The following is a 56,972-nucleotide window of genomic DNA, read 5'->3' on the forward strand; positions in this document are numbered from 1 at the left end:
GGGGTTCCGCGGTGCACAAACTTCGGACCAAAGGGCGCGCCGCGCTGGTACGGGCTCTATAGTTCGGGCGCCGTGGGCGAGTAGCGTCACGCTTCGTGAGGGCCGCACCCCAGCGCGTCGCGTCGCAGGATGACATCACGGCGGAGATCGCCGACATCGCGGCCCGGCACGCCGGCAACGCGGACACCCAGCCGCGGCTGGACTATCCGCCATACCGCAGCAGCGCGCTGCGCCATCCGAAACAACCTCTGCTGCTGGTGGATCCCGACGAGCTCGAGCGCAGCGCGCCGTGCTTCGGCGAGCGTGACGTCCACCCGCGCGACGCCGACCTGACGGCCGGCCATCCGGGCGAGCCGATCGGCGAACGCATCATCGTGGCCGGGCGGTTGCTCGAAGAGTCGGGACGACCGCTGGCCGGACAGCTGATCGAGATCTGGCAGGCGAACGCCGCCGGCCGCTACCGTCACGAGCGCGATCAGCATCCGGCACCGCTGGACCCGAACTTTGTCGGGGCCGGGCGCTGCCTGACCGGGCCCGACGGGACCTACCGGTTCGTGACCGTCAAGCCCGGTCCTTACCCGTGGCGCAATCATCACAACGCCTGGCGCCCGGCGCACATCCATTTCTCGCTGTTCGGTACCGCGTTCACCCAGCGCCTGGTCACCCAGATGTACTTCCCTGCAGACCCGCTGTTCGATTTGGATCCGATCTTCCAATCGGTCGTGGATCCCGTTGCGCGCCAACGTCTGATCGCCGGCTACGACCATGGCCTCACCGAGGCGGAGTATGCGACCGGCTATCGATGGGACATCGTGCTGGCCGGCGATTCCTGGGCCGGGGCCCGACATGACTGAATCAGCCTGCACGCCAGGGCAAACCGTCGGTCCTTTCCTGCATCTCGGAATGCCTTGCGCCGCTGAGTTGGTGAGGGATTCGGATGCCGGAACCATCCGGCTGCACGGCACGGTGTACGACGGCGACGAGACACCGGTGCCCGATGCCCTGGTCGAACTCTGGCAGGCCGGCGACGGGTGCACCGGATGGGGCAGGGCCGCAACGGATTCCGACGGGCACTATGGTTTCACCACCGTGCTGCCGCAGCACCCGCCGTTTTTCGCACTCACCGTCTTCGCGCGCGGCCTGCTGGACCGGCTGTTCACTCGCGCTTATCTGCCCGGGGCCGACCCGGGCACCGATCCCGTGCTGGGCGCCGTCGACGCCGAACGGCGCGCAACGTTGTTGTGCGTCCCGGAAAGCCGAAAGGACTACCGGTTCGACATTCGGCTGCAGGGTCGGCGCGAGACGGTGTTTCTGGCCTACCGGGGTGCCGGGGGATGACCAATCTGCTGTGGCCCGGCGATCACCGGGCCGGCGAGCACCTGACCGATCAGACGGTGCTGCGCGCGATGGTGGCGGTGGAATCCGCCTGGCTGAGCGCGCTGGCCGCCGCGGGTCTGGCGCCGGCCGACGCAGCCGGCGCCGACCTGTCGAACCTGGTGGACCACCAGGACATCGAGACGCTCGCGGTCGCCGCCGAGGACAGCGGCAACCCGGTTGTCGCTTTGGTCGAGCTGCTGCGCCGGCGAGCCAAACCCAGTATCGGTCCGTGGATCCACCGCGGACTCACCAGCCAGGACGTGGTGGACACCGCGCTGATGATGGGCGTGCGCGACGTCGCCGATGAGCTGAGAATGCAGCTTCGTGACCAGGTTTCGGCATTGGCCGCGCTTGCGAACACACATCGGGCCACCCCGATGGTGGCCCGCACCTTGACCCAGCAGGCCGCGCCCACCACATTCGGCGCCAAGGTAGCCGGGTGGTGCACCGGTCTGGTCGACGCCTACGAACGGCTGGGTGGCCTGACCACCCCGATCCAGGTCGGCGGTGCCGTCGGAACATGGTCGGCCACGACCGAACTCGCGGCGCTGCTCACCGACGCGGCCGATCCGCCGGAGGTGGCGGAGCGGGTCGTGCACAGTGCTGCGGCCGCTTTGGGTCTCGCCGTGCGAACGCCGTGGCATACCGCCCGGACGCCCGTCACCGCGGCGACGGATGCCTTCCTCGCATGCACCGATAGCTGGGGCCGAATCGCCTCGGACGTCGTTGTTCTGGTTCGCCCGGAGATCGGCGAGCTGAGCGAGCCGGCCGCCGAGCAGCGGGGCGGCTCGTCGTCGATGCCACACAAGCGCAATCCGGTGTTGTCCATCTTGATTCGGCGCGCCGCGCTGTGCGCACCGCAGTTGGCCGCGACCCTGCACACCGCGGCGGCGCTGGCCAACGACGAGCGCCCCGACGGCGCCTGGCATGCCGAATGGGACACGCTGCGAACCCTGACCCGGCGGACCGTGGTCGCGGGCTCCCAGTGCGGCGAGTTGCTGGCCGGGTTGGCGGTACACGCCCCGCGGATGGCCGAGAACCTCAGTGCGGCAAATGTTCTCGGTGAGCAGCAGGTAATCGCCGAGCTGGCCGGGAAACCGCCGTCGCCAACCTATTTCGGTGCCGTCGACCGATTGATCGACGAGAGCCTAGGTCGCGCCGAGCGGGTAGTCGGCAAACGGAGTAGTGGCCCGTAGCGCCAGGGCGGCGTGCCCGGCAGCGGCGAGGCCGTCTTCGTAGATGCTGGCCAGCCAGATGTGGACCAGCGTGTCGATCACCCGGTCTTCTCGGATCGAGGGTTCCTCGGAGGTGAACGTCGCGGCCATCACCCGCTCGCTCAACATGTTGAGCGCGACGGACAGATCCTCTGCCGAGATGGTGTCCGGCGCCGCGCCGCGCTCACGTTCGGCCTTGATCGCGTTGGTGGTGAACGAGATCCACGTCTGCATCAGCGTCGACCACAACGCCCGGACTTCGGGGTTGGTGGACTTGGCCGAGGCGCCGGCCACCGCGACCGCCGGGTGTGATCCCGACACCGCGAAGAACGCCTCGATTCGGTCGCGCCACAGCGTGGCTGGATCGCCGGTCAGCTTGGCGCGCAGCGACTTGAGGGCGGCATGCGCCTTGGTGTTCATCTGGTCCAGCAACGACAACAGCACGGCATTTTTGGACTGGAAATAAAAGTAGAAGGTGGGCCGGGAGATGCCGGCGCCTTTCGCCAGATCGTCGACGGAGAAGTCGGCTAATGGCCGCTCTTCCAAGAGCCGCTCGGCGGTGGCAAGAATGGCCTTCTCGCGGTCGTCTCCCGAGTGATGCGACGCCCGACGGCCGCGCGAGGCATGCGCGTACCCGCTGTAGGCCGAGGGGTCGGACACGGCACATACCCTAGGGGTACACCGATATATGCCAGGGAAATTGTCGATTAAAACCAACAATAATGTCGATTAAGTTCAACATTTCTTATCTGTCGATTCATTCGTCGACCCGGGCGAAAGGCGCAGCAGCAAGGCCGGCGCAAGACTACAAACTACCTTGCGACTCGGGACTTCCGCCCCTACTTCGGGCCCGACCGGTGATGGTCATCTATACATCGATCAACGATGTGCCAGCTGGGCAGACAGGACGACTGCTGATGTCGAAAGACAGTGACGACACGAACAAGAGTTGCCGCGTCGACGTGCTGATCGAAGAACACGAAGAGCGGACCCGGGCGAAGGCGCGACTGTCTTTGGCGGGTAGGAAGTTCGTCGGCATTGGGCTGGCACGACTCGATCCGGCGGACGAGCCGGTGGCCCGGATCGGTGACGAGCTCGCGATCGCGCGCGCGTTGACCGACTTGGCGAATCAGCTGCTCGCCGTGACGTCAAGCGATATTCAAGCCAGCACCCATGAGCCGGTCACGGGCCTGCACCACTGAATCGGGCCTGTCACCGAATGCCGCGGCGGTCCCGGCCTCCTCCTACCCTAACCGGGACCGCCGCTTTCAAAAACTCTAGGAAGCCGCCGGATCGAGGTGACCGAGGAACCAATCGCGAGCCAGGATCGCGACCTGCTCGAGCGTGCCCGGCTCCTCGAAAAGGTGAGTGGCACCGGGAACCACGGCGACTTTGCACTCGGCGGGGATCGCCGCCTGCGCCTTCCGGTTCAGTTCAAGGACCATCTCGTCGTGCCCCCCGACGATCAACAGGGTCGGAGCCTCGACTTTGCGCAGCAACCCGTCCGCCAGATCGGGCCGCCCGCCCCGCGACACCACCGCGGCGACCTTGATACCTGGGTGCGCGGCCGCAGCCAGGGCGGCGCCCGCTCCGGTGCTGGCACCGAAGTACCCCACCGGCAATGATGCGGTATCGGGTTGAGCGGCCAGCCAGGTCGTGACGTGGATCAGCCGGTGCGCGAGCAACCCGATGTCGAAGACGTTGGACCGGTCGCGTTCTTCTTCGGGTGTCAGCAGGTCGAAAAGCACCGTGGCGAACCCGGCCGTGTTGAGTATTTCGGCGACATAGCGATTACGGGGGCTGTGCCTGCTACTACCGCTGCCATGCGCGAACACGATGACGCCCTTGGGGTGCGGGGGAATGGTGAGCTGGCCGGCCACGGATGCAGGCCCGACAGCCACCCGAATTTCCTTGTCTATCATGGTGATCGGCCCAATCCTAAGGTCGCCGGCCGGCAAGGCGGTCGGTCGCGGCATAGCGCAACAACGCGGCAATTCCGTCGTTCGGTGCGATCCGATCGTCGGCCCGGACCAATGAGGCGCCGACGGCGATTGCGCTGAACGGCAACGCCTCGTCGGCCCGTGCGATGCGCTCCACCGCTTCGCCCAGTTCGGACAACGCGTCGGCATCGGGCGCGATCGTGGTGAGCGCTCGGCCGGTGACCACGACGGCATCGGCCAGGTCGCCGATGATCAGTGTGTCGATGTCGCCGTCCCGCAGTGCCGCGCACACGTCGGCGAGTCCCTGCGCTGCCAAGCCGGATCCGCGCCCGATTTCGGCTTCGAATCGGCTTGCGATGTCCGTCATTTCGAGACCGTGACGCCGGGCGAACTCCGCCGAGGTCGCTTCGTGGACCTCTTCCTCGTCGGCGCGGCCTTTGTGGGCGCCGCCGTGCAACTGCGAGACCCGTTGGGCAACCCGTTCCGGCAATTCGGCAAACAGATCTGCGCGTGCCGGAACCGCGCCGCTGACGAACACCACCTCGGGATTGGCTTCGTCCACCAGCCGGGTCAAGTGTTCAGCGACCGCACGGCAGTTCATCCGAATAGCTTCATCGGTCGTGTGTTGTAAGTCGCCGTAGCCATTCCAGCCGGCAGTGGCGGGCTTGTGCACCGGGTATCCGGCACCTTCGACGCGAGTGGATGTGACGGTGGTGCCGTCGTAGAGGCTGATGTCGGCGCCGGTGTGGTCGACCGCGGCGAACACGTACACCGGTTGCCGCAACTCGCCTTCGATCAGCGGCAGGACATAGGGGTAATCCGAGAAGCGAACCACCGTGCTCGGGGGTGGGCAGCTGAGTTGTTCGTCGATCAGCACGTGGTCGCTGGTCGCGATCACCGCCCTGCCGCGCCGACCCACCGCGGGGCGGTGGTTGCACACCGCGTCCTCGAGCGTGCCGATGAGTTCCGGTCCCGCGCCCATGTTTTCAAGGTGCTTGCGTATTTCGTGCCACGTCGCTTCGAGTTGCTCGACCGCTCCTGCCGTGTCGTGCGAGTCGTCGAAATACACCGAGGCGAACGGGCCTTCCGCCTTTGTCAGCCCCCTGAGACGTTCGGATCGCATGTCGCACCTTTGCTGTTGTGTCTTCGTCTGCTGCTGGTCAACGTATGAAGGGCGACCGCGAACTCGCCAGAGTCATTAGCCCCCTGATAAGGGCCTTAAGTCCCGTGGTGTGTCGCACCATGTCGACAAGTGACCAACGCCCCGGGCCTTCGTGGCTTTCCGCCCTTACCGGCAGGCGGGCGGCGGCACAGCATGGAAGCGTCTGGGCAGTTCTGTGGAAGGGAGTCGGCCCATGAAGGCGCTGATCGTCTGCTCGTCGAAATCGCATGGCAATACCCGTCGCATCGCCGACCGGATGGCGCAGGTGCTCGACTGCGAGGTGATCGCCCCCGAGGTGGCCGACCCCGCGACACTGGGCGGCTATGACCTAGTGGGCTTCGGGTCCGGTATCTACTACATGGCGGTCGATGCCAGGCTGCGCAGCCTGATACGCCATGTGCCGGGCGTGCACCAGGTCCGGGCTTTCACCTTCTTCACCAGCGGCGCCCGCGAGATTCCACTCATGGGCTACCGCAAACCGGTGCGGAAAATGCTCGAAGCAAAGGGTTTTGACGTGATCGGTTCATTTTCCAGCCGCGGGTGGGACACGGTCGGCCCATTCGGATTCATCGGCGGGATCAACAGGGACCGGCCCAATGAGCACGACCTGGATCGTGCCGCGGCATTTGCGGCCCGCCTTCGCACGCAGGTGGAAAGTTCGCGCGCGGCCGGCTGAGGATACGGTTGGCCGGGCAGTTGGATCGCAACCGCCCGGCCAACGCCTTATCCGGCCGCTACTTACTCGTGGCCTCCGCGGCGCTGTGCACCACACTGCGGAAGAACTCGATCCGTGCGGTGGTCAATTCCTCCGCCAGGTCCAGTGCGGCGTCGACGACGGTTTTGCGTCGCGACTGCTCCGGAAGCACAGGGCTGATCTGATCGACGAACTTGCGTACCGCGTCGATCGCTTGCTTGCGGCCACTTTCGACCGACTCGAGCACGTCGTCAGAAAGTTCGGCCCAGCGCGGCTCGGGTTTTGCCGGTGCCTCTGTCATGATCCCCACTCCTACTCGAAACAAAGTCTTGCGGACGCCCACGACGGTACGACGTTTCGGGGGGTCAGCACGAGTGACTAAAGTCCTTTGTCCCAGCTGGACTTTCGAGATCCGCAACGGGCCCTAGGTCCCTAACGGACGGAACCGAGACGGTGTTAGCGTGCCGTCATGGCAACGCCGACCGGCGACGACCGACAGCAGCCGGCCGCTTCTCATCGAAGCGCGCCCGGCGGTGCGTTGGTGGAGGCGATCACCCCTTTCGTGCATACCGGCCAGTACGTCACCCGGTCGTGGCGCGACTACCTCGGTCGTGCGTCGGACGAGCTCCCGATCGCGCGGCCCACCATCGCGCTGACGGCCCAGGCCTTTCGCGACGAGGTCGTCTTGGTGGGCCTGAAGGCGCGCCGCCCGATCAGCCGGCCCGATGTGTTCGAGCGCATCACCCGCGAGGTGATCGACGGGGTCCAGTTCTACGGGGACAAGGGCTGGCTGGAAAAGCCCAGGGGGTTCTTCGGTGAGCCACCAGTGCTTTCCGACGTCGAGATCCGGAAGGTGAAAGGGCGCAGGCGCTCATTCCAGCGCATCTTCTTCGACAGTGGGTACGCACCGCGTAGCGGTGAACCGGGCGCCCAACGATGGATGAGCTACACCGCGAATAATCGCGAATACGCGCTGCTGCTGCGCCATCCGCAGCCTCGCCCTTGGTTGGTGTGTATTCACGGCACCGAAATGGGCCGTGCTGCAGTGGATCTCGCTCTTTTCCGGGCGTGGAAACTGCACGACGAACTCGGACTCAACGTGGTGATGCCGGTTCTCCCCATGCATGGGCCCCGAGCGCGCGGCTTGCCCAAGGGGGCGGTGTTCCCGGGCGAGGATGTGCTCGACGACGTGCACGCGACGGCTCAGGCGGTGTGGGACATCCGGCGGCTGTTGTCCTGGATTCGCTTACAGGAGCCCGAATCGCTGATCGGGTTCAACAGCCTTTCGCTCGGCGGCTACATCGCGTCGCTGGTGGCCAGCCTCGACAAGGGTCTTACCTGTGCGATTCTTGGTGTGCCCGTGGCAGACCTGGTCGAATTGCTGGGGCGCCATTCGGGTCTCGGTCACGACGACCCTCGCCGGCAGACGATGGAGTTGGCCGAACCCATCGGTCGCATGGTCTCGCCGTTGTCGCTCACTCCGCTGGTGCCCGCGCGGGGCCGCTTCATCTACGCCGGCATCGCCGACCGCGTGGTACATCCCCGCAAGCAGGTGACCCGCCTCTGGCAGCACTGGGGTAAACCGGAGATCGTCTGGTATCGCGGTGGTCACACCGGATTCTTCCGCTCACAGCCCGTGCAGCGGTTTGTGTGGGAGGCATTGCTGCAGTCCGGCCTGCTGGACGGGCCAGCCACGCAGCGCGACCGCCCTGCCTAGTTGCGGAGGTTGACATGCATCCGCTGGATCCGCTGGATGCGGCGATGATGGCCGCGGAGTTGGTGTCGAGCCCTATGCACGCCGGCGCCGTGCTGATCCTGTCGCCGCCGGCGGATGCCGTACCCGGCTACGTCGACGAACTGTATCGGGAAACACTCACCGCGAACGGATCGATAGACGCCCGGCTTCGCAGATACCCGCATCGTGGTATCGACACCGCCGGCGTCTGGGTGTGGCGGGACAGCGAGCGACTCGATGTGAGCCGACACTGCTTGCGCCGCACCGTCTCCGGAGGCTACGACGCGTTCTGGCGGCTGATCGGCGAGCTGGATGAAGAACGCCTCGACCGGTCCCGTCCGATGTGGATGTCCTATCTGATCGATGGTCTCCAGGATCGTCGATTCGCGTTCTACATCAAGGTGCATCACACCCTGATCGACGGTGTGGCCGGTCTTCGGATGATCGCCGACGCATTGAGCAGTGACCCGAAGCGGCGGTCGATGCCGCCCTTCTACGCCGAGCACCGCGACGGATCCTCGTCCCCACCCGTGTCACCGGGATTGGTGTCTCGTCTTACCGCGCCGCTACGGACGGTGATCGACACCACGGCGTCGAGCGTCGGTCTGATCGAACGAGTCGTCACAGGGGAGCTGTCGACGCTGATGGACGGCCTCGTCGGTTACACGACCGGGTGGCCCTTCGGAGCGCCCTACACCCGGTTCAACGGCCGGCTGGGGACCGAGCGGGCGGTCTGCGCGGGCAGCTGGGCCAAGGATCGTATCCAGGCTGTGCAAGAGGCGGCCGGTGTCACCGCCAACGACGTGGTCACCGCCATGGTGGCCGGAGTTGTACGGCTCTGGCTGGGCAACCGCGATGAAATACCCGACCATTCATTGGTTGGCGTCTGCCCGATCACGGTGCGCGATCGCATCGTTGACCCGTCAAATGACCAGCATGGCAACATGTTCGGTCTTTGGCTGTGCCCGTTGGGAACAAATCTGGATGACCCGATCGCACGACTACGACTGATTCACCGATCGATGTCGGAGGGTAAACGGTGGGTCGCGAAACGGGGATCGGCGGCATCACTACTGACGAATGCGGCGAGCATCGCCGCCACCGTCATTTCTCCGCTGCTGCCGTTCACGCCGAAGATACGGACGGGGTTCAACCTCCCGATATCGCACGTGCCGGGTCCTCAGGCTGAAATGTATTGGAACGGCGCTCATATCGAGGAGATCTATCCGGTGTCGACCGTTTACGACGGGATGGCGCTCAACGTCACGACCTGCTCGTACTCCGACCGCATCGGATTCGGCTACGCGGCTGGTCGCGACGTCGTGCCGGATATCGACACGCTGATTCCGCTGACGGAGCAATGCCTTGTCGAACTCGAATCCGCCCTGGGTGTGCGCTGATGCAGGGCAAAGGGGACTTCGGTCCCTACCGGCGCGCAATCCCACGTGGTCAGATCGACCAGTACGGCCAACCATTCGCGCAAGATTTGGTGGGGACGGCATGACGCATCTGATCGGACCGATCACCAGGACAGCGGCGCTGCTCGCGCTGTTGTACGGTGCCCGACGCTATTACCGCAACTGGGGCACAACCAAAGCGGAATGCCGGATGCTACTGCCCGGCGACAGATTGGTCGCCGATCCCGCCATCCAGTCAACCGAAGCGATCTACATCGACGCCCCCACGGCAGCGGTCTGGCCATGGCTGCTGCAGATGGGCCAGGACCGCGCCGGCTTCTACGGCTGCGAGGGCGCGATGAACGCGATCGGTCTCGGTTACCACCACACCGATCGAGTGCACCCCGAATGGCAACAGCTCGCGGTGGGAGACACCATTCGCCTGGCGCCCGAGGGCTGGCTGGGTCAGCCCGACGGGGTGACGTTCAGCGTCACGGAGATCGTGCCGGAAAAGTACCTGGTGCTCCATGCCACGACGTCGAACCCGGTCTCGGATGTGGTGTGGTCGTTCCACGTTCAGCCGCACTGGGAGGACCGGGTGCGACTCCTGTCCCGCGTCAGGATCGCGCTGCGCCGACCGGGCGCGGTGTTCGCCATGGAACTGGCCAGGCCGGTAGTGGCCTTCGGCACGCGGGGCTTGCTGCTCGGCATCAAACACCGCGTGGAGACGGCGTCGGGCATCGCGCACAGCCACGCCCGTTGATTCGGCTCGCGCGCGATGATCGCGACGGCGGTCAGTCGGCCCGCCTCGGGCTCATGCAGGGAGCGTTGGAAACCTGGGGGGCGCCGTCGATCGTCTCGACGCGTTCGTCGAACCCGATCTGGCACACCTCGAGTTGCAGGAGGCCTGAGAGTGAACACCGAAATGGCGGTTGCCGTCGCGGTCACCTTCGTCTGGCTCGGCATGGTGCTGGCCATCTCGTTCCTGGAAGCGCCGCTGAAATTCCGGGCGCCCAACGTCACGTTGCAGATCGGGCTCGGCATCGGGCGCCTCGTCTTCCGTGCGCTCAACACCGTCGAGGTCGCGTTCGCGATCATCATCCTGGCGGTCGTGGTGGACGGTCCGATGCCGATGCGGATCGGCATCGCGTTCGCTGTCGCGTTCGCGGCGCTGGCGATCCAGTTGGTCGCGGTGCGGCCCCAACTGACCCGCCGCTCCGACCAGGTGCTGGCCGGGCTGGACGCACCCCGCTCCCGCGCCCACTACGCCTACATCGCCCTGGAGGTGGTCAAGACCGTGGCGCTGATCGTGGCGGGGATACTGCTATTGACCGCGTGATACCCGAAGGCCGATCGTCAGCCCACCGCCGCACGAGGGGACCTACCAATGGAATCGATCTCGCTGACCAGCCTGGCCACCGAAAAGCTGGCCGAAGCCCGGCAGTCGCACAGCGGCCGAGCCGCCCACACCATCCACGGCGGCCACGACCACGAACTCCGGCAGACCGTGCTGGCCCTGCTCGCCGACCACGACCTGTCCGAACACGACAGCCCCGGCGAGGCGACGCTGCAGGTGCTGCAGGGTCACGTGCGCCTGACGACCGGCAGTGACTCCTGGGAGGGTAAGACCGGCGACCATGTCGCGATCCCGCCGCAGCGCCATGCCCTGCACGCGGTCGAGGATTCGGTGATCATGCTGACCGTGCTGAAGAGCATCCCCGGCCAATCGCACTAGTGGCGATGCTATCCACGCCCTGGTCATCCGCGCTCGGCCTGCGGGTGCCCATCGTCAACGCTCCGATGGGCGGCGTCGCGGGCGGCCGGCTGGCCGCCGCGGTCAGTGCCGCCGGCGGTCTGGGCATGATCGGCATGGGCAGTGTCGCGACCAGGGAGCTGCTGGCTGCCCAACTGCGTCACGTCGACGGCCCATTCGGAATCGGGCTGGTGGACTGGGTGATGCGCACCGAGGCGGGACTGCTCGACGATGCCCTGGCCGCGCGGCCCGCACTGCTGTCGGTCAGTTTCGGTACCGACTGGTCGTGGGTCGACAAGGCGCACGCCGCCGGAATCCGCACTGTCACACAGGTTTACGACGCTCTGGGAGCGCGTCAGGCGGTCGACGCGGGCGTCGACATCCTGGTCGCGCGCGGTTCCGAGGGCGGCGGGCACGGCGATACGAGGCTCGGCACGCTGCCGCTGCTGGACGACGTGCTGGACGCCGTGTCGGTGCCGGTGCTCGCGGGCGGCGGTATCGCGTCGGCGCGCAGCCTGGCCGCGGTGCTGGCCGCCGGGGCCAGCGGCGCCTGGGTGGGCACTCGCCTGGCGGCCTGTCCGGAGGCGCTGACCGGCGACGGCAGCCGCGAGGCCCTGATCGCGGCCCGCTCCACCGACACCGCGGTCACCCGGGCCTTCGACGTCGCCAACGGTCTGCCGTGGCCGGCGCGGTACCCGTCACGGGTGTTGCGCAATGAGTTCGTCGCGCGCTACGCGGGCAAAGAGGACACGCTCGATGCGCCGGCCTGCGACGAGCTGGCCGCCGCGATCGACGCCGACGACCGCCGCATCGCCCCGGTCGATGCCGGTCAGGGCGTCGGCATGATCCGCGACGACGCGTCGGTGGCCGAGGTCATCGACACGATGTGCAGCGGCGCCCACCGGCTGCTGGCCGGCTGGGGCGCGTAGCGGTCAGACGGCGCGCAGGTAGCGCTGCGCGATCAGGCGCTGGCCGATCTTCACCACCGGTCCGCCCGCCTTGCTCCACCATGTCGCCGGCCGGGAGAACGCCGACACCTCGGCGAAGACCGCGTCGGTGGCGGGGTCGCGGCGCACGACGAAGCGTTCCTCGCCGCATTCCGGGTGGCCGGGCAGGGTGCCGTAGCCGAACCCGCGGATGTCGGGCTCGTCGACCACATAGACGACCCGGCACGGCGCGGGCACAAAGCCCAGCCGCACCACCACCACCGCGTCCTGCACAACGACCTCGGAGGACGCCTGTACCCGCAGCCCTGACCCGCGCTGCATCCCCCAGTGCATCACTGCCTCGGCGGCTCGCTCGAATCGCGGCCGGCCCGTGCCGATCTGGCGCTCGACGTGTTGATAGTGGAACCCGGCGGGCTGCTCACCGGCCGCGGTGGCACCGACCTCGGAGTATGTCAGCGGAAGTTTCTCGAGTGCGGCTAAGTCCACCCGCCCGAGCGTACGGTCGTAATCGTGACCACACAAAACTCGAAAACTGTTGCCGCTGCGTCCGGACCGTTCACGCTCGGCGGCGATCTGACCGTCAACCGCCTCGGGTTCGGGGCGATGCGCATCGTCGGTAAGGGCGTGTGGGGCCCGCCGGCTGATCGCGACGAGTGCGTTCGGGTGTTGCGCCGCGCCGTCGAACTCGGCGTGGACCTGATCGACACCGCGGACTCCTACGGTCCCTATATCTCCGAGGAGATCATCCGCGAGGCGTTGTACCCCTACGACGACATCGTGATCGCCACCAAGGCCGGGTTTCTGCGGACCGGTCCGGATGTCTGGGTCGAGATGGGCTTCCCGGCGTACCTGCGGCAGGAAGTCGAGATGAGCCTGCGCCGCCTGGGTGTCGAGACCATCGACCTGTTGCAGCTGCACCGCGTCGACCCCAAGTGGCCGTTGGCCGACCAGGTCGGCGAGCTGGCGAAGCTCAAGCAAGAAGGCAAGATCCGCCACATCGGCCTGTCCGAGGTCAGCGTCGACCAGCTCAAAGAGGCGCTGCGGATCACCGAGATCGTGTCGGTGCAGAACATGTACAACCTGACCGTTCGCCGCGCCGAACCGCTGTTGGACGTCGCGACCGAGCAGGGGATCGGCTTCATCCCGTACTTCCCGCTGGCGGCCGGGCCGCTGGCCGCTGCCGACGGCCCGCTGCAGCGCATCGCCGCCGACCACCACGCGTCGCCGTCGCAGCTGGCCCTGGCCTGGTTGCTGAAGCGCTCGCCGGTGATGCTGCCGATCCCGGGCACGTCGAAGGTGGCGCACCTGGAGGAGAACGTGGCCGCGGCCGAGATCACGCTGTCCGACGAGGAGTTCGAGACCATGGCGGCCGCCGCTTCCTAGCCGCGAACCTGTATTCCACGACGCGTTTCGCGAGTGAACCCGTCGGTAGTTGCAGTCTCGCGGCTCGCATACGGTGTTCTGGTGGCCGGCGAGAATCAGAAACACCCCGGTGGGGGATTCAACCCACCCGAGCCGACGACCAAGGGCGGCCCCGACTACGGCCGGTTCATCGACGCGGTGCGCAAGCTGCAAGATCACGCCCGTGCCGTCGACGCGCCCGACGAGGTCATCACCGAGGCCGCGGACACGCTGGAGAAGCTGTCCGCGCTGCTGAGCCCGTACGACGCCGACGAGTGGGCGTCGCCGTCGGGCCGCCGGATGGACCTGCCGCTGCGCGGCAACATCCTGACCGTGCCGATCGGGGCGCATAAGACCGAGGACGGCCGGATGGCGGGCTGGGCGCGCTTCGCGCGATTCCACCTGGGCCGCAACGGCGCGGTGCACGGCGGATCGCTGGGCATGCTGTTCGACACCGTGCTCGGCCTGACGACGTCGGTGCTCACCGGCAGCCCGCGCCAGCGCACCGCTTACCTGAAGATCGACTACCGCCACATCGTGCCGATCGAAAAGGAGCTGCAGTTCGACGCCGGCATCGACAAGGTGGACGGCCGGAAAATCTTCGTGTCGGGCAAGTTGACCGACGGTGACACGTTGCTGGCCGAAGCCGAGGCGTTGTTCGTGAAACTCAAGCCGGGCCAGCCCTGACGCCGCGGCGACCAGGTGCGCCGAGTCTGAAACCACGCAGGCCTGCACCGGCGTGTCGGGTGCGTGGGTTCAGTGTCGCGATGGCGGCGAGGCCCGGCAGCCGTTAACGTCGTGGGTTCTGCGAGGTCCGCCCCGATAGCATGACTCTGAATTAATCGCCGATCACATCCCGCAGAAACCTTGGAGACCACCGCAGATGAGCGCCCCCGCAGAGTCCGTCCCCGGAGCAGACGGCGGCGACCCGCAGCACCCGGTTGCGCCGGGTTTGCGACCGCCGCAAGCCCCGATCCGGGTTCCTGCCGGGACTTCGGCGGCCGCCGCGGTCGGGGAGGCGGGGTTGCCACGCCGGGGCACGCCCGACGCGATCGTGGTGGTGCGCGACGCCGACGGCAAGCTGCGCGACCTGAGTTGGGTGCCCGAGGCCGACGCCGAGGTGGTCCCGGTCGCGGCCAATACCGACGAGGGCCGCAGCGTCATCCGGCACTCGGCCGCACACGTGCTGGCCCAGGCCGTCCAGAGCCTGTTCCCGCAGGCCAAACTGGGGATCGGGCCGCCCATCGCGGACGGCTTCTACTACGACTTCGACGTAGCGGAGCCGTTCACCCCCGAAGACCTGGAAAAGCTCGAAAAGAAGATGCGCCAGATCGTCAAGGACGGGCAGCTGTTCGACCGGCGGGTCTACGAATCCAGGGAGGCGGCGCGCGAGGAACTGGCCGACGAGCCCTACAAGCTCGAACTCGTCGACGACAAGTCCGGCGACCCCGACGTCATGGAGGTGGGCCCGCCCGGTTCCAATGACGAACTCACCGCCTACGACAACCTCAATCCCCGCACCCGCGAACGGGTCTGGGGTGACCTGTGCCGCGGGCCGCATATCCCCACCACCAAGCACATCCCGGCGTTCAAGCTCACCCGCAGCTCGGCCGCCTACTGGCGCGGTGACCAGAGCAACGCCAGCCTGCAACGCATCTACGGCACCGCGTGGGAGTCAACGGAGGCGCTCGACAAGCACCTGGAGCTGCTCGAGGAGGCGCAGCGGCGCGACCATCGCAAGTTGGGCGTCGAGCTGGACCTGTTCAGCTTCCCCGACGAAATCGGTTCCGGGCTGGCGGTTTTCCACCCCAAGGGCGGCATCATCCGGCGCGAGCTGGAGGAGTACTCGCGGCGCAAGCACATCGAGGCCGGCTACGAGTTCGTCAACACCCCGCACATCACCAAGGAGCAGCTGTACATCACCTCGGGCCACCTCGAGTGGTACGCCGACGGCATGTATCCGCCGATGCACCTGGACGCGGAGTTCAACGCGGACGGCTCGGTGCGTAAACCGGGGCAGGACTACTACCTCAAGCCGATGAACTGCCCGATGCACCACCTGATCTACCGGTCCCGCGGACGCTCGTACCGCGAGCTTCCGTTGCGGCTCTTCGAGTTCGGCAGCGTGTACCGCTACGAGAAGTCCGGCGTGGTGCACGGCCTGACCCGGGTGCGCGGCATGACCCAGGACGACGCGCACATCTACTGCACGCGCGAGCAGATGCGCGACGAGCTGAGTTCGCTGTTGCGCTTCGTGCTCGACTTGCTGGCCGACTACGGGCTCGACGACTTCTACCTGGAACTGTCCACCAAGGACCCGGAGAAGTACTCCGGCTCTGACGAGATGTGGGACGAGGCGACCGAAGTGCTGCGGGAAGTGGCCGTGGCCTCCGGGTTGCATTTCGTTCCCGACCCCGGTGGCGCGGCGTTCTATGGGCCGAAGATCTCCGTGCAGGTCAAGGACGCGTTGGGCCGCAGCTGGCAGATGTCGACGATTCAGCTCGACTTCAACATGCCGGACCGATTCGAGCTGGAATACACCGCGCCGGACGGTTCGCGGCAGCGGCCGGTGCTGATCCACCGGGCGCTGTTCGGATCCATCGAGCGGTTCTTCGGCATTCTGACCGAGCACTATGCCGGGGCCTTCCCGGCGTGGCTGGCGCCGGTGCAGGTAGTCGGCATCCCTGTCGCCGACGAGCACGCGGCCTACCTGGAAGATGTTGCCGCGCAACTGCGCTCGCGTGGTGTGCGGGTCGAGGTGGACAGCAGTGACGACCGGATGGCCAAGAAGATCGTCAACCACACCAATCAGCGCGTCCCGTTCATGTTGCTGGCGGGCGACCGCGACGTCGAGGGCGGGGCGGTCAGCTTCCGCTTCGGCGACCGCACCCAGATCAACGGCGTGCCGGTTGGCGCCGCGATCGATACCATCGTCAAGTGGATTGCCGACCGCGAGAATGCCGCTCCCACACAAGAACTGGTAAAGGTAGCCGGCGGTGAGTGAGCAGGACGGCGCCGGTCGCGGCGAGGACAGCATTCTCGACAGAGGTGTCGGCGAGCGCGACCACCTGCAACGATTGTGGACGCCGTACCGGATGACGTACCTGGCCGAGGCGCCGGCCAAGCGTGGCCCCAACGCTTCAGGCAAACCCGAGGAGCCGTTCACCGACATTCCGCAACTGCCCGACGAAGAGGGTCTGGTGGTCGCGCGCGGCGAACTCGTCTATGCCGTGCTCAACCTCTACCCGTACAACCCCGGGCACCTGATGGTGGTGCCCTACCGGAAGCTGTCCGAAATCGAGGACCTCACCGACGCCGAGAGCGCGGAGCTGATGGCCTTCATCCAGAAGGCGATTCGGGTGATCAAGAACGTGTCGCGGCCGCACGGCTTCAACGTCGGCCTGAACCTGGGAACGTCGGCGGGCGGGTCGCTGGCCGAACACCTGCACGTGCACGTGGTGCCGCGCTGGGGCGGCGACGCGAACTTCATCACGATCGTCGGCGGCGCGAAGGTGATCCCGCAGTTACTGCGCGAGACGCGTCAGTTGCTGGCGACGGAGTGGGCTAAACAGCAATGAGTCGCGCCGACGACGATGCAGTGGGGGCACCCCCAGCCGCGAAGCGGCGAGGGGGACGTAGCGATGAGGTGGGGGCACCTCCCGCTTGCGGGGGAGAGTGGCGCTATGAGTAAGGCGCCCTTCCTGTCCCGGGCCGCGTTCGCCCGGCTCACCACCCCGACGGCCAGGGCGCTGCTGCGGGTGGGCCTGACGCCGGACGCCGTCACGATCCTGGGCACCGTCGTTGCCGTGGCGGGGGCGCTGACGTTGTTCCCGATGGGCAAGCTGTTCGCCGGCGCCTGCGTGGTCTGGTTCGCCGTGCTTTTCGACATGGCCGACGGTGCGATGGCCCGCGAGCGCGGCGGCGGCACCCGCTTCGGCGCGGTGCTGGACGCGTCGTGCGACCGCGTCAGCGACGGCGCGGTGTTCAGCGGGCTGCTGTGGTGGATAGTCTTCGGGCTGCATGACAAACCGCTGGCGGCGGCGACGTTGATCTGCCTGGTCACCTCGCAGGTGATCTCCTACATCAAGGCCCGGGCCGAAGCCAGCGGACTGCGCGGCGACGGCGGGATCATCGAACGACCGGAACGGCTGATCATCGTGCTGGTCGGCGCGGGTGTGTCGGACTTTCCGTTCGTCGCCTGGCCGCCGGCGCTGCCGGTGGCGATGTGGGTGCTGGCGGCGGCCAGCGTGGTCACCTGCGTGCAGCGCCTGCACGCGGTGCGGACCTCGCCGGGCGCGTCCGAACCCCTGCCGCCCGCGCAGCCAAGCGGCGAGACGAGCGCGCCGTGATCTCGACTCCGTCCGGCTTGAAAGCACTCACCGCGCCGCGCGAGGCGTTCACCAGGACGGCGAGCGACTGGGCGTACGCCACCGGTTGGATGGCGGTGCGCGCGGTCCCAGAGTTCGCCGCGCGCAACATATTCGACACCGGAGCGCGTTACGCCGCCCGCAACGGCGGCCCCGACCAGCTGCGCAGGAACCTGGCCCGGGTCATCGGCGTGCCGCCGGCCCAGGTACCGGACAGCCTGATGCGGGCGTCGCTGGAGTCCTATGCGCGCTACTGGCGCGAGGCATTCCGGCTGCCGTCGATGGACTACCGCGCGCTGGCCCGCCGGGTCGATGAGACGTTCGTGGGAGCCGACAATATCGACGCGGCCCTGGCGGCTGGTCGTGGTGTGGTGCTCGCGCTGCCGCACAGCGGGAACTGGGACATGGCCGGGCTGTGGCTGGCGCAGACACGCGGCACCTTCACCACGGTCGCGGAGCGACTCAAACCCGAGTCGCTGTACCGGCGTTTCATCGCCTACCGGGAAAGTCTTGGCTTCGAGGTGCTGCCGCTGTCCGGCGGCGACCGTCCGGCCTTCGAGGTGCTGTGCGAGCGGCTGCGGGCCAACCGGGTGGTGTGCCTGATGGCCGAGCGCGATCTCACCCGCACCGGCGTCGAGGTCGACTTCTTCGGCGAGGCCACCCGGATGCCGGCCGGGCCGGCCAAGCTCGCGATCGAAACAGGGGCGGCGCTGTGCCCGGCGCATTGCTGGAATGAGCCCGACGCCTGGCCCGTCGAGATATTTCCGCCGCTGGACTGTTCCAGCGGCGATGTCCGCACCATCACCCAGGCGCTGGCCGATCGATTCACGATAAACATCGCCGCCCACCCCGAGGATTGGCACATGCTGCAGCCGCAGTGGCTGGCCGATCTCTCCGACGACAGACGTGCCCGGCTGAAGGAAGCCTGATGCGAATCGGGATGGTCTGTCCCTACTCGTTCGACGTGCCGGGTGGGGTGCAATCGCATGTGCTGCAGCTGGCCGAGGTGCTGCGCGAGCGGGGCCACTACGTCAGCGTGCTGGCTCCCGCATCGCCACACGTCAGACTGCCCGAGTACGTCGTCTCGGCCGGTAAGGCCATCCCGATTCCCTACAACGGGTCGGTGGCGCGGCTGCAATTCAGTCCCGCGGTCCACGGCCGGGTTCGGCGCTGGCTGGCCGAGGGTGACTTCAATGTGCTGCATCTGCACGAACCGAATGCTCCCAGCCTGTCGATGTGGGCGCTGCGCATCGCCGAGGGTCCGATCGTGGCCACCTTTCACACCTCGACCACGAAATCGCTGACGCTGTCGGTCTTTCAGGGCGTGCTGCGGCCCTGGCACGAGAAGATCGTCGGCCGCATCGCGGTGTCCGATCTGGCCCGGCGCTGGCAGATGGAGGCACTCGGCTCCGACGCGGTGGAGATCCCGAACGGGGTCGACGTCGCCGCACTTGCCTCGGCGCCGCTGCTGGAAGGCTATCCGCGGCCGGGCAAGACGGTGTTGTTCTTGGGCCGTTTCGACGAGCCGCGCAAGGGCATGGAGGTGCTGCTCGAGGCGCTGCCGCGGGTGGTGGAATGTTTCGGCGATCTGCAGGTGCTGGTCGTCGGGCATGGTGATGAGGACGAATTGCGCACCAAGGCAGGCGGTTTGGCAAAGCACATGCGCTTTCTTGGCCAGGTCGACGACGGCGCAAAGGCGTCGGCGATGCGCAGTGCGGACGTCTATTGCGCGCCCAACATCGGCGGCGAGAGTTTCGGCATCGTGCTGGTGGAGGCGATGGCCGCGGGCACGCCGGTGGTGGCCAGCGATCTGGATGCCTTCCGGCGCGTGCTGCACGACGGTGACGCCGGACGGCTGGTGCCGGTCGGCGACGCCGCGGGACTGGCCGACGGGCTGATCGAGATGCTCGAAAGCGACGCGCTGCGAGAGCGTTACGTGGCCGCGGCGTGCGAAGTGGTTTCCCGCTACGACTGGTCGGTGGTGGCCGACCAGATCATCCGCGTGTACGAGACGGTCGCCGGCTCGGGCGTCAAGGTTCAGGTGGCGGGCTGATGGCCTGGCCGCTCGTCGTCATCGCGCTGCTGGTCGTCCTGATCGCCGTACTCGCGGGGATCGGCGTCTGGGCGATCCAGACAGCGCAGCGGCTGAACCGCCTGAACATTCGCTATGACCTTTCCTGGCAAGCCCTCGACAGCGCGCTGGCGCGGCGCGCGGTGGTGGCGCGTGCCGTCGCGATCGACGCTTACGGCGGCTCCTCGAATAGCCTCGAAGGCCGGCGGCTGGCCGCGCTGGCCGACGCCGCCGAGCGGGCGCCCCGGCAGTCGCGGGAGAACGCCGAAAACGAATTGTCGGCGGCACTGGCGATGGTCGATCCCGCGGCGCTGCCGGCCGGTCTGATCGCCGAGTTGGCCGACGCCGAAGCCCGGCTGCTGCTGGCCCGCCGCTTCCACAACGACGCCGTCCGCGACACCTTGGCGCTGGGGGCGCGGGGCCCGGTTCGTGCCCTTCGGCTCGGTGGAACGGCCGCGCTGCCAAGCTATTTCGAGATCGTCGAGCGAGCACACGCGCTGGCGCAGACCCCGCACGGGGTGCCCAAACACCGGACCTCGGCGCGGGTGGTGTTACTCGATGAGGCCGGCGCGGTGCTGTTGCTGTGCGGTTCGGATCCGGCGATCCAGGAATCGGCGCCGCGGTGGTGGTTCACGGTGGGCGGCGAGGTGCGCCCAGGCGAACGGCTGGCCGAGGCGGCCGCGCGGGAGTTGGCCGAAGAGACCGGTTTACAGGTGGAAGCGGCCGAGATGGTCGGGCCGATCTGGCGGCGCGACGAGGTCTTCGAGTTCAACGGCACACTGATCGACAGCGAGGAGTTCTTCTTCGTGCGTCGCGCTCGGCGCTTCGAGCCGGTGTGCACGGGCCGGACCGAGCTGGAACGCCGCTACATCCATTGCCACCGCTGGTGCGACGCCAATGACATCGCCGAACTGGTGGCTGCGGGCCAGACCGTGTACCCGCGCCAGTTGGCCGAACTGCTTGCCGAGGCAATTACCTTGGCAGACAACGATACACCGGGCCGATCGCCCCGGCTACAGTCGATCCGCTGAGCTAGAACCCGCTCGCGACAGCGTTGGAGGCCAGTGGCGGCAAGGCGGAGATCAACGGGTTCGAGATGCCGGCCGTGGCGCCCTGGCTGACGTAGCCGGCGACACTGAGCGGGTTGAGCGCCGGGAGGAAGCCGGGCGCGTAGCCCAGGTCGACGATCGGCTTGAGGAACGGTTGGAGCAAGTCCGCCAACGGATTTCCGAGGATCGGAACGAACATCCGCAACGGGTCCAGCAGCGGCAACTGCGTGGTCGGCATGAAGTAGAAACTCAGGTTGCCGATCTGGCTTTGGATGGCGTTGGCGACCTGTGCCGCGGGCAGGTAGGGCACCGTGGCGTGCAGATTCAGGAAGCCGAACAGCGCGTTGATGTCCGACGGCAGCCACAACGGGTGCGCCGGGAAGTCGGCGACCGCGTCGTATTGCAGCGTGAAAATCGAAGTCGCGTAGGACGTCGTCAGCGGCGTGGGCCAGTTGAAGGTACCGAAGCCCGGAATCCAGTGCGTCAGAACGCCGCCCATCGGATTGTTCGGGTCGGCCAGCAATACGAAGTTCAGCAGGTTTGAGTCAGGGCGCAACGCGGTCGGAAGTGCCTGCAGATAGCGCATTTCCAGGCTGGCGATCGTGGCACTCTGCGAATAGCCAACGACGACAACCTGATTGCCCTGGGTGGTTTGCGCCAGGATCGCACTGTTGAGGGTCGCAAAACCGCTGTAGACGGACCTGCCGAAGGTGGTGTCACCGATGCCGGTCACCGGCCAGAACTGTTCCGGGGTTTGCAAACTCACCAGGGTGTACCCCGAGTAGTTCTGGGCCAGATACGTCTGCTCGATCGACGTCATGTAGTTCAGGTCCGGTGTCGGGTTCCCGGTGCCGCCCATGATCAGCGCGATTTTCTGTTGCGACGCCGGCTGCGTGGCGGCCGCGTTGGCCATCTCGGTTTCGGCGTAGGCGTTCTTCGCGGTGATCAAGGTCTGCACGAACTGGGTGTGGAACAGCTCCGCCTGCGCGCTGAGGGCCTGATACTGCGCGGCCTGCGCGTCCAGGAACGCGGCGGTGCGCACCGATACCGAATCCGTGCCCGGCGCAAGCACTCCCGTCGTCGGGACCGCTACGGAGGCGTTGGTCGCCTCCAGCTCCGCGCCGATTCCCTGCAGCGCGTCGGCCGCCGTCGCCATCGCGTCGGGGTCGGTGATCACGAAGGACATCGGGGGAGTCCCTGACTAGTCCAGCACCGGGCGGGGGGCTTTGCGGGCCGCGGCGACCGCTGGGGGGACGGCACTCATCAATCGCCCGGGCACGTTCATCGAGGGCAGCGACGGCGTGCTGCCCGCGCTCGGCGATATCGGGGTTACCGGGGCGCCGGCCATCCCGGCCGCCCCGGCCGCCGCGGGGATCTGCGGTGCCGCCGGCGCGGCATTGGCCCAGTTGGCCGGCACCGACAGCGGCCCGATCGTGGCGGCTCGGCCCGCGCTCGCGGAGACCATGCCGGTGAGCTGGGCCGCACCGGTTCCACCCACCGCTGGACTGGCCGCGGACGCCAGCACCGGATCGAGCGCGGGGACGCTGGCGGCCGCGCTCATCAGGGGATTGGCGCCGGACATCAGCTGACCCATGGCCATTTGCATGGGCTGCATCGCGAACTGGGCGGGCGTCGAGAGCATCTGCATCTGCGACATCGGGTTCATCAACTGCTGCGCCAGCGAATTGACCACCGAGTTGATCAGCTGCTCGGCGAATGAGGTGAAAGTCGGGGCGGGCAGGCTGGTCAGGGTCAACGGCGGGTCGGCGAAGGGTGTCCAGCCTGCCTCTGCGGCCGTGGTGCTGGCGTCGTAGCCGGTCATGGCCGCAACGTCCTGGGCCCAGAATTCGGTGTACTCGGCCTCGGTCGCGGCGATCGCCGCGGTGTTCTGACCCAGGATGTTGGTCGCGATCAGCATCATCAGCAGGGCGCGGTTGGCCGCGACGACCTCGGGGGGCACGGTGGCGGTGAACGCCGTTTCGAAGGCGCCGGCCGACAGCCGGGCCTGGATGGCCAGCAACTCCGCCTTGGCCGACGTGCCGGTCAGCCACTGCACATACGGGGCTGCCGCGGTGGCCATCGTCATCGACGCCGGCCCCTGCCACGCCCCGCCGGTCAGCGTCGAGACGGTGGTCTGGAAGGAACTGGCCGCCGACGCCAGCTGAGCGGCCAACGCGTCCCAGGCCGCCGCCGCTGCCCAGATCGTCCCCGAGCGCGGTCCGGCATAGATGCGCGCGGAATTAATTTCCGGCGGCAACAGCACGAAATCCGGCAACATCCGGGACCTCTTCTCGGCCAACCGCGATGGCCGGTGTGACCAGGGGTCCAGCCCCGTTGATTCGCACCAGCTGTGACGGCCTGCGCAAATAGCTGTCGCAATATTTAGCACAATGTGACGGTCGCCGCACCCACCTGTTGGACATATGTCGAACCCGTGGCACAAACGGCGGGAAAACTCGGTTGTCACTCACCACTAGAGTGGAACCGCGATGGTTCGAGGAGAGAAGGGGCTAGTGGACAGCGGCGCACAGTCGAGCCAGGCCAACCAGACGGGAACGGCGCGCGTCAAGCGCGGCATGGCCGAGATGCTCAAGGGCGGCGTCATCATGGACGTCGTCACCCCGGAGCAGGCCCGAATCGCGGAAGGTGCCGGCGCCGTCGCGGTGATGGCGCTGGAGCGAGTGCCCGCCGACATCCGCGCGCAGGGCGGCGTCTCACGCATGAGCGACCCGGACATGATCGAGGGCATCATCTCCGCGGTCACAATCCCGGTGATGGCCAAGGCGCGCATCGGGCATTTCGTCGAGGCGCAGATTCTGCAGAGTCTCGGCGTGGACTACGTCGACGAATCCGAGGTGCTCACACCCGCCGACTACACCCACCACATCGACAAGTGGAAGTTCACCGTGCCCTTCGTGTGCGGGGCGACCAATCTGGGTGAGGCGCTGCGTCGGATCAGCGAGGGCGCGGCCATGATCCGGTCCAAGGGTGAGGCCGGCACCGGGGACGTGTCCAACGCGACCACCCACATGCGCGCCATCGGCGGCGAGATCCGCCGCCTGACGTCCCTGTCCGAGGACGAATTGTTCGTTGCCGCAAAGGAATTGCAAGCGCCCTACGATCTCGTCGTCGAGGTGGCGCGGGCCGGCAAGCTGCCGGTCACATTGTTCACCGCCGGCGGCATCGCGACTCCGGCCGACGCGGCGATGATGATGCAACTCGGCGCCGAGGGCGTGTTCGTCGGCTCGGGCATCTTCAAGTCCGGCGATCCGGCACAGCGCGCCGCCGCGATCGTCAAGGCCACCACGTTCTTCGACGATCCCGACGTGCTGGCCAAGGTTTCGCGCGGCCTGGGCGAGGCGATGGTGGGCATCAACGTCGAGCAGATCGCAGCGCCGCATCGCCTGGCCGAGCGCGGCTGGTAATAATCGGCTGTGGCGATCGAACAGATCCTCGATCTCGAGCAACTCGAGGTCAACATCTACCGCGGCAGCGTCTTCAGCCCGGAGTCCGGATTCCTGCAGCGCACCTTCGGCGGACACGTCGCCGGCCAGTCACTGGTTTCGGCGGTACGCACCGTCGAGCCGCGCTACCAGGTGCACTCCCTGCACGGCTACTTCCTGCGGCCCGGAGATGCGTTAGCGCCCACCGTTTTCATCGTCGAGCGCACCCGCGATGGCGGTTCGTTCGCCACCCGGCGGGTCAACGCGATCCAGCACGGGGAAATCATCTTCAGCATGGGGGCGTCCTTCCAGACCGATCAGGAAGGCATCCACCACCAGGACGCGATGCCGTTCGCGGCGCCGCCGGACGGGCTGCCCGGGCTGGACTCGATCAAGGTCTTCGACGATGCCGGATTCAAGCAGTTCGAGGAGTGGGACGTCTGCATCGTGCCGCGTGATCGCTTGGAGTTGTTGCCCGGCAAGGCATCTCAGCAGCAGGTGTGGTTTCGTCACCGTGATCCGCTGCCGGACGACCCGGTGCTGCACATCTGCGCGCTCGCCTACATGAGCGACCTCACGTTGCTGGGTTCGGCGCAGGTCACCCACCTCGACGTGCGCGAGCATCTGCAGGTGGCATCGCTGGACCACGCGATGTGGTTCATGCGGGCATTCCGGGCCGACGAGTGGCTGCTCTACGACCAGTCGTCGCCGTCGGCCAGCGGCGGTCGCTCGCTGTGCCAGGGCAAGATCTTCACCCAGTCCGGCGATATGGTCGCCGCGGTCATGCAGGAGGGGCTGACCCGCTTCAAGCGCGGACACCAGTCGTGAGCCGCCCGAAGATCGGCGTTTTGGCGCTGCAGGGCGACACTCGGGAACATCTGGCGGCGCTGCGCGATGCCGGGGCCGACTCACTTCCCGTGCGCCGGCGTGACGAGATCGAGTCGATCGACGGGCTGGTCATCCCGGGCGGTGAATCCACCACGATGAGTCACCTGCTGGCAGACCTCGACCTGCTCGAGCCGTTGCGGGCGCGGCTGGCCGATGGGCTTCCGGCCTACGGCGCGTGCGCCGGCATGATCATGCTCGCCAGTGAGATCCTCGATGCCGGTGTCAACGGGCGCCAGGCACTGCCGCTGCGCGCGATCGATATGACGGTGCGGCGCAACGCTTTCGGACGTCAGGTCGATTCGTTCGAAGGCGATGTCGAGTTCGCGGGTCTGGACGGCCCGGTGCGGGCGGTGTTCATCCGGGCGCCGTGGGTCGAACGAATCGGAGACGGCGTGCAGGTGCTGGCCAAGGCCGCCGGACACGTCGTCGCGGTCCGGCAGGGGCAGAAGCTGGCGACGGCGTTTCATCCGGAGATGACGGGGGACCGGCGCATCCACCAGCTGTTCGTCGATATCGTGCGCGGCGGCAGCTAGCGCGTGCTCTCGTCCGCAACGTTGCCGTCGGACTGCTGCAAACCCGGCGCGTCCGGGTCGTCGTGCTGATGCTCGAGTTGTTCCTGCTGCAGGCGCTGCTCTTCGGTGGGCTGTCTGGCGTCCTGCGGCTCTTTGGGCTGATTCACCCGGTTAGGTTCGCCCGAATCGCGGGTGGCGAAACAGGCATGTCCGCTCGAGTGTGCATCGAGGGCGCTCAGTGTGAATACAGGTCGGCGTCCGTTCACACTCAACCCCGGGGAGAGGCCGGGTAGTCCGTCCCGGCCGTCCACGTAGACTTGTCGGCGAACTTTACGTAACAGAAGAGGTAGAAGACACCGATGAGCGGCCATTCCAAGTGGGCCACCACCAAGCACCAGAAGGCCGTCAAAGACGCGCGCCGTGGCAAGGAGTTCGCCCGGCTGATCAAGAACATCGAGGTCGCCGCCCGCACCGGCGGCGGTGACCCGGCCGGCAACCCGACGCTCTACGACGCCATCCAGAAGGCGAAGAAGACCTCGGTGCCCAACGACAACATCGAGCGGGCGCGCAAGCGGGGCGCCGGCGAGGAAGCCGGTGGCGCCGATTACCAGACGATCATGTACGAGGGCTACGGCCCCAACGGCGTGGCCGTGCTGATCGAATGCCTCACCGACAACCGCAACCGCGCGGCCGGCGAGGTCCGGGTGGCGGTGACCCGCAACGGCGGCAACATGGCCGACCCGGGCTCGGTGTCGTACCTGTTCACCCGCAAGGGCGTCGTCACGCTGGAGAAGAACGGCCTGTCCGAGGACGATGTGCTCACGGCCGTGCTGGAGGCGGGCGCCGAGGACGTCAACGACCTGGGCGACAGCTTCGAGATCATCTCCGAGCCGACCGACCTGGTCGCGGTGCGCACCGCACTGCAGGACGCCGGCATCGACTACGACTCGGCCGAGGCCAGCTTCCAGCCCTCGGTGAGTGTGCCGGTCGACGTCGACGGGGCCCGCAAGGTGTTCAAGTTGGTCGACGCCCTGGAGGACAGCGACGACGTGCAGAACGTCTGGACCAACGTCGATCTGTCCGACGAGGTAATGGCCGCCCTCGACGAGGACTGATTAGTCGTATCCGTGCCGCATGTCTTCGACGATGCGCGGGTTGTCCAGCGTCGACGGTTCCAGCGGACGCGGCGCGATGTCGTCGGAGAATACCGTCGCGGCCTGCAGCACTTGCGGATTGAGGTAGCGCAGCGGCGGTGCGTCGGCGGGCATGGTGGGTACCGGTGCGGCCGCTCCGGCCTGCGCGGGGGCTGCCAACGCGAAGCCCCAGTCGCCGAACGTCGGCACATGCACGTGGTAGGGCGTGACGGCGTACCCCGCCGCACGCATCGTCGACACCGTGCGCCAGAACGCGGTCGGCGTGGAGAACGGGCTGCCCGCCTGGACCACAACGAGGCCATTCGGCGAAAGCGCATGCGCGACAAGGGCATAGAACTCACTCGAATAGAGCCGGCCCAGCACAGGGGTGTCCGGGTCGGGCAGGTCGACGATGACGGCGTCGAAACCGGCGGGCGGGCTCAGATCAGGATGGGGTGCCCGAAGCCAGCGCATCGCGTCGTCGATCACCACGGAAACTCGCGGGTTGTCCAGCGCGCCGGCATTGGCGTCGTGCAGGGTGGTGCGCGCGATCTGGATCACCGCGGGGTCGAGCTCTACCTGCACGATCTTGTCTATTCCGTTCTGGCGCAGTAGTTCTCGTGCTGCCAGGCCGTCGCCACCGCCCAGGACCAGCACCGAGCGGGCACCCTTGCCGAGTGCGGGATAGACGAGGCTTTCGGTGTACCGGTATTCGTCGCGGGTGGAGAACTGTAATCCACCGTCCAGATACAGCCGGGTGTCGTTGTCGCGACGGGTGACCACGATCTCCTGGTAGGCGGTGTGCCGGTAGGCGATAATCGGGTCGGCGTAAAGCCTTTGGCGGCTGGTCGTTTCGATGTCGTGCGCGTGCACCAGCAGTACGACCAGCAGCCCGAGGGCCGCGGCGAGGGAACACAGTGCCGTCACCAACTGCGCGGTGGAGATCACCCGGCGCAGCAGGAACATCGCCACGATGGCCGCCGCGACCAGGTTGATCACGCCGGTGGCCGCGGCGCCGCGGATCATTCCGAGATGCGGCAGCAAGGCAAACGGCCAGACCAATCCGCCGACCAAAGCTCCCAGGTAGTCGGCCGCGTTGAGGTTGGCCAGCGTGCGGCCGGTATCCGTCGCTGTGTTCCTGGCGGGGCCACCGCGGCCCTGCTGCAGTAGCGTCATCAGCAACGGCACCTCGGCGCCGACCAACCCGCCGATCAGCGCGGTGCCCAGCGCCAGCACCCACGTCGATCCGATTGTGCCGTCCAGGAACGCGAACACCGCATACAGCGCCGCGGCGGACAGGCCGCCGATGATGCCCAGGGCCGCCTCGACGGCGACGAAGACGATGCCCGCGTGCCTCAGCAGCGGCTTGATGGTCAGCGCGCCCACGCCGAGGGCGGCGATGTAGCCCGCGACGATCAACGAGGTGGCCACGATGCCGCCGCCGTTGAGGCTGGCCGACAGCGTCAGCAGCGCCAGTTCGTAGATGATGCCACAGGCCGCGCAGGCCGCGACGGCGGCGAGCAGCAGGGCCCGCCAGCGTATCGACGGCTGGGCGGAGCGTGCGGCTTCCTGCGTGACGGTCATGACACCGCGGCGGCCGTCACTGCCCCGACGGCCAACAGCATCAGCGCCACCGCGAACGACCCGGGATGCAGCTCGGGCTCGTCGATGTGTTCGTGGAAACTGCCCGGGATCACCAAATGCAGGGTCAGCAGCGCGATTCCCAACAGGATCACACCCATGAGGCCGTACACCGCCACACCGACCAGTCCCTGACCCAACTGGCTGTAGCTGTTGACGATGGAGCTGACGATCACCGTGGTGAGGGAGACATACATCGCGCAAGCGACCACGACGGCGTTGGGGCGGCGATCGACGAACACCATCTGGCGCAGCTTGCCCGGGGTCAGCGCGTCGACCATGTAAAAGCCGACGATCAGGACGGCCATGCCGACGACGAAGTACAACAGCGTCGCGACGACGCCTTTGAGGACGGGGTCGAGATCCACGTTCCCGATATCGAAGGCGAGGTACACGGTTGTCTCCTTTGCTATTTGGTTCCACCCGGTCCGCCGGGGCTACCGCCGGAACCGCTCGACGGGGACCCGGGACTGAACCCGGGGCCGAGGAAGACGTAGGAGCCGTGGCTGTAGCCGGCGCCGAGGCTTTCGACGCGAATGCTGCACGGGTGGTTACCATCTGGGCCGACGGTCACGATGTGGTCGCTATAGCGCAGGTACTCGTTGTTGTCGTTGTCCGCGCGCGCCGCGGGTTCCTGATAGTCGGCGAGCGCGTCGGCGACCTGATCGGGCGATCCGCTGCACAGGTACCGCGTTGCGTTGGCGTCGCGCCAGTACTCGCGGTAGTTGCTAGCGATATAACCGGTAATGTCCTTCTGCAGCAGGATGATTCCGATCACCAACGACACCACCGACGCCGCGGCCAGCCCGCCGGCAAGCCGGAACAGTTGTTTGCGGCTCACGGATGCCACCGGCTGGCCGTGCGGACCACCACGCCGCCGGACCCGAGGGGTCGCTGCGGGTACAGATGCCACGTCTGCCAGCGCCAGCCGATGCCGTCTGGTTCGGCGTACAACACGGTCAGTGCGGCGTCATCGCCGGGGAAAGTGCCACCGAGCCAAGCGGTTTCGATTCGGCATCGGTCGCGAAGCTGGTGGGCCAATCTGCGAAACATGGCTTCGTCGAGCGCGTTGGTGCGTGATTCCAGCGCATAGCCCGAGGCTTCGGCGCGCTCGGGCAGCGAGGAGGTGTCGCTCTCGGCGGTGCAGGACACCTGCTCGGAGAAGGTGGTCGCGGCGTGCTCGATCGTGACCAGATGTGAGGCGCCGAGCACCGCGAGCCGCAGCGCGCCGCCGTCGGGATGCCGCAGCGAATGGCTGGCCAGCAGCGGGGGTTCGGGCGCGTTGAGGGCAAGGCGCAACCTGCTCCCGGACACGTCGGCCGGAGCTACGGCGAGCTGATAGAGCGGCACCGCGCGGTCCTACGGGGAACCCGGCGTGGGCGCCGGGTAGACGGTGAGCTCGCCCGGCGACACCGGCTTGCCCGTCGAGACCTCCCAGGGCGTACCGGGTGCCCAGCGCTCGAAGGACAGCAGCGCGGTCTCGTCGGCGTTGACGCAGTCGACGAACTCCATCTCGCCACCGGCGGGCAGGCCGGTCGTGCCCTCGGTCGTATACGAGGCGCGACCGCGTTCCGTCTCGTGAAATGCGATCCCGTCGACCAGGTACTGATCGCCGGGCTGCAGGGTGACGTCCTTGCGGGTGACCCACATGACGAGCTCGAGGCGTCCGTCGTCTTCCTCGACGGCGAACCAGGTCGGCAGGTCGCCGCCTTCCAGCAAGTGCTCCCACCACACGAACGGTCCCTCGCGGAAGGTCACCGAACCGCGGACCACGTAGTCGACACCGCCGTAGCTGACGATGGCGCCGGGACCCAGTTGCCGGGGACCGAATTGTGGCATCGCGTCGAAGGAGAGCGGATCGCGTCGCCCGCGCGGCTGCGCCGCTGCCCGGGGACGTTTCGCAGCGACGACGAGTACGACGATGGACGCGATGAACAGCACCGCGGCCAGCACCACCAGCACTGTTCCCACGCAAACCCTCCCGTCGGGAGCGAACGTTGGCTTAAGTTAACAGCTTTTGGCGGGTCCTGAGGCGTGTCCTGCTCGGCGCCGTCGGACTCGACCGCTAGGCTATCGAACAGCTGTTCGGGCCACCGTTTTGCAGGAAGTGGAGTTGGAGCATGCGGGTGATGGGCGTCGACCCCGGACTGACCCGGTGCGGGCTGTCCGTGGTGGAAAGCGGGCGCGGGCGACATGTCGTCGCGCTGGACGTCGACGTGGTCCGTACCCCGTCGGATGCCGCGCTGCCCCAACGACTGCTGGCCATCAGCGACGCCGTCGAGTACTGGCTGGACACTCACCGTCCCGACGTGATCGCGATCGAGCGGGTGTTCGCTCAGCACAACGTGTCGACCGTGATGGGCACCGCGCAGGCCGGCGGCGTGATCGCGCTGGCGGCCGCCAGACGCGATATCGGCGTGCACTTCCACACGCCCAGCGAGGTGAAGGCCGCGGTCACCGGCAACGGCACCGCCGACAAAGCTCAGGTCACCGCGATGGTCACCAGAATCCTTGAGCTGCAAGCCAAACCGACGCCGGCCGACGCGGCCGACGCGCTGGCGCTGGCCATCTGCCATTGCTGGCGGGCGCCGATGCTGGCCCGGATGGCGGCGGCCGAGGCGATGGCCGCCGAGGCGCGCCAGGCCTACCGCGCCAAGTTGGCCGCCAAGGCCAAAGCTGCCAGGGCGGGGGCGGGTCGATGATCGCCTCGGTGCGCGGTGAGGTGCTCGAGGTGGCACTCGATCATGTGGTGATCGAAGCCGCCGGTGTCGGGTATCGGGTGAACGCGACGCCGTCGACGCTGGCCACGCTGCGGCAGGGCAGCGAAGCCCGCCTGATCACCGCGATGATCGTTCGCGAGGATTCGCAGACGCTGTACGGGTTCGTCGACAACGAGACCCGCGACCTGTTCCTGACGCTGCTGTCGGTGTCCGGCGTCGGGCCGCGCCTGGCGATGGCGACGCTGGCCGTGCACGACGCCGCGGCGCTGCGCCAGGCACTTTCCGACGGTGACGTCACCGCGCTGACCCGGGTGCCCGGCATCGGCAAGCGCGGCGCCGAGCGCATGGTGCTGGAGTTGCGCGACAAGATCCATGCCGGCGGTACGCCCACGGCGGCACCGGCCGGCGGCGGTGTCAATGGCCACGCCGTGCGGGGTCCGGTGGTCGAGGCGCTGACCGGGTTGGGCTTCGCGGTCAAGCAGGCCGAGGATGCCACCGACAGCGTGCTGGCGGCCAGTCGCGAAAAAGGCGAGCAGGCAACGACTTCCGACGTGTTGCGGGCCGCGCTGTCGTTGCTGGGTAAGACCAAATGAGCGACGAGGACTCCGAGGACTACGCGGATCGCGACCTGTCCCCGGCGCTGACCGTCGGCGAGGGCGACATCGACGTCAGCCTGCGGCCCCGCTCGCTGCGCGAGTTCATCGGCCAGTCGCGGGTCCGCGAACAGCTGCAGCTGGTCCTCGAGGGGGCCAAAAACCGGGGCGGCACACCGGATCACATCCTGCTGTCCGGCCCGCCGGGGTTGGGCAAGACGTCGCTGGCGATGATCATCGCCGCCGAGCTCGGGTCCACGCTGCGGGTGACGTCGGGACCGGCCCTGGAGCGCGCCGGCGACCTGGCCGCGATGCTGTCGAATCTGGTCGAGCACGACGTGTTGTTCATCGACGAGATCCACCGCATCGCGCGGCCGGCCGAGGAGATGCTCTACCTCGCGATGGAGGACTTCCGGGTCGACGTCGTGGTGGGCAAAGGCCCTGGGGCAACCTCGATTCCGCTGGAGGTGGCACCGTTCACGCTGGTCGGCGCGACGACCCGGTCCGGCGCGCTGACCGGTCCGCTGCGGGACCGCTTCGGTTTCACCGCGCACATGGATTTCTACGAGCCGGCCGATCTGGAGCGGGTGCTGGCCCGATCGGCCGGGATCCTCGGCATCGAGCTGGGCGCCGAAGCGGGTGCGGAGATCGCCCGGCGTTCGCGCGGCACGCCACGGATCGCCAACCGACTGCTGCGCCGGGTCCGGGACTTCGCCGAGGTGCGCGCCGACGGAGTGATCACTCGCGACGTCGCCAAGTCCGCGCTGGAGGTCTACGACGTCGACGAGCTCGGGCTCGACCGGCTGGACCGGGCGGTGCTGTCGGCGCTGACCCGCAGTTTCGGCGGCGGCCCGGTCGGGGTTTCGACGCTCGCTGTGGCGGTCGGGGAGGAGGCGACCACCGTCGAGGAGGTGTGCGAGCCGTTTCTGGTGCGCGCCGGGATGATCGCGCGGACGCCCCGCGGCCGGGTTGCCACTGCGCAGGCCTGGACCCATCTGGGTATGAGACCGCCGGCCGGGGTCTTGCAACCGGGGCTATTCGAGTAGGAGCGATCGCGAGCGCGGGGGGAAGCAGGTCGCGACCATCAACACAGGAGGCGCCATGATCACCGCCGGACTGGCATTCGCCGCACTCGCCGCGTTGTTGCACGTCTACATCTTCACGATGGAGTCGTTGACCTGGACCTCGCCCCGTACCCGCGCGACCTTCGGTACGACGCCCGAGGAGGCCGAGACGACCAAGCTGCTGGCCTTCAACCAGGGCTTTTACAACCTGTTTCTGGCCATTGTCGCCGGTATCGGGATCGCCGAGATCGCGATCGGGCACCGGACCGCCGGTGCCGCGCTGGTTTTTGCCGGGATCGGATCCATGGCCGCGGCCGCGGTCGTCCTGGTGGTGTCGGCGCCCGACAAGGCCAGGGCCGCCGTGACGCAGGGCATATTCCCGGTGATCGCGATTGTGCTGCTGATACTCGGCCTGGCTTCGTAACACACGAAACACCGGCCACACGGGTCACGGCAGCGGGGCCGACCAGAGGTTATAACCGGGAACCGCAGGGTATCCACGCGGTGCTGAAGTAGTCCGGCGTCAATAGGGGGATGTAATGAACTACGCACAAGACGGCCATCCGGGCAGGTTGTGGATGCCACGCTCCCGCGGTGCGATTTGCGGGTTGATCCTGATCGTTCTGGGTGCTTGGGGTGCGTTGATACCGTTCGTCGGTCCGCACTTCAATTTCGCCTACACACCCAATCAAGAGTGGGCGTGGACCACGGCCCGCGGCTGGCTGGAAGTGCTGCCCGGCGCCGTCACCGCGCTCGGCGGCTTGCTGCTCGTATTTTCCGGGAACCGGGTCACCGCGATCGTCGGCGGCTGGCTGGCCGTGCTGGCCGGCGTGTGGTTCGTGATCGGTGGCGAGCTCGCTCCGATGCTCGGAATCGGATCCGCCGGAGATCCGATCGCCGCGACTGACCGCAAGCGCGCCGCGCTGGAGATTTCGTATTTCTCCGGTCTGGGTGCCTTGATCGTCTTCGTGGGCGGCATCGCGCTGGCGCGCCTGGCGGTGCGACTGGCCAGTGACATCGAAGCCCTGGCCCGGGTGCGCTCGGCGGCGCCGGCGGCCGGCGAACCCGTCTACATGTCGGGCCTGGAAGAGCCGCACCGTGAGGTGGAACCGGACGCCCTGACCACTCCGCGGGTGGAGGCGTCCGACGCGAAGGCCGGCGGATGGCGCAAACAGCGCGCCGGCGCCGCGCCCGCAGCGAGCGCGAATTACCTGCGCTGGCCGCATCCTCAGAGCTAATAAACCAACAAAAAAGTTCGCCGGCCCGTCCATCGGGCCGGCGAACTTTTTTGAACTCAGAGCAGGCCGATGAGCCGCAGGTCGCTGACGTACTTGGCGATGATCGGCGCGCCGATGTGCGGAATGTCTTTGTCCGGGCCGACTTTCGCGTCCTGGACCGCCGCACGGAAGCGATCGGTCGGTGCCATCGACCCGCGGATCGGGTGCTCGGGCTTCTGGTAGTTGTGCAGCAGCGGCAACAGCGACGCGTTGCGCTGCTTTTCGGGCAGGCCGCGCAGGGCGGTCTCGAACCGCGGCAGCCAGTCGCCGTAGTCGTCGATCCGCTGGATCGCGTTGCCGTCGGCGATCAGCCAGTCGACGAACGAGTCCATCGAGATGCCGTCGTCGTAGGGATTCATCACGTGGTAGGTCTGGAAGCTCTCCACGTTCTGCGCACCGAGCGTCGAGATGGCTTCGGCGATGAACTCCACGGGCAGGCCGTCGTAGTGGGCCCGCTGCCGGCCGCCGTCCGCGTCGCGCTCGTAGAACGAGCCGGGCGCGATACCGGTGGCGACCAGGCTCAGCATCATCCGGGTGAACATGTCCGGCACGTTGAGCTGACCGGCGTAAGTGGTGTCGGCCAGGATCATGTCGCAACGGAACACCGCTACCGGCAGGCCACACAGGTCGTTGGCCTCGCGCAGCAACACCTCGCCGGCCCATTTGCTGTTGCCGTAGCCGTTGGCGTAGCTGTCGTTGATCTGCCGGGTGGCGCTGATCTGGCGGATGTCGGCGTCCTCGGTGAACTGCCCGGGCTTGATCTGGTCGCCCACCCCGATCGTGGACACGTAGGTGTACGGCTTTTGCTTGGCCGTCAACGCGATTCGGATCAGCTCGGCGGTGCCCAGCGCGTTGGGGCCGAACAGCTCGCTGTACGGCAGCACGTGGTTGACCAGCGCAGCCGGGTCGACGATCAGGTCGACGGTGTCGGCCAGCCGCTGCCAGGTCTGCTGATCCAGGCCGAGGTTGGGCTCGCCCTTGTCTCCGGCGATCACCTCGAGGTGGTCGGCGGCCAGCTTCTGGTAGTGCGCCAGCAGTTCGGGGTCACCGCTCTCGAACGTCTTGTCCAGCCGGGCCCGTGCGGCGTTGTCGTCCTTGGCCCGCACCAGGGCGATCACCTTGCCGTCGACCAGGTCCATGCGCTCCAGCCAGTCCAGCGCCAGGTAGCGGCCCAGGAAGCCGGTCGCGCCGGTCAGCAGGACCGTGCGGACCTCGGTTGCCGGTGCCGACAGGTCCGGTGCGGCAGCCAGCGTCGCCGCGTCGATGAACTTGTCCAGCGTGAGATCACTGGCGTGTACCTCGCCCGTGCGGTCCTTGCTGGAAAGACCGTGCACCGCCGCGAACGTGGGTCGCTTGGTGCCCTCGCGCTCGGTTTCGATGTAGGCCGCGATCGAGGCCAGGTCGCTGGCCGGGCTGACGATCACGCCCACCGGCACGTCGATGTCGAAGATCTCGTGCAGCAGGTTGCCGAATGTCAACGCCGACAACGAGTCTCCACCCAGATCGGCGAAGTGAGCGTCCGGGGTCAGCTCGGTGGTCGCGGCTCCCAGCAGCGCGGCCGCGGCCCGGGTCACCGTCTGCAGCACCGGGCCGGTGGCGCCGCTGCGGCGCAACTCGCCCAACTCGTTGGCCTGACCTTCGGCCAGCTCGGCGTAGCGCTGCTCGAGCCGTTCTCCGTACTGCTGCTTGAGCTTTGGCCACGCCAGCTTGCGGATACCGGTGAGCAGACCGTTCTCCAGCGTGAAAGGCGTTGTCTCGATCAGGAAGTCGCGCGGAACCTCGTAGGACTGCAGACCGGCCTCCTTGGCGACGGCCTGCAACGAATCGGCGATCGGCGCCTTGACCTCGTCGACGCCGTAGTGCGACAGCGCTTCCTGGGTGGGCACGACGACCGCCAGCAGGTAGGGGTGAGCGCTGTTGCCGTAGACGTAGATCTGCCGGATCAGCGGGCTGTTGCCGAACACCGCCTCCAGCTTGGCCACGGTGACGAACTCGCCCTGTGCGAGCTTGAGCACGTTGTTGCGGCGGTCGACGTAGACGACCTTGTTGGGCGCGATCTCGGCGACGACGTCGCCGGTCCGGTAGTAACCCTCGGCGTCGAACACGTCCGCCGTGATCTCCGGGCGCTTGTAGTAACCGGGGAACATGTTCTCGGTCTTGAGTAGCAGTTCGCCGCGCGGATAGGGCCGGTCAGTGGCGAAGTAGCCCAGATCGGGGACGTCGGCCAGCTTGTAATCGATGACCGGCGGACGCTGCACCTCGCCGTCGAACAGCACCATGCCCGCCTCGGTGGAGCCGTAGCCGTCGAGCAGGTGCATGTCGAGCAGGTTCTCCACCCAGGTCTTCAGCTCGGGAGAGGTGGGCGCCGAGCCCGTCATCGCGAAGATGAACCGCCCGCCCAGCAGGCCCTGTGCCAGCTCGTTCATCACGTCGGCTTCGTTGTCGCCGCGGGCCACCTTGCGCAGGTATTCGGCGTAGATGGTCTCCCAGATGCGCGGCACGAAGTTCATCTCGGTGGGCCGCACCAACTCGAGGTCCTCCAGCAGCGTGGAGAGGTCGCTGCGGGCGGCGAAGTACGCGGTGCCGCCGTTGCCCAGCGTGCCGTAGAGCACGCCGCGTCCCATGACGTGGCTCATCGGCATGAAATTCAGGGTGATCGAGGCGGCCGTCTCACCGAACCAGTTACGGCTCGACCGTCGCCACATCTTGCCGACATTGCCCCGCGGATACATCGCGCCCTTGGGCGCGCCCGTGCTGCCGGAGGTGTAGATCAGCAATGCCAGTGCGTCGTCCTCGATGTCGGCGGCGGGGGTGGCAGGCAATGCCGTGCCGCGCTCCAGCAGCTCGCCCAGCGATTCGACGGCCACCGCGGCCTCGGCCAGCCGGGTGGCCGCGGTCTGAACGGACTCGCGCTGGTCGTCGACTTCGGGGTGGTAGTCGAAGACCACCAGCTTGGCGGGACGGTGGTCGCCGCTCAGGATCAGCTCGACGGCATCGGAGAGCTGGTCGACGCTCGCGGCGAGCACAGCCGGCTCGGTCTCGGTCACGATCGGCTTGAGCTGCGCAATCGCGGCGCTGGTCTGCAGGGGAACCGATACCGCGCCGATCTGGGCCACGGCGACGTCGATGGTGGTGAAGTCGACGCTGTTGAAGCCCAGCACGGCGACGCGGTCGCCGACGTGCACCGAGTCGGCGCTCAGCGCACGGCCCAGCGCGGCGGCGCGATCGCTCAGCTGACGGTAGGTGATGGTCTCGAAGCGGGGGAGCAGCTCGGCTGAGGTGCGCCCGGTCTTCGGGTCCTTGACGAACTCCACCACGCGCTGACCAAGGGCCGGGCGGTCGGCGTAACCATCGAGAACGGTCTGGATGACCTGCGGGAGGCGCAGTTCGGACTTCTCGAGGGCCTCGGCGACGGCCGGGTCGGGCTTGGCGGCGGCGAACTGTGGGTCGTTAGCGGTCAGGGCTTCGATGCGGCGTTCCAGCCGCTCTTCACGCGTAGTCGTCGACATAACAGTCCTCGCATCACTGAGAATTGGGATCCTTGGGGCGCCACACTGCGCCGACCTAAAGAACGTTAGCGAAGCTAAAGGTATTCCACAATGCTCCCGACTGCGGTCGCGAGTGTGAGATCGCCCACCTCGAGTTGCGGATCCCGCCGACTTCTGGCGTACCTGGTGGCCGGAGGTCGGTAGTTTCGCGCGTGCGCGCCGTTGCGCACTTCCCTGTAGAACGAGGATTGATGGCAGACCGTTCCGCCCGTGCGTGCTGGACTTACGGCGCCGCCGATGCCGCGCGCACGGTCGTGTTCGTGCACGGGTTGCGCGGCGACCACCACGGGATGGAGCCGATCATCACTCACCTGCCCGGATTGCGGTCGGTGGTGCCGGACCTGCCCGGCTTCGGCGTTGCGGGGCCGCTGCAAGACGGCCGGCACGATGTCGAGGGTTACGCGCGCTGGGTGGCCGACCTGCTGGCGCAGCTCGGTGGCCGGCCGGTGCTCGCGGGCCACTCGTTCGGGTCCATCGTCGCGGCGGCCGCCGCCCGGACCGCGGACATCGCCGGGCTGGTGCTGGTCAATCCGATCGCCGGCTCGGCGCTGGCCGGTCCCCGCCGCGGCCTGACCGGGCTGACCGTCGGGTACCACCGGCTCGCCGCGGCGCTGCCGGAGCCGGCGGGCACGGCACTGCTGCGGCACCCGCTGCTCACGCGTATCGCGAGCTCGGCCATGACCACCACGCGGGACCCGGCTCTGCGGCGCTGGATTCACGCCGAGCACCGGCGCTACTTCTCGGGGTTCGCCAACCGCCGGGTGCTGCTGGAAGCCTTTTACGCGTCGATCGGGCACGATGTTGCGCAGTTTGCGCCCGAGATCGCCGTCCCGACGCTGCTGGTGGCGGCCGAACACGACGACATCGCGCCGCTGCCCGCGCAGCGAGAACTCGCCGGGCGGTTCCGTGACGCGCGCCTGGTCGAGGTGCCCGGCGTCGGGCACCTGGCCCATTACGAGGCACCGGCCGCCGTGGCCGACGCGATCTCGGAGTTCGTGTGCGCGTTGTAGTCGACTGCCGCTACGTCACGCCCGGGCTGCACAACGGCATCAGCCGCTACACCACCGGACTCGTGCACGCGCTGGCCGGGATGCATCCGCTGACGATGCTGATCAGCGACGAGCGGCAACTCGCGCAACTGCCGAACATGCCCTGGGCACGCATCAGCGCGCCGACGAGCATTCGGGAGCCGCTGGTGGCCAGGCAAGTCAACCGGCTGGAACCGGACGTCGTGTTCTCCCCGATGCAGACCATGGGCACCTGGGGACGCCGCTACGCGCTGCTGCTCACGCTGCACGACCTGATCTACTACCGCCACCGCACACCGCCGCCGGAGTTCGCCGCCCCGATCCGGCTGTTGTGGCGGCTCTACCACCTGGCTTGGTGGCCGCAGCGCCTACTGCTCGACCGGGCCGACGCCGTCGTCACCGTCTCCGACACCTCGGCGGCGCTGATCGCGGCCCACCGGCTGACCCGGCGGCCCGTCACCGTGGTGTCCAACGCGGCCGATCCGGTGCCCGATCCCACCCGGCTGCCGCGCACCCGCTCGCTGGTCTACATGGGTTCGTTCATGCCCTACAAGAACGTCGAAACCTTGGTGCGGGCTGCCGCGCGGCTGCCGGGTTATCAGCTGCACCTGATGAGCAAGGTCACCGTGGCCGAGCGCGACCGGCTCACCGCCTTCGGCGCCGGAGCCGATTTGGTGTTTCACGACGGCGCCGACGACGCCACCTACCGCGAGGTCCTGCGCGCGGCGACCGCGCTGGTGACAGCCTCGCGTGAGGAGGGCTTCGGCTTGCCGTTGGTCGAGGCGATGGCGGTGGGGACCCCGCTCGTGGTCAGCGACATTCCCGTGTTCCGTGAGGTCGGGGCGGATGCCGCCGGCTACGTCGAGCCGGACGACGTCGAGGGGTTCGTCCGCGCGGTCCGCGCGCTCGACGACGACGCCACGTTCGCCGCGGCGTCCGCGCGGGCTCGCGCGCGCGCCGAACACTACTCCTGGGAGCGCTCGGCGCGGGTGCTGCTGGAGGTGCTGCAGCGGGCCGTCGAGATCAGGCGGCAGCGCGGGTGACCAGGTCGCGGTAGATCCCCTCGAAGCGATCGAGGGTCGCCTCGATGTCGTGTTCGCCCACCAACTCTCGGCTCGCCGCGCCCATCCGCGTGCGCAACGCGGGGTCCGCGAGCAGCGTGGCGAGGTGGCAGGTGAGTTCGCCGATATCACCCGGCTGGTAGAGCCAGCCGTTTCGCCCGGGATGCACCAGATGCGGCAGCGCCATCGCGTCGGCCGCGACGACGGGCTTGCCGGACGCCATGGCTTCCAGGGTGACCAGGCTCTGTAACTCGGCGATGCCGGGCATGCAGAACACCGAGGCCCGGGCGTAGGCGCTGACCAGTTCGTCCTCGGGCACAAAGCCGTGGAAGCGGACGCGGTCGGCCACGCCGAGCTGGTCGGCCAGCGCAGTCCAGGCGGCCCGCTCGGGACCATCTCCGATCAGGTCGACTGTGGCGGGAAGGTGCTCAGGTAACGCGGCGAACGCCCGGATCAGCTCGTCGACCCGCTTTTCCTGGTCCAGTCGCCCGACGTACAGGATGCTGGGCACGCAGCCCGGCTCGGGGTCGCGTTGGTAGTGCTCGATGTCGACGCCGTTGGAGATCGGCAGCGCGTCGGTCAGCCCGGACGACCCGATCAGCAACTCCACCGCCCGCGGTGTCGGCGCGGTGACCACATCGGCCCGACTCAGGGTGCGGGCCAAGTCCTTCCACAGCAGGCGATAGAAAAACGGCCGCAACGCTTGCGGCATCGGCACGTGCGCGGTGATGTTCTCCGGTACGACGTGATGGGTGGCCACCAGCGGAATGTCGCTCCGCACGGCGGCGCGCACGATGAACCGGCCGACCATCCAGGCGGTCTGGGTGTGCACCACGTCGGGGGAAACCGCGGCCGTCACGGCCGCCGCGGCCCGGCCCGCATCCCAGGGCGTGCACATCCGGAACTCGGGTCGCGCGGGGTAGGGCAGCGAGCGCACATGATGCACGGTGACCTTGCCGCCGTCGGTGTCCTGGACCGTCGTGGCGGGCGCCCCGTTCGGCGACGGGGCGACGACATGGATGTCGTGCCCGCGACGCGCGAGGCCACCGGCCAGTCGTTCGGCGAACCGGGCGGCGCCGTTGACGTCGGGCGGATAGGTCTCGGCGGCGATGAGCACACGCAGCGCGGAGGGCACGAAATCGGATCCTCTCGGAGGTGGGGGACCTAGACGGCGAGCTGGCGGGTGATGGCCTCGGGATGGTGACGGGCGAGCACCGCGATGCCGGCGACGGCGCCGATGGCGGCGATGCTGAGCACGGCCCACTGGGCGGGGGAGATCGCGGAGCCCTCGCCGAGCAGGATCACGCCGAAGAGCACCGCGACGACGGGGTCGACCACGGTCAGGCAGGAGACGACGACCTCGGGCGGCCCGGAGGCGAAGGCTTGCTGAACCAGCCAGCCGCCGGTCAGGACCGCGGCGACGACGGCCGCAACCCCGGCGATCACAGTCGGGTCCGCGATGCCGACCCGCCCGGATGTCACGGTCTGCGACACGGCCCGCACCAGCGCCGAGACCAATCCGAAGGCGCTCGCGCCGGCCATCGCCAACGCCACGCAGCGCGCCCAGCCGGTGCAGGCCAACCCGATTCCCGTGAGCGTCAGCAAGACCAGTCCGACGACGAAACCGGCCAGCGCGGTGTCGCCGCCGGACGCCGGCGTGCCGGCCGCCGAGCGAGCGGCCGTCGTGACGAAGGCGACGACGCAGGTGCTCGACAGCAGGATGCCGGCCAGCATCCCGGCGGTGGGCCGGCGGCGGGTATGCGCCGCGGCAAGGACGACGGCGATGGGCACCGCGAGCACCCCGATCGGCTGGATCACCGACAGCGGCGCGAACACCAGCGCAATGGCGTGCAGCGCCGAGCCGCTCGCGGCGAGCAGCAGCCCCAGCCGCCACAGCGGACTGCGGGTGACGTCGCGCAGGCCGCGCAGCGCCAGCGATCCCGGGCGCGGCCCGGCCGCCACCGCACGGTGTTGCAGCACTGCCGCGCACGCAAAGCAGAACGCCGCGATCACCACCAATACGAACGGCAACGGGCTAATCCTGTATCGCGACGGTATTTGACATCTTCGTCAAAATCTTGAACCGTACCCCAACTTTTCGCCACCGGTACGGATAAATACCGGGCAAAGTCATGGGTTACTCGCTGTGCATCAGGCAACGAACGGACGAACGGGTGCCGAACGGTCGAAGCAGCGCACTGGCGGGCCGGGGGCGCACCGTCATCGGCCACCAGAACCACCGCCCCAGCAGGGCCGCGATCGACGGCGTCATCAACGCGCGAACCAATAGCGTGTCGAAGAGCAGACCGACCCCGATGGTGGTCCCGATCTGGCCGATGGCGCGCAGATCGCTGACGACCATGGACGCCATGGTGAAGGCGAACACCAGCCCGGCATTCGTCACGACCTTTCCGGTGCCGCCCATCGCCCGGATGATGCCGGTCTTCAGCCCGGCATGGATCTCTTCTCTGAACCGCGAGACCAGCAGCAGGTTGTAGTCGGATCCCACGGCCAGCAGCACGATCACCGACATCACGAGCACCAGCCAATACAGCGGGAAGCCCATCAGGTATTGCCAGAACAGCACGGACAGCCCGAACGATGCGCCCAGCGAAAGCGCGACCGTACCCACGATGACCGCCGCCGCGACAAAGGCCCGGGTGAGAACCAACATGATGACGAAAATGAGACACAGTGACGAGGTACCGGCGATCAGCAGATCCCATTTGGCGCCCTCCGATGTGTCTTTCAGAATGGCGGCGGTCCCCGCCAGGAAAATCCCGGCATTCGCATTGGGAGTCGTCTTCAGCGCTTCCTCGGCCGCAATCCGAATCGGCTCGATACTCGCGATTCCCGCGGCCGTCGACGGATCTTGGCGGTGCTCGATGATGAAACGAGCCGCGTGTCCGTCCGGCGACAGGAAGCCCTTCATCGCCCGCCGAAAGTCGGTGTTGTCGAACACCGCGGGCGGCAGGTAGAAAGTGTCGTCGTTGCGGGCGGCGTCGAAAGCTTGTCCCATGGCCGCCGGGTTCTCACCCAGCTGGTCGATCTGTCCGATGATGCCCGTCATGGTGCTGTGCATGGTCAGCATCATGGTCCGCAGCGACTGCATGGTCGAGATCATCACCGGCAGTTCAGCATTCAGCCGCGGCATCAGTTCATCGACGCGGTCGAGATCGGTCGCCAGTTCGGCCAGTTTGTCACTGATCTGGTTTACGCCGTCGAATGAGTCGAACAGCGATCTGATCGCCCAGCAGATCGGAATGTCGAAACAGTGCTTCTCCCAGTAGAAGTAACTGCGGATAGGCCGGAAGAAGTCTTCGAAATCCGAAATATCGTCTCGAAGATCATGCGTGATCGCGACGGTGTCATGGGTATTCAGCGCGAGGTCATGGGTCGTGCTCGAGAGCTGTTGCATCAGGTCATACAGACGCTGCGTGATGGCGATCGTCTTCGTGATCTCGTCGGCCTGTCTGAGCAGATCTTTCGCGCGCTCCTGCTGAAACTTCATATTCTGCAACTGCGCGGAATTGCGCAGACTCATCTGGAACGGCACGGTGGTGTGTTCCAAGGGCAGTCCGGTGGGCCGGGTGATCGCTTTGACCCGCCAAATTCCGGGGACGGCGAGCACGGCCTTCGCCAGCTGATTCAAGACCAGAAAATCCGACGGATTACGCAGATCATGATCCGTCTCGATCATCAAGATCTCGGGTTTCATCTGCGCCTGGGAGAAATGGCGTGCGACGGCCAGGAACCCCTTGTTGGCCGGGATGGCCGCGGGCAGATACGCGCGGTCGTCGTAGCTGGCCCGATATCCGGGCAGCGCGAGCAGCCCGACCAGCGCCACCGCCAGCGTCGCGGCCAGAATTGGCGCGGGCCAGCGAACGGTCGACGTGCCGATGCGCCGCCAACGACCAACCTGGACAAGCCTTTTCGGCTCGAACAGACCGAGACGGCTGCCGACGGCCAGCACCGCGGGCCCCAGCGTGAGCGCTACCGCCGTGGTGACCACGATCCCGACCGCGCAGGGCACGCCGACGGTTTGGAACGACGGCATCCGGGCGAAGCTGAGGCAGAAGATCGCGCCGGCGATCGTCAACCCGGAACCGGTGATGACGTGCGCGGTGCCGCGGTACATCGTGTAGAACGCGCGGTCGCGGTCCGCGCCGGCCTGCCGGGCCTCCTGGTAGCGGCCGATGATGAAGATGCCGTAGTCGGTTCCCGCGGCGATGGCCAGTGAGGTCAGCAGGCTGACCGCGAACGGAGTCAGTCCCATGGTGCTGTTGTCCACCATCAGCGCGACGGCTCCACGCGCGGCGCCCAATTCGATTCCGACCGTGACGAGCAGCACGAGCACGGTGACGACCGAGCGGTAGACCAGCAGCAGAATGAGAAAGACCACGGCAACCGTGGTCAGTGTCAGCTTGAGCGCCGACGCGCCGCTGCTGTGCCGCAGATCCGCGGCGAAGGCCGCGCCGCCGGTGATCCCGACCGTGATGCCCGGTGGTCTGGGCAACCGGCCGACGGTATCGCGGACCGCCTCGATGGATTCGGTCGCCAGCGCCTCGCCTTGGTTACCGGCGAGGTTCACCTGAACCAGCGCGGCTTTGCCGTCATTGCTTTGCGCGCCCGCGGCGGTCAGCGGATCGCCCCAGAAGTCCTGGATGCTCTGTACGTGCTTCGGGTCGGCACGCAAGGTGCGGACCATGCCGTCGTAGTACTTATGGGCAGCGTCGTCGAGGGTGTGCTCACCCTCGACGACGATCACCGCGGAACTGTCCGAATTGCCTTCCTTGAACACCTCGCCGATGTGCTTGGTCGCCCGATACGACGGCGCGTCCTTGGGAACCAGTGAGACCGAATGCTCTTCGGACACCGCCTCGAGCTGCGGGACGGCCACGTTGAGGACGGCCACCAAGCCAAGCCAGACCAAGATGATCGGGGTTGCGAGCCGGTGGATCGTCCGGGCCAGGACTGGGTGCTCGGCGCGCGCGGCGGATCGTGGTCTCACGTTGCGCGAGGCCTGCTGCACCTTTGGGCCGCTCTGCTACAGGTCGGCCAGCAGCAGGCGCAGGACCTCGAGGCCCTCGATGAGTAGCTCGTCGCTGATGGTCAGCGGGGGCAGCAGCCGGATGACATTGCCGAACATCCCACAGGTCAGGACGATGATGCCGGCCGCGCCGGCGGCGGTCACCAGCTTGTTCGTCAGTTCGGCGTCGGGGTCGCTGGTGCCGGACTTGACCAGCTCGACGGCGATCATGGCGCCGCGGCCGCGCACGTCGCCGATCCGGTCGTCGCCGGCCTGCATCCGCAGCAGCACGTCGAAGATCAGCCGCTCGATGTGCTGGGCCCGCTCGATCAGGCCGTCGCTCTCGATCGTCTCGATGCTGGCCAGGGCCGCCGCGCAGGCGACGGGGTTACCGCCGAAGGTGCCACCCAGGCCGCTGACGTGCGGGGCGTCCATGATCTCGGCGCGGCCCGTCACCGCCGAGAGCGGCAGCCCACCGGCGATGCCCTTGGCCGTGCAGATCAGGTCGGGCTCCAGACCGTTCGGGCCCTCGTGCTCGCAGGCGAACATCGCCCCGGTGCGCGCGAACCCGCTCTGCACCTCGTCGGCGATGAACACCACGTCGTTCTTGTGGCACCAGTCGACCAGCGCGGGCAGGAAACCCTCGGCCGGGACGATGAATCCGCCCTCGCCCTGGATCGGCTCGATGATGACGGCGGCCAAATTGGCGGCGCCGATCTGCTTCTCCAAGACGCCGATCGCCCGCGCGGCGGCCAACTCGCCGTCGGTGGCCAGCTCCTTGTCGAGCAGGCCGTCGCGGTACGGGTAGGACATCGGCGCCCGGTAGATCTCCGGTGCGAACGGGCCGAAGCCGCTCTTGTAGGGCATCGACTTGGCGGTCAGCGCCATCGTCATGTTGGTGCGGCCGTGATAGGCGTGGTCGAAGGCCGCCACGGCGGGTTTGCGGGGGTAGGAGCGGGCGATCTTGATGGAGTTCTCGACAGCCTCGGCGCCGGGGTTGAACAGCACCGACCGCTTCTCGCCCGAGCCCGGGGTGATCCGGTTCAGCTCCTCGGCGACCGCGATGTAGGACTCATACGGCGTGACCATGAAGCAGGTATGCGTGAACTCGGCGACCTGTTCGCGCACCGCGTCGACGACCCGCGGCGCGGAGTTGCCGATCGTGGTGACTGCGATGCCAGAGCCCAGGTCGATGAGCCGATTCCCGTCGACGTCCTCGACGATGCCGCCACCGGCACGCGCGACGAACACCGGCAGGCTGATGCCGACGCCGTGGGACACCGCCGAGGCGCGGCGCTTGTTGAGTTCCAGCGATAGGGGACCAGGGATTTCGGTAACCAGCTGGCGGCTCTGTTCGAGGCTGGCCACGACGTCCTCCTCCCGGCGACACGCGTATCGCGTCGCGCTGAAAGCCTATCCGTAGGACGGGTCTTGGCGCCTGCCGAGGATGCGGCCCAACCGCGCGCCCCCGGGCCTGCCAGACTGGACGGGCACACACCGGCGCACCGCGCGGTGCGTGACCTCCCGGTCGCTCGGCACCGACCGTCGGAAAACCCGGCAATACCGATACGAAAGACAGGCACGTTTCGATGGAAAGTTTGGTTTTGTTCCTGCCGTTCCTGCTCATCATGGGCGGGTTCATGTACCTGGCGTCGCGTCGCCAGAAGAAGGCGATGCAGGCCACCATCGACCTGCACGAGTCATTGCAGCCGGGGGATCGCGTGCACACCACCTCGGGCCTGCAGGCCACCGTCGTCGCGCTCACCGACGACACCGTCGACCTCGAAATCGCGCCCGGCGTGGTGACCACCTGGATGAAGCTGGCCATCCGCGACAAGATTCTGCCGGAGGACGACTTCGACGAGGACGACGACTTGGAAGAGTCCGACGACGCCCAGGGTCCGGCCGGCGAGAGCCACTTGACCAAAGATCAGTGACCACAGCGGTCCGATGAGCGGTTTCCGCCAGGCGGGCACGTAGGCTCTGTCGGGAGCCAGAACCGATTATCAAGGGAGAGATAAGGAAAGTGGCATCGTCTTCGGCGCCGGTGCACCCTGCCCGCTACCTGTCGGTTTTCTTCGTCTTGCTGATCGGCGCTTACCTGCTGGTGTTTCTCACCGGGGACAAGCACGCCGCCCCGAAGCTCGGCATCGATCTGCAGGGCGGCACCCGCGTCACCCTGACCGCGCGCACTCCGGACGGCTCCCGCCCGAGCCGGGAGGCTCTCTCGCAGGCGCAGCAGATCATCAGCTCGCGCGTCAACGGCCTGGGCGTCTCCGGTTCTGAGGTCGTGGTCGACGGTGACAACCTGGTCATCACGGTGCCCGGCAACGACGGCAACGAAGCCCGCAACCTGGGCCAGACCGCTCGGCTCTACATCCGCCCGGTGCTGAACTCCGCGCCCGCCCAAGCCGCCGAACCCAAACCCCCTGGGGGCCAGCCCGCACCGCCTGGTGCGCAGCCCGCACCCCCTGGGGGCCAGCCCGGCCCCAGCCCCGCGCCGCCCGCGCCCGCGCCCGGAAACCCGGCCGCCGACGCCCCGCCACCCGAGGTGCCCGGGCCGCCCGATCCGCGCAAGGATCTCGCCGACCGCATCAAGGTGATGAAGGATTTCCGGCAGAGCAACAACCCCTACATCCAGATGGTTGCTCAGCAGTGGGTGGCCGCTCACTGCGACAAAGAGGACATCCTGGCCGGCAACGACGACCCGGCCCTGCCGCTGATCACCTGCTCGACGGACCACAAGTACGTCTACCTACTGGGGCCGTCGATCATCAGTGGTGACCAGATCCAGGACGCCAGTTCGACGATGAACCAGCGCGGCATCGGCTACGTCGTCGACGTTCAGTTCAAACCCGCCGCGGCCAACACCTGGGCGGACTTCACCGCCGCCCACATCGGCACCCAGACCGCGTTCACGCTGGACTCTCAGGTCGTGAGCGCGCCGATGATCCAGGAAGCGATCCCCGGCGGGCGCACCCAGATCTCCGGTGGCGACCCGCCGTTCACCGCCACCACCGCCAAGCAGCTGGCCAACGTGCTCAAGTACGGCTCGCTGCCGCTGTCCTTCGAATCGTCGGAAGCCCAAACCGTTTCGGCGACACTGGGATTGACCTCGCTGCGCGCCGGTTTGATCGCGGGCGCGATCGGCCTGATCCTGGTGCTGCTGTACTCGCTGCTGTACTACCGGGTGCTGGGATTGCTGACGGCACTATCTCTGATTGCTTCGGGCGCAATGATTTTCGCGATCCTGGTGCTATTGGGACGGCAGATCAACTACACCCTGGACCTGGCGGGTATCGCCGGTCTGATCATCGGTATCGGCACCACCGCGGACTCGTTCGTGGTGTTCTTCGAGCGCATCAAAGACGAAATCCGCGAAGGCCGTTCGTTCCGCTCGGCCGTGCCGCGAGGCTGGGTACGTGCCCGCAAGACGATCGTGTCAGGTAACGCCGTCACCTTCCTGGCCGCCGCGGTGCTCTACGGCCTGGCGATCGGCCAGGTGCGCGGATTCGCCTTCACGTTGGGCCTGACCACGGTTCTCGACATCGTGGTGGTGTTCCTGGTGACGTGGCCGCTGGTCTACCTGGCCTCCAAGTCTCCGACGCTGGCCAAGCCCAAATACAACGGCCTGGGCGCTGTCCAGCAGGTCGCCCGCGAACGCCGAGCTTCAGACGTGAAGACGGGACGGGGAACCCGATGACCTCCAAAGACACCGACGCCACCGAGCTCACGGAATCCACCGATGCCGTGGAGCTGATGTCCGACTCCGCCGCGCAGCCGCCGCAGCACAGCTTTCTCGCCCGGCTCTACACCGGGACCGGCGCCTTCGAGGTCGTCGGGCGGCGCCGGTTGTGGTACGGCATCAGCGGGGCGATCGTCGCGATCGCGATCCTGTCGATCATCCTGCGTGGCTTTACCTTCGGCATCGACTTCAAGGGCGGCACCACGGTGTCGTTCCCGCGCGGCAACGTCACGACCTCGCAGGTGCAGGACGTGTTCCGCAAGACCCTGGGCCGTGACGCCGCATCGGTGGTCATCGTCGGCAACGGCGGCTCGGCGACGGTGCAGATCAGTTCCGAAACGCTGACCAACGACCAGACGACGAAGCTGCGCAACGCGCTGTTCGACGCGTTTGCGCCCAAGGGCGCCGACGGCAAGCCGAGCAAGGCGGCGATCAGCGACTCCGCGGTCTCGGAGACCTGGGGCGACCAGATCACCAAGAAGGCGCTGATCGCGCTGGGCGTGTTCCTGGTGCTGGTCAGCGTCTACATCATGGTGCGCTACGAGCGCTATATGTCGATCTCGGCACTGACGACCATGGTTTTCGACCTCACCGTCACCGCCGGGGTGTATTCGCTGGTCGGCTTCGAGGTCAGCCCCGCGACGGTGATCGGCCTGCTGACCATCCTCGGGTTCTCGCTGTACGACACCGTCATCGTCTTCGACAAGGTCGAAGAGAACACCAAAGACTTCCAGCACCGAAACCGGCGCACCTTCGCCGAGGAAGCCAACCTGGCGATCAACCAGACCTTCATGCGCTCGATCAACACCAGCCTGATCTCGGTCCTGCCGGTGCTGGCGCTGATGGTGGTGGCGGTGTGGTTGCTGGGCGTCGGCACGTTGAAGGACCTGGCGCTGGTGCAGCTGGTCGGCATCCTGGTCGGCACCTACTCGTCGATCTTCTTCGCCACCCCGCTGCTGGTCACGCTGCGTGAGCGCACCGAACTGGTGAAAAACCACACCCGCCGCGTCCTCAAACGGCGCAAGCCGGGCACGCCGGAGCCGGCGGTCAGCTCGGCCGACGAGGCATCCGACACCGAGAACACCACCGAGACGAAGAAGGCCGCGACGCCGTCCGGCGAGCCCGCACCCAACAAGCCGGCCCCCGGTGCACGGCCGGTGCGACCCAGCGGCACCCGGCGCCCGAGCGGCAAGCGAAACGCCGGCCGGCGGTAGCCGCCATGCTCAGGCGGTCCGCGGCTATCTCTCTGACCGTTGCGCTCGCCGTCGCGGTCCTGGTGACGGGATGCTCGGGCAGCGCGGCCTCGCAGATCGACTACGTCGTCGACGGCCGGTTGAGCACCTACAACGCCAACACCACCGTCGGGTTCGCGTCGGCCGGGGCCCAAGCGTTCGCCCGCACCCTGACCGGGTTCGGCTATCACGGCCCCGACGGACAGGTCGTCGCCGATCGCGACTTCGGGTCGGTCACGGTGGTGAGCGGCTCACCGCTGGTGCTCGACTACCAGATCGCCGACAGCGCGGTCTACTCCGACGGCAAGCCGCTGACCTGCGACGACCTGGTGCTCGCCTGGGCCGCTCAGTCGGGCCGGTTTCCCGGATTCGACGCCGCCACCCAGGCCGGCTACGCCGATATCGCCAACATCGAGTGCATACCGGGACAGAAGAAGGCGCGGGTCTCGTTCGTCCCGGACCGCGGCGTCGTCGACTACACCCAGCTGTTCGCCGCGACCACGATGATGCCGTCGCACGTCATCGCCGACCAGCTGAATATCGATGTGACCGCGACGCTGCTGGGCAACAATCCCCAGTCGGTCGCGCCGATCGCGCAACTGTGGAACACCACCTGGGACCTCAAGCCCGGTCTCACCCACGACGAGATCGCCAAGCGCTTTCCGTCGTCGGGACCGTACAAAATCGAATCCGTCCTGGACGACGGCGCCGTGGTGTTGGTCGCCAACGACCGGTGGTGGGGTCCCAAGGCGATTACCAAGCGGATCACCGTGTCACCGCAGGCCCCCGACATCCAGGACCGGGTCAACAACCGCAGCGTCGACGTGGTGGACGTCGCGGCCGGGTCGTCGGGCACGCTGAACACCCCGGACAACTACGAGCGCACCGATTCGGCAGCGGCGGGCATCGAGCAACTGATCTTCGCGCCGCAGGGACCGCTGGCCCAGAACAACAATCGCCGCACGTTCGCGCTGTGTGTTCCCCGTGACGTGATCGCCCGGGACGCCGGGGCGCCGATCGCCAACTCCCGGCTGTCTCCGGTCGCCGAGGACGCCGTCGCGCAGGCCGACGGCGCCGCCGAGGCGAGCCCGTACAACAAGGCGGACCCGGTCGCCGCCCGCGCCGCGCTGGGTGGCGCGCCGCTCGCCGTGCGAATCGGCTACCAGGGCCCCAACGCCCGCCTCGCGGTCACCGTCGGGACGATCACCAAGTCGTGCGCCGCCGCGGGCATCAATGTCTCCAACGTCACACTCGACACCTCCGGGCCCCAGGCGCTGCGGGACGCGAAGATCGATGTTCTGCTGGCCAGCACCGGTGGAGCCAGCGGCAGCGGGTCCACCGGATCGTCCTCGATGGACGCCTACGACCTGCACAGTGGCAACGGCAACAACCTGTCGGGATATGCGAATCCGCAGATCGACGGCGTCATCGGTGCGCTTGCGGTGTCCGGCGACCCGGCCGAGCGCGTTCGCCTGCTGGCCGAGGGAGCGCCGGTACTCTGGGGTGACATGCCGACGTTGCCCCTGTATCGGCAGCAGCGCACGTTGCTGATGTCGAAGAAGATGTACGCAGTCAGCGCGAATCCGACCCGCTGGGGCGCGGGTTGGAACATGGACCGATGGGCTTTGATGCAGTGACGGATATTCGCGAGGACGCGGCCTTAGCCGACCTCATCGCGTCGTTGACCCGCGATGTTTCCAACTTTCCGCAGCGAGGAGTCCAGTTCAAGGACCTCACTCCGCTGTTCGCCGACCGAACGGCGATGAACGCGGTGATCGACGCGCTCGCTAGCATCGCCGCCGGCTCGGATCTGGTCGCCGGGATCGAATCGCGCGGGTCGTTGGTGGCCGCGGCCGTCGCCGCCCGGCTCGGCACCGGCGTGCTGTCCATCCGCAAGGAGGGCAAGTTGCCGCCACCGGTGCTCCGCGAAAAGTACACCCGCGAGTACGGTCCCGCGGCGATCGAGATCCCCGCCGACGGTCTCGACTTGCGCGGCACCAGCATCACGATCATCGACGACGTGCTGGCCACCGGCGGCACTCTCGGCGCGGCGAACCGGTTGCTCGAGCGCGCCGGGGCCAACGTCACCGGTGCGGCCGTCCTGGTGGAAATCACCGCGCTGGGCGGCCGGGAGGCGATCGCGCCTTTGGCGGTAGCCAGCTTGAGCCGCGTTTAGAGGGGATATTCTCGAGTTCGGAGGTGACCAACGTGGCGGATGAGCAAAGCACGGCGCAAGCTGTTGTGCCGCCCACGGACTCGCTACCGGCCATCGACACGCCGAGCTCGTCGGAGGCACCGACCGAAACCCTGAAGACGTCCAGCAGCGCGTCGCGTCGCGTCCGGGCCCGGCTGGCCCGGCGGATGACCGCCCAGCGCAGCGCATTCAACCCCGTGCTCGAGCCGCTGGTGGCGGTGCACCGGGAGGTTTATCCGAAGGCGAACTTTTCGATGCTCAACCGAGCCTTCGAGGTCGCCGACCAACGTCACGCCAGTCAACTGCGCCGCTCCGGGGATCCTTACATCACCCACCCGCTGGCCGTCGCCAACATTCTCGCCGAATTGGGCATGGACACCACCACTTTGGTGGCCGCGCTGCTGCACGACACCGTCGAGGACACCGGATACACGCTGGAGGCGTTGAGCGAGGAATTCGGCGAAGAGGTGGGCCATCTCGTCGACGGCGTGACCAAGCTGGACCGCGTCGAGCTCGGCAACGCCGCCGAAGGCGAGACCATCCGCAAGATGATCACCGCGATGGCGCGTGACCCGCGGGTGCTGGTGATCAAGGTGGCCGACCGGCTGCACAACATGCGGACCATGCGCTTCCTGCCGCCGGAAAAGCAGGCGCGCAAAGCCCGTGAGACGCTGGAAGTCATTGCGCCCCTTGCACATCGGCTAGGTATGGCCAGCGTCAAGTGGGAGCTCGAAGACCTGTCGTTCGCGATCCTGCACCCGAAGAAGTACGAGGAGATCGTTCGTCTGGTCGCCGGGCGCGCGCCGTCTCGGGACACCTACCTGGCCAAGGTTCGCGCCGAAATCGTCGCCACCCTCAACGCGTCGAAAATCAAAGCGACAGTTGAGGGCCGGCCCAAGCATTATTGGTCGATCTACCAGAAGATGATCGTCAAGGGCCGCGACTTCGACGACATCCACGACCTGGTCGGCATTCGCATCCTGTGCGACGAGATCCGGGACTGCTACGCCGCTGTGGGCGTGGTGCACTCGCTGTGGCAGCCGATGGCGGGGCGGTTCAAGGATTACATCGCCCAGCCCAGATACGGCGTCTACCAATCACTGCACACCACGGTCGTCGGGCCCGAGGGCAAGCCGCTGGAGGTGCAGATCCGCACCCGCGACATGCACCGCACCGCCGAATACGGCATCGCCGCGCACTGGCGTTACAAGGAAGCCAAGGGCCGCAACGGTGTGCTGCATCCGCACGCCGCCGCCGAGATCGACGATATGGCCTGGATGCGGCAGCTGCTCGACTGGCAACGTGAGGCCGCGGACCCGGGCGAGTTCCTGGAGTCGTTGCGTTACGACCTTGCGGTGCAAGAGCTTTTCGTGTTCACCCCCAAGGGGGATGTGGTCACGCTGCCGGCCGGGTCGACGCCGGTGGACTTCGCCTACGCGGTGCACACCGAGGTCGGCCACCGCTGCATCGGCGCCCGGGTCAACGGGCGGCTGGTGGCGCTGGAACGCAAGCTCGAAAACGGGGAAGTCGTCGAGGTTTTCACCTCCAAAGCGCCCAACGCCGGGCCGTCGCGGGACTGGCAGCAATTCGTGGTGTCGCCGCGCGCCAAGGCGAAGATCCGCCAGTGGTTCGCCAAGGAGCGGCGCGAGGAGGCGCTGGAGGCCGGCAAGGAAGCGATGGCCCGTGAGGTTCGTCGCGGTGGACTTCCGTTGCAGCGCTTGGTCAACGGCGAGGCCATGTCCGCGGTGGCCCGCGAGCTGCACTACACCGACGTGTCCGCGATGTACACCGCGATCGGCGAGGGACACGTCTCGGCGCGACACGTCGTGCAGCGGTTGCTCGCCGAGCTCGGCGGTATCGACCAGGCCGAAGAAGACCTCGCCGAAAGGTCCACGCCGACAACGATGTTGCGCCGCCCGCGCAGCACCGACGACGTCGGCGTCTCGGTCCCCGGCGCACCCGGCGTGCTGACCAAGCTGGCCAAGTGCTGCACACCCGTGCCGGGCGATGCGATCATGGGCTTCGTCACCCGCGGCGGTGGTGTCAGCGTGCACCGCACCGACTGCACCAACGCGGCGTCACTGCAGCAGCAGGCCGAGCGCATCATCGAGGTGCTCTGGGCGCCGTCGCCGTCGTCGGTGTTCCTGGTGGCCATTCAGGTCGAGGCGCTCGACCGGCACCGGTTGCTGTCGGATGTCACGCGGGTGCTCGCCGATGAGAAGGTGAACATCCTGTCCGCGTCGGTCACCACCTCGGGTGACCGAGTTGCGATCAGCCGCTTCACTTTTGAGATGGGCGACCCCAAGCATCTCGGGCACCTGCTCAACGTTGTGCGCAATGTCGAAGGCGTATACGACGTCTACCGCGTCACGTCTGCCGCGTAGGCCTCAGCCGATCCGTACCGAACTGATGGTCACCGGGGAGACCGGAAGACCGCTGTCCCGATTGCCGGCCACGCCCGCAGCCGCAATCTTGTCGAGGACCGCCAGGCCGGCCTGATCGATGGTGCCGAGCACCGTGTTCACCGGCGGCATTTCGCCGTCCTTGAAGAACATGACGAATTGGCTGGCGTTGGTATTGGGCCCCTCGTTGGCCAGGGCCAACGTCCCGCGCGGATATAGCACGGACGCCCTGAGTGCTGGGTCCCCGGCAGGGTACTGGTTGACGGGGTATTCGTCGTTGAAGATGTAGTTCGGCCCGCCGGTGCCGTCACCGTCCGGACCACCGCACAAAAGCGTTCCGATGTCGATAGCCTTGGTCAGCCGGGCGCAGACGGTGTTGGCGCAGAAGCGTTGCCGCGCCAGGCTGAGGAAGCTATTCACCGCACATGGGGACTTGTTGTTGTCCAGCATGATGCCGATGTCCCCAAAATTAGTGGAGATGGTCGCGGCGATTTGGGCAGGTTCGGTGGATACCTTTCCTGACGGGGGCAGGCTGACCGACTTCGTTCCCGTCCCCTCCTGTGCGTCGGCCGGCACGGGCGTGTATTGACAGTTGGCACCCAGGTCAGGTGGCGGGGCAAATGGTGGCAACGGCGGCAGGCCCGCTGCGTTCGTGGTGGTCGGGATCGTCGGTCCGCCCGGTACCGGCCCACCAAATTTGGGCGTCCTGGGATGGGGCATGGTGCTGGATGTCGCGTTGTTCGAGGCGGAATCGTCGTTCGTCACCAGGGCAACGACCAGGACCGTCACCATCGCGAGGGTGACGGCCGACGCGGCGACGATCCCGATGATCAGGCGCCGGTTCGAGCGCTGCGACTGGGGTCGCAGCGGGGTGTGGGCCGTCGGGGTCGGCCCGGGTTGCGCAAGCGTTGGCGGATACGGCGGTAACGGGCCGTGGGCAGCTGTGCCGCCGTGGCCCACCAGTGCGGCCTTGGCGGCCTCGGCGAACTCGAGGGATGTTTGGTAGCGCTGGTCGACGTCCTTGGCCATGCCCCGGATGACCACCTCGTCTAAAGCGGGCGGGACGCCGGGCGCGGTGAACGAGGCGCGCGGCGGCGGGGTGTTCAGGTGCGCGTTGAGCTGTTCTTCGAAGGTGTCGCCGGGGTAGGGCAGGCGTCCGGTCAGGCATTCGTAGAGCACGCAGGCCAGCGCGTAGACGTCGGCGCGGTGATCGGTCATGCCCCGGAAGCGCTCCGGGGCCATGTAGGCCATCGTGCCCATCGTGTGGCCCGTATGCGTCAGCGCGGTGTCGGCGGCGGTGCGCGCCAGCCCGAAGTCGATCAGGTACACGAAGTCGCGGGTGGACACCAGGATGTTCGACGGTTTGATGTCGCGGTGGATCAATCCGACTTCGTGGGCCGTATCCAGTGCTGCCGCAACCTGTTCGACGACCGCGACGGCGCGCTCGGGGCTCAGCCGGCCGCCGTTTTCGGCGATGTAGGCCAACAGGTCGCGGCCTTCGATCAGCCGCATGTCGACATACAGTCGGCCGTCGATCTCGCCGTAGCTGTGGATCGGCACCATGTGCGGGTCGTTCAGGCTTGCCGCGATGCGCGCCTCACGCCGGAAGCGCTGCTGAAACTCCTCGTCGTCTGCCAGATGTGCGGGCAGCACCTTGAGCGCGACGATGCGGTCCGTGCTGGTGTCATAGGCGCGAAATACCTGTCCCATGCCCCCGCGGCCCAGCAGCTCGCGTAGTTCGTAATGTCCGAACGACTCCGTCACCACTCAATGACCTTAAAGTGTCGACCAGCTTCCTACGAATCTTGGCGACCCGTGTTGCGCTGCTTCGGGTCTAGTCCAGCAGGATCGATTTGATCGTCACTTCGCTGTTCGGTGCGCCGTCTTCGCCGCCACCGTTGATGCCGCCCTTGGCGATCTTGTCGAGAACGGCGAGCCCGTCAGGCTGAATCGTGCCGAAGACGGTGTACTGCGGCGGCAGCTGAGAGTCCTTGTAGACCATGAAGAACTGACTGCCGTTGGTGCCGGGTCCGGCGTTGGCCATCGCGAGGGTGCCCCGCGGATAGAGAACGGGTTCGCGCAGCTTGGGGTCGTTCGGCGGGTACTGGTCGGTCGGGTACTCGTTGGCGAACTGGTAACCCGGCCCGCCGGTGCCGTCGCCCTTGGGATCGCCGCATTGCAGCACACCCAGCGTGTCCGAGGGGGTCAGGCGGGGGCACTTGGTGTTGTCGAAGTACTTCTGTCCGATCAGGCTAGCGAAACTGTTGACCGTGCAAGGTGATCCGTTGTTCGCCAACATCAGGCCGATGTTGCCCTGGCTGGTCGCCATGCTGGCGCTCACCTGCGCGGGGTCGG

At 67.4% G+C, this 56,972-nt stretch carries 55 protein-coding genes and 2 pseudogenes (2 of these 57 running past the window's edge); 37 read left to right on the top strand and 20 right to left on the bottom strand.

Annotation, left to right across the window (positions count from 1 at the left end):
- The 4 genes in view from MAAFP003_RS10005 to MAAFP003_RS10020 are tightly spaced (at most 33 nt apart) and all read left to right on the top strand, a layout consistent with a single transcriptional unit that may run on beyond the window.
- Positions 1-62: the 3' portion of a hemerythrin domain-containing protein gene (locus tag MAAFP003_RS10005; RefSeq protein WP_096286528.1), read on the top strand. Its footprint begins 424 nt before the window's first position; only the last 62 of its 486 coding nucleotides appear in the window; the start codon falls outside the window, past its left edge; its stop codon occupies positions 60-62.
- Between the two features lie 33 nt (positions 63-95).
- Positions 96-854 carry a protocatechuate 3,4-dioxygenase subunit beta gene (gene pcaH / locus MAAFP003_RS10010; RefSeq protein ID WP_096286530.1) on the top strand — a complete coding sequence of 253 codons (759 nt, stop codon included), beginning with the start codon at positions 96-98 and terminating at the stop codon, positions 852-854.
- Positions 847-1,338: a peptidase associated/transthyretin-like domain-containing protein gene (locus MAAFP003_RS10015; protein WP_096286532.1), complete on the top strand. Its 492-nt coding sequence runs from the start codon at positions 847-849 to the stop codon at positions 1,336-1,338. The genes pcaH and MAAFP003_RS10015 overlap by 8 nt, the downstream gene beginning before the upstream one ends.
- Positions 1,335-2,573, top strand: a complete 1,239-nt coding sequence (locus MAAFP003_RS10020; protein ID WP_096286534.1) for a lyase family protein — start codon at positions 1,335-1,337, stop codon at positions 2,571-2,573. The genes MAAFP003_RS10015 and MAAFP003_RS10020 overlap by 4 nt, the downstream gene beginning before the upstream one ends.
- Before the next feature lie 39 nt (positions 2,574-2,612).
- Here MAAFP003_RS10020 and MAAFP003_RS10025 read toward each other — a convergent pair.
- Positions 2,613-3,251: pseudogene (locus MAAFP003_RS10025) on the bottom strand (TetR/AcrR family transcriptional regulator); the annotation flags it as partial.
- A 257-nt stretch (positions 3,252-3,508) separates the two neighbouring features.
- Here MAAFP003_RS10025 and MAAFP003_RS10030 point away from each other — a divergent pair.
- Positions 3,509-3,793: a DUF1876 domain-containing protein gene (locus tag MAAFP003_RS10030; RefSeq protein WP_096291029.1), complete on the top strand. Its 285-nt coding sequence runs from the start codon at positions 3,509-3,511 to the stop codon at positions 3,791-3,793.
- A gap of 75 nt (positions 3,794-3,868) precedes the next feature.
- Here the strand turns inward: MAAFP003_RS10030 and MAAFP003_RS10035 are convergent.
- Both MAAFP003_RS10035 and MAAFP003_RS29130 read right to left on the bottom strand, forming a co-directional pair.
- Positions 3,869-4,507, bottom strand: a pseudogene (locus tag MAAFP003_RS10035) (dienelactone hydrolase family protein); the annotation flags it as partial.
- Between the two features lie 22 nt (positions 4,508-4,529).
- Positions 4,530-5,654, bottom strand: a complete 1,125-nt coding sequence (locus tag MAAFP003_RS29130; RefSeq protein ID WP_096286538.1) for an Rv2629 family ribosome hibernation factor — start codon at positions 5,652-5,654, stop codon at positions 4,530-4,532.
- A gap of 232 nt (positions 5,655-5,886) precedes the next feature.
- Here MAAFP003_RS29130 and MAAFP003_RS10045 point away from each other — a divergent pair, with 232 nt between their 5' ends.
- Complete coding sequence (locus MAAFP003_RS10045; RefSeq protein ID WP_096286540.1) at positions 5,887-6,369, top strand: flavodoxin family protein; 483 nt, start codon at positions 5,887-5,889, stop codon at positions 6,367-6,369.
- A gap of 58 nt (positions 6,370-6,427) precedes the next feature.
- On the opposite strand, the gene MAAFP003_RS10050 is transcribed toward MAAFP003_RS10045, so the two are convergent.
- Positions 6,428-6,688, bottom strand: a complete 261-nt coding sequence (locus MAAFP003_RS10050) for a hypothetical protein (RefSeq protein WP_096286542.1) — start codon at positions 6,686-6,688, stop codon at positions 6,428-6,430.
- 168 nt (positions 6,689-6,856) lie between these two features.
- Here MAAFP003_RS10050 and MAAFP003_RS10055 point away from each other — a divergent pair, with 168 nt between their 5' ends.
- The 6 genes from MAAFP003_RS10055 to MAAFP003_RS10080 all read left to right on the top strand — a co-directional run bounded on the left by MAAFP003_RS10055 (position 6,857) and on the right by MAAFP003_RS10080 (position 12,201).
- Positions 6,857-8,104 carry an alpha/beta hydrolase family protein gene (locus MAAFP003_RS10055; RefSeq protein WP_243393850.1) on the top strand — a complete coding sequence of 416 codons (1,248 nt, stop codon included), beginning with the start codon at positions 6,857-6,859 and terminating at the stop codon, positions 8,102-8,104.
- 14 nt (positions 8,105-8,118) lie between these two features.
- The gene (locus MAAFP003_RS10060; protein WP_096286544.1) at positions 8,119-9,522 is read left to right on the top strand and encodes a wax ester/triacylglycerol synthase family O-acyltransferase; all 1,404 of its coding nucleotides are present in this window, start codon (positions 8,119-8,121) and stop codon (positions 9,520-9,522) included.
- A 100-nt stretch (positions 9,523-9,622) separates the two neighbouring features.
- On the top strand, positions 9,623-10,282 hold the full coding sequence (locus MAAFP003_RS10065) for a hypothetical protein (protein WP_096286546.1): 660 nt from the start codon (positions 9,623-9,625) through the stop codon (positions 10,280-10,282).
- Positions 10,283-10,444: 162 nt separating this feature from the next.
- Entirely contained in the window at positions 10,445-10,858 is a 414-nt protein-coding gene (locus MAAFP003_RS10070) for a hypothetical protein (RefSeq protein WP_423790889.1), read from the top strand.
- Positions 10,859-10,906: 48 nt separating this feature from the next.
- A complete protein-coding gene (locus tag MAAFP003_RS10075; RefSeq protein WP_096286550.1) occupies positions 10,907-11,254 on the top strand; it encodes a cupin domain-containing protein in 348 nt (115 codons plus the stop codon).
- Between the two features lie 5 nt (positions 11,255-11,259).
- Positions 11,260-12,201, top strand: coding sequence for an NAD(P)H-dependent flavin oxidoreductase (locus MAAFP003_RS10080; protein WP_096291031.1), 942 nt, complete (start codon positions 11,260-11,262; stop codon positions 12,199-12,201).
- A 3-nt stretch (positions 12,202-12,204) separates the two neighbouring features.
- Here the strand turns inward: MAAFP003_RS10080 and MAAFP003_RS10085 are convergent, their stop codons facing one another.
- Positions 12,205-12,705 carry a DUF1990 family protein gene (locus MAAFP003_RS10085; protein ID WP_096286552.1) on the bottom strand — a complete coding sequence of 167 codons (501 nt, stop codon included), beginning with the start codon at positions 12,703-12,705 and terminating at the stop codon, positions 12,205-12,207.
- A gap of 24 nt (positions 12,706-12,729) precedes the next feature.
- Between MAAFP003_RS10085 and MAAFP003_RS10090 the strand changes: the two genes are divergently transcribed.
- The 8 genes from MAAFP003_RS10090 (at position 12,730) to MAAFP003_RS10125 (ending at position 21,089) form a co-directional block, all read left to right on the top strand.
- Positions 12,730-13,602 (top strand): aldo/keto reductase, encoded by an 873-nt coding sequence (locus MAAFP003_RS10090; RefSeq protein ID WP_096286554.1) that lies wholly within the window; start codon positions 12,730-12,732, stop codon positions 13,600-13,602.
- 78 nt (positions 13,603-13,680) lie between these two features.
- Complete coding sequence (locus MAAFP003_RS10095; protein ID WP_096291032.1) at positions 13,681-14,307, top strand: PaaI family thioesterase; 627 nt, start codon at positions 13,681-13,683, stop codon at positions 14,305-14,307.
- Between the two features lie 196 nt (positions 14,308-14,503).
- Entirely contained in the window at positions 14,504-16,624 is a 2,121-nt protein-coding gene (thrS, locus tag MAAFP003_RS10100; protein WP_096286556.1) for a threonine--tRNA ligase, read from the top strand.
- The gene (locus MAAFP003_RS10105; protein WP_096286558.1) at positions 16,617-17,198 is read left to right on the top strand and encodes an ATP adenylyltransferase; all 582 of its coding nucleotides are present in this window, start codon (positions 16,617-16,619) and stop codon (positions 17,196-17,198) included. Before thrS ends, MAAFP003_RS10105 begins: the two co-directional genes overlap by 8 nt.
- 105 nt (positions 17,199-17,303) lie before the next feature.
- Positions 17,304-17,969 carry a phosphatidylinositol phosphate synthase gene (gene pgsA / locus MAAFP003_RS10110; protein ID WP_096286560.1) on the top strand — a complete coding sequence of 222 codons (666 nt, stop codon included), beginning with the start codon at positions 17,304-17,306 and terminating at the stop codon, positions 17,967-17,969.
- Positions 17,966-18,916, top strand: coding sequence for a phosphatidylinositol mannoside acyltransferase (locus MAAFP003_RS10115; protein WP_096286562.1), 951 nt, complete (start codon positions 17,966-17,968; stop codon positions 18,914-18,916). The genes pgsA and MAAFP003_RS10115 overlap by 4 nt, the downstream gene beginning before the upstream one ends.
- Complete coding sequence (locus MAAFP003_RS10120; protein WP_096286564.1) at positions 18,916-20,040, top strand: glycosyltransferase family 4 protein; 1,125 nt, start codon at positions 18,916-18,918, stop codon at positions 20,038-20,040. Before MAAFP003_RS10115 ends, MAAFP003_RS10120 begins: the two co-directional genes overlap by 1 nt.
- Positions 20,040-21,089: an NUDIX hydrolase gene (locus MAAFP003_RS10125; RefSeq protein WP_096286566.1), complete on the top strand. Its 1,050-nt coding sequence runs from the start codon at positions 20,040-20,042 to the stop codon at positions 21,087-21,089. The genes MAAFP003_RS10120 and MAAFP003_RS10125 overlap by 1 nt, the downstream gene beginning before the upstream one ends.
- Position 21,090: 1 nt before the next feature.
- Here MAAFP003_RS10125 and MAAFP003_RS10130 read toward each other — a convergent pair whose 3' ends face one another.
- Together MAAFP003_RS10130 and MAAFP003_RS10135 are read right to left on the bottom strand one after the other, a co-directional pair.
- Positions 21,091-22,293 carry a PE-PPE domain-containing protein gene (locus MAAFP003_RS10130; RefSeq protein ID WP_096286568.1) on the bottom strand — a complete coding sequence of 401 codons (1,203 nt, stop codon included), beginning with the start codon at positions 22,291-22,293 and terminating at the stop codon, positions 21,091-21,093.
- Between the two features lie 15 nt (positions 22,294-22,308).
- Complete coding sequence (locus MAAFP003_RS10135; protein WP_096286570.1) at positions 22,309-23,385, bottom strand: PPE family protein; 1,077 nt, start codon at positions 23,383-23,385, stop codon at positions 22,309-22,311.
- A 211-nt stretch (positions 23,386-23,596) separates the two neighbouring features.
- On the opposite strand from MAAFP003_RS10135, the gene pdxS reads away from it, so the two are divergent.
- The 3 genes from pdxS to pdxT are packed head-to-tail and all read left to right on the top strand — an operon-like array spanning position 23,597 to position 25,971.
- On the top strand, positions 23,597-24,532 hold the full coding sequence (gene pdxS, locus MAAFP003_RS10140) for a pyridoxal 5'-phosphate synthase lyase subunit PdxS (protein ID WP_165796349.1): 936 nt from the start codon (positions 23,597-23,599) through the stop codon (positions 24,530-24,532).
- Positions 24,533-24,541: 9 nt separating this feature from the next.
- Positions 24,542-25,378: an acyl-CoA thioesterase II gene (gene tesB, locus MAAFP003_RS10145; protein WP_096286574.1), complete on the top strand. Its 837-nt coding sequence runs from the start codon at positions 24,542-24,544 to the stop codon at positions 25,376-25,378.
- Entirely contained in the window at positions 25,375-25,971 is a 597-nt protein-coding gene (pdxT, locus tag MAAFP003_RS10150) for a pyridoxal 5'-phosphate synthase glutaminase subunit PdxT (protein WP_096286576.1), read from the top strand. The genes tesB and pdxT overlap by 4 nt, the downstream gene beginning before the upstream one ends.
- Here the strand turns inward: pdxT and MAAFP003_RS29140 are convergent.
- Entirely contained in the window at positions 25,968-26,117 is a 150-nt protein-coding gene (locus tag MAAFP003_RS29140) for a hypothetical protein (RefSeq protein WP_165796350.1), read from the bottom strand. The two genes, pdxT and MAAFP003_RS29140, sit on opposite strands and share 4 nt — an antisense overlap.
- A 192-nt stretch (positions 26,118-26,309) precedes the next feature.
- Between MAAFP003_RS29140 and MAAFP003_RS10155 the strand changes: the two genes are divergently transcribed.
- Positions 26,310-27,065: a YebC/PmpR family DNA-binding transcriptional regulator gene (locus MAAFP003_RS10155; RefSeq protein WP_096286578.1), complete on the top strand. Its 756-nt coding sequence runs from the start codon at positions 26,310-26,312 to the stop codon at positions 27,063-27,065.
- Here the strand turns inward: MAAFP003_RS10155 and MAAFP003_RS10160 are convergent, their stop codons facing one another.
- From MAAFP003_RS10160 to MAAFP003_RS10180, 5 genes are read right to left on the bottom strand one after another with little or no spacing between them, the layout of a single operon-like run.
- Positions 27,066-28,667 carry a polyamine aminopropyltransferase gene (locus MAAFP003_RS10160; protein ID WP_096286580.1) on the bottom strand — a complete coding sequence of 534 codons (1,602 nt, stop codon included), beginning with the start codon at positions 28,665-28,667 and terminating at the stop codon, positions 27,066-27,068.
- Complete coding sequence (locus tag MAAFP003_RS10165; RefSeq protein ID WP_096286582.1) at positions 28,664-29,119, bottom strand: DUF350 domain-containing protein; 456 nt, start codon at positions 29,117-29,119, stop codon at positions 28,664-28,666. The genes MAAFP003_RS10160 and MAAFP003_RS10165 overlap by 4 nt, the downstream gene beginning before the upstream one ends.
- Positions 29,120-29,133: 14 nt before the next feature.
- Positions 29,134-29,565, bottom strand: coding sequence for a DUF4247 domain-containing protein (locus MAAFP003_RS10170; RefSeq protein WP_096286584.1), 432 nt, complete (start codon positions 29,563-29,565; stop codon positions 29,134-29,136).
- On the bottom strand, positions 29,562-30,074 hold the full coding sequence (locus MAAFP003_RS10175; RefSeq protein WP_096286586.1) for a DUF2617 family protein: 513 nt from the start codon (positions 30,072-30,074) through the stop codon (positions 29,562-29,564). Before MAAFP003_RS10175 ends, MAAFP003_RS10170 begins: the two co-directional genes overlap by 4 nt.
- Before the next feature lie 9 nt (positions 30,075-30,083).
- A complete protein-coding gene (locus MAAFP003_RS10180; protein WP_096286588.1) occupies positions 30,084-30,695 on the bottom strand; it encodes a DUF4178 domain-containing protein in 612 nt (203 codons plus the stop codon).
- A gap of 149 nt (positions 30,696-30,844) precedes the next feature.
- Here MAAFP003_RS10180 and ruvC point away from each other — a divergent pair, with 149 nt between their 5' ends.
- The 5 genes from ruvC (at position 30,845) to MAAFP003_RS10205 (ending at position 34,339) form a co-directional block, all read left to right on the top strand.
- On the top strand, positions 30,845-31,426 hold the full coding sequence (ruvC, locus tag MAAFP003_RS10185) for a crossover junction endodeoxyribonuclease RuvC (protein ID WP_096286590.1): 582 nt from the start codon (positions 30,845-30,847) through the stop codon (positions 31,424-31,426).
- A complete protein-coding gene (gene ruvA, locus MAAFP003_RS10190) occupies positions 31,423-32,037 on the top strand; it encodes a Holliday junction branch migration protein RuvA (RefSeq protein ID WP_096286592.1) in 615 nt (204 codons plus the stop codon). Before ruvC ends, ruvA begins: the two co-directional genes overlap by 4 nt.
- The gene (ruvB, locus tag MAAFP003_RS10195) at positions 32,034-33,083 is read left to right on the top strand and encodes a Holliday junction branch migration DNA helicase RuvB (RefSeq protein WP_096286593.1); all 1,050 of its coding nucleotides are present in this window, start codon (positions 32,034-32,036) and stop codon (positions 33,081-33,083) included. The genes ruvA and ruvB overlap by 4 nt, the downstream gene beginning before the upstream one ends.
- 55 nt (positions 33,084-33,138) lie before the next feature.
- Complete coding sequence (locus MAAFP003_RS10200) at positions 33,139-33,525, top strand: DUF1304 domain-containing protein (protein WP_096286595.1); 387 nt, start codon at positions 33,139-33,141, stop codon at positions 33,523-33,525.
- A gap of 115 nt (positions 33,526-33,640) precedes the next feature.
- A complete protein-coding gene (locus MAAFP003_RS10205) occupies positions 33,641-34,339 on the top strand; it encodes a hypothetical protein (RefSeq protein ID WP_096286597.1) in 699 nt (232 codons plus the stop codon).
- Positions 34,340-34,395: 56 nt separating this feature from the next.
- Here the strand turns inward: MAAFP003_RS10205 and car are convergent, their stop codons facing one another.
- Complete coding sequence (gene car / locus MAAFP003_RS10210) at positions 34,396-37,887, bottom strand: carboxylic acid reductase (protein WP_096286599.1); 3,492 nt, start codon at positions 37,885-37,887, stop codon at positions 34,396-34,398.
- A gap of 230 nt (positions 37,888-38,117) precedes the next feature.
- On the opposite strand from car, the gene MAAFP003_RS10215 reads away from it, so the two are divergent.
- Together MAAFP003_RS10215 and MAAFP003_RS10220 are read left to right on the top strand one after the other, a co-directional pair.
- On the top strand, positions 38,118-38,936 hold the full coding sequence (locus MAAFP003_RS10215; protein ID WP_096286601.1) for an alpha/beta fold hydrolase: 819 nt from the start codon (positions 38,118-38,120) through the stop codon (positions 38,934-38,936).
- Complete coding sequence (locus MAAFP003_RS10220; protein WP_096286603.1) at positions 38,924-39,997, top strand: glycosyltransferase family 4 protein; 1,074 nt, start codon at positions 38,924-38,926, stop codon at positions 39,995-39,997. Before MAAFP003_RS10215 ends, MAAFP003_RS10220 begins: the two co-directional genes overlap by 13 nt.
- On the opposite strand, the gene MAAFP003_RS10225 is transcribed toward MAAFP003_RS10220, so the two are convergent.
- The 4 genes from MAAFP003_RS10225 to gabT form a co-directional block, all read right to left on the bottom strand.
- The gene (locus tag MAAFP003_RS10225) at positions 39,978-41,150 is read right to left on the bottom strand and encodes a glycosyltransferase (protein WP_207768501.1); all 1,173 of its coding nucleotides are present in this window, start codon (positions 41,148-41,150) and stop codon (positions 39,978-39,980) included. The genes MAAFP003_RS10220 and MAAFP003_RS10225 overlap by 20 nt on opposite strands.
- A 29-nt stretch (positions 41,151-41,179) precedes the next feature.
- On the bottom strand, positions 41,180-42,046 hold the full coding sequence (locus MAAFP003_RS10230) for a DMT family protein (protein WP_096286605.1): 867 nt from the start codon (positions 42,044-42,046) through the stop codon (positions 41,180-41,182).
- 106 nt (positions 42,047-42,152) lie between these two features.
- Complete coding sequence (locus tag MAAFP003_RS10235) at positions 42,153-45,026, bottom strand: MMPL/RND family transporter (RefSeq protein ID WP_096291034.1); 2,874 nt, start codon at positions 45,024-45,026, stop codon at positions 42,153-42,155.
- 36 nt (positions 45,027-45,062) lie between these two features.
- Positions 45,063-46,412: a 4-aminobutyrate--2-oxoglutarate transaminase gene (gabT, locus tag MAAFP003_RS10240; protein ID WP_096286607.1), complete on the bottom strand. Its 1,350-nt coding sequence runs from the start codon at positions 46,410-46,412 to the stop codon at positions 45,063-45,065.
- A gap of 221 nt (positions 46,413-46,633) precedes the next feature.
- Here gabT and yajC point away from each other — a divergent pair, with 221 nt between their 5' ends.
- The 6 genes from yajC (at position 46,634) to MAAFP003_RS10270 (ending at position 54,599) form a co-directional block, all read left to right on the top strand.
- Positions 46,634-46,981 (top strand): preprotein translocase subunit YajC, encoded by a 348-nt coding sequence (gene yajC, locus MAAFP003_RS10245; protein WP_096286609.1) that lies wholly within the window; start codon positions 46,634-46,636, stop codon positions 46,979-46,981.
- Positions 46,982-47,070: 89 nt separating this feature from the next.
- Positions 47,071-48,747 (top strand): protein translocase subunit SecD, encoded by a 1,677-nt coding sequence (gene secD / locus MAAFP003_RS10250; RefSeq protein WP_096286610.1) that lies wholly within the window; start codon positions 47,071-47,073, stop codon positions 48,745-48,747.
- Entirely contained in the window at positions 48,744-50,003 is a 1,260-nt protein-coding gene (gene secF / locus MAAFP003_RS10255; protein WP_096286612.1) for a protein translocase subunit SecF, read from the top strand. The genes secD and secF overlap by 4 nt, the downstream gene beginning before the upstream one ends.
- A gap of 5 nt (positions 50,004-50,008) precedes the next feature.
- Entirely contained in the window at positions 50,009-51,658 is a 1,650-nt protein-coding gene (locus MAAFP003_RS10260; RefSeq protein WP_096286614.1) for an ABC transporter substrate-binding protein, read from the top strand.
- Positions 51,655-52,197, top strand: coding sequence for an adenine phosphoribosyltransferase (locus MAAFP003_RS10265; protein WP_423790890.1), 543 nt, complete (start codon positions 51,655-51,657; stop codon positions 52,195-52,197). The genes MAAFP003_RS10260 and MAAFP003_RS10265 overlap by 4 nt, the downstream gene beginning before the upstream one ends.
- A gap of 32 nt (positions 52,198-52,229) precedes the next feature.
- Positions 52,230-54,599 (top strand): RelA/SpoT family protein, encoded by a 2,370-nt coding sequence (locus MAAFP003_RS10270; protein WP_096291035.1) that lies wholly within the window; start codon positions 52,230-52,232, stop codon positions 54,597-54,599.
- A 3-nt stretch (positions 54,600-54,602) separates the two neighbouring features.
- Here MAAFP003_RS10270 and MAAFP003_RS10275 read toward each other — a convergent pair whose 3' ends face one another.
- Together MAAFP003_RS10275 and MAAFP003_RS10280 are read right to left on the bottom strand one after the other, a co-directional pair.
- The gene (locus MAAFP003_RS10275; protein ID WP_279304390.1) at positions 54,603-56,384 is read right to left on the bottom strand and encodes a protein kinase domain-containing protein; all 1,782 of its coding nucleotides are present in this window, start codon (positions 56,382-56,384) and stop codon (positions 54,603-54,605) included.
- 67 nt (positions 56,385-56,451) lie between these two features.
- Positions 56,452-56,972, bottom strand: partial view of a peptidylprolyl isomerase gene (locus MAAFP003_RS10280; RefSeq protein WP_096286617.1) — the 3' portion only. The gene runs 379 nt beyond the window's last position; 521 of the gene's 900 nt are visible here — the last part of the coding sequence; its start codon lies off the right edge, out of view — the gene reads right to left on this strand; it ends in the stop codon at positions 56,452-56,454.

This window comes from Mycobacterium ahvazicum, from assembly GCF_900176255.2.
Taxonomy (GTDB): Bacteria; Actinomycetota; Actinomycetes; order Mycobacteriales; family Mycobacteriaceae; genus Mycobacterium; species Mycobacterium ahvazicum.

Bases quoted from the DNA above. Each gene is read 5' to 3' on its own strand.
- MAAFP003_RS10015 (WP_096286532.1), top strand. From the start codon at position 847: ATGACTGAATCAGCCTGCACGCCAGGGCAAACCGTCGGTCCTTTCCTG.
- MAAFP003_RS10020 (WP_096286534.1), top strand. From the start codon at position 1,335: ATGACCAATCTGCTGTGGCCCGGCGATCACCGGGCCGGCGAGCACCTG.
- MAAFP003_RS10030 (WP_096291029.1), top strand. From the start codon at position 3,509: ATGTCGAAAGACAGTGACGACACGAACAAGAGTTGCCGCGTCGACGTG.
- MAAFP003_RS29130 (WP_096286538.1), bottom strand. From the start codon at position 5,654: ATGCGATCCGAACGTCTCAGGGGGCTGACAAAGGCGGAAGGCCCGTTC.
- MAAFP003_RS10045 (WP_096286540.1), top strand. From the start codon at position 5,887: ATGAAGGCGCTGATCGTCTGCTCGTCGAAATCGCATGGCAATACCCGT.
- MAAFP003_RS10050 (WP_096286542.1), bottom strand. From the start codon at position 6,688: ATGACAGAGGCACCGGCAAAACCCGAGCCGCGCTGGGCCGAACTTTCT.
- MAAFP003_RS10055 (WP_243393850.1), top strand. From the start codon at position 6,857: ATGGCAACGCCGACCGGCGACGACCGACAGCAGCCGGCCGCTTCTCAT.
- MAAFP003_RS10060 (WP_096286544.1), top strand. From the start codon at position 8,119: ATGCATCCGCTGGATCCGCTGGATGCGGCGATGATGGCCGCGGAGTTG.
- MAAFP003_RS10065 (WP_096286546.1), top strand. From the start codon at position 9,623: ATGACGCATCTGATCGGACCGATCACCAGGACAGCGGCGCTGCTCGCG.
- MAAFP003_RS10070 (WP_423790889.1), top strand. From the start codon at position 10,445: ATGGCGGTTGCCGTCGCGGTCACCTTCGTCTGGCTCGGCATGGTGCTG.
- MAAFP003_RS10075 (WP_096286550.1), top strand. From the start codon at position 10,907: ATGGAATCGATCTCGCTGACCAGCCTGGCCACCGAAAAGCTGGCCGAA.
- MAAFP003_RS10080 (WP_096291031.1), top strand. From the start codon at position 11,260: ATGCTATCCACGCCCTGGTCATCCGCGCTCGGCCTGCGGGTGCCCATC.
- thrS (WP_096286556.1), top strand. From the start codon at position 14,504: ATGAGCGCCCCCGCAGAGTCCGTCCCCGGAGCAGACGGCGGCGACCCG.
- pgsA (WP_096286560.1), top strand. From the start codon at position 17,304: ATGAGTAAGGCGCCCTTCCTGTCCCGGGCCGCGTTCGCCCGGCTCACC.
- MAAFP003_RS10120 (WP_096286564.1), top strand. From the start codon at position 18,916: ATGCGAATCGGGATGGTCTGTCCCTACTCGTTCGACGTGCCGGGTGGG.
- MAAFP003_RS10125 (WP_096286566.1), top strand. From the start codon at position 20,040: ATGGCCTGGCCGCTCGTCGTCATCGCGCTGCTGGTCGTCCTGATCGCC.
- MAAFP003_RS10130 (WP_096286568.1), bottom strand. From the start codon at position 22,293: ATGTCCTTCGTGATCACCGACCCCGACGCGATGGCGACGGCGGCCGAC.
- MAAFP003_RS10135 (WP_096286570.1), bottom strand. From the start codon at position 23,385: ATGTTGCCGGATTTCGTGCTGTTGCCGCCGGAAATTAATTCCGCGCGC.
- pdxS (WP_165796349.1), top strand. From the start codon at position 23,597: ATGGTTCGAGGAGAGAAGGGGCTAGTGGACAGCGGCGCACAGTCGAGC.
- MAAFP003_RS10155 (WP_096286578.1), top strand. From the start codon at position 26,310: ATGAGCGGCCATTCCAAGTGGGCCACCACCAAGCACCAGAAGGCCGTC.
- MAAFP003_RS10160 (WP_096286580.1), bottom strand. From the start codon at position 28,667: ATGACCGTCACGCAGGAAGCCGCACGCTCCGCCCAGCCGTCGATACGC.
- ruvC (WP_096286590.1), top strand. From the start codon at position 30,845: ATGCGGGTGATGGGCGTCGACCCCGGACTGACCCGGTGCGGGCTGTCC.
- ruvA (WP_096286592.1), top strand. From the start codon at position 31,423: ATGATCGCCTCGGTGCGCGGTGAGGTGCTCGAGGTGGCACTCGATCAT.
- ruvB (WP_096286593.1), top strand. From the start codon at position 32,034: ATGAGCGACGAGGACTCCGAGGACTACGCGGATCGCGACCTGTCCCCG.
- MAAFP003_RS10200 (WP_096286595.1), top strand. From the start codon at position 33,139: ATGATCACCGCCGGACTGGCATTCGCCGCACTCGCCGCGTTGTTGCAC.
- MAAFP003_RS10205 (WP_096286597.1), top strand. From the start codon at position 33,641: ATGAACTACGCACAAGACGGCCATCCGGGCAGGTTGTGGATGCCACGC.
- car (WP_096286599.1), bottom strand. From the start codon at position 37,887: ATGTCGACGACTACGCGTGAAGAGCGGCTGGAACGCCGCATCGAAGCC.
- MAAFP003_RS10215 (WP_096286601.1), top strand. From the start codon at position 38,118: ATGGCAGACCGTTCCGCCCGTGCGTGCTGGACTTACGGCGCCGCCGAT.
- yajC (WP_096286609.1), top strand. From the start codon at position 46,634: ATGGAAAGTTTGGTTTTGTTCCTGCCGTTCCTGCTCATCATGGGCGGG.
- secF (WP_096286612.1), top strand. From the start codon at position 48,744: ATGACCTCCAAAGACACCGACGCCACCGAGCTCACGGAATCCACCGAT.
- MAAFP003_RS10260 (WP_096286614.1), top strand. From the start codon at position 50,009: ATGCTCAGGCGGTCCGCGGCTATCTCTCTGACCGTTGCGCTCGCCGTC.